Source organism: Pseudomonas sp. NFR02 (genome assembly GCF_900119375.1).
Classification (GTDB): domain Bacteria; phylum Pseudomonadota; class Gammaproteobacteria; order Pseudomonadales; family Pseudomonadaceae; genus Aquipseudomonas; species Aquipseudomonas paracarnis.
Genome location: NZ_FPJJ01000014.1, coordinates 1 through 54,687 on the forward strand (window position 1 = coordinate 1; position 54,687 = coordinate 54,687).

The window sequence follows — 54,687 nt, forward strand, 5'->3', positions numbered from 1 at the left end:
TCCCAACCGCGTTTTTTCGCTTCGGCGGCCATGGCGGCGCCCTGCTTCTGGCCCACCTCAAACGCGGCCATGCCCAGGTACGGCACGTCTTCCATGAAGTTGCCTTTGGCATCGACAAAGCGGTCATCCACGGCCATCACTTTCAAGCCGTTGGCCTTCGCTTTGGCGACAATGGCCGGGCCCAGGGACACGTCCGGCGGGCAGATCACGAAGCCTTTGGCGCCGTTGGCGGCCAGGCTGTCGATGGCCGACAAGGTCTTTTCGCCATCGGGCACGGCGATCTTGATCACGGTGAAACCATGCTCCTTGCCGGCTTTTTCCGCGAATGCCCACTCCGTTTGAAACCAGGGTTCCTCGGCCTGCTTGACCAGAAAACCGATCTTCACTTCTTCAGCCGATACCCAGCCGCAGAACGCCATCGCCAGTGCCACGGCACCGAGTGTTTGCTTGAACATGGACCACCTCCTTCTTGTTATTGAAAAACGCTTTAGTCGTGGTACATCACAGACCGCCCGCCATCGATCATCAGGCAAGTGGCGTTGATAAAGGGCGCCTCGTCGGTCGCCAGAAACAGTGCTGTCATGGCCACTTCGATGGGCTGGCCAATGCGTTTGGGCGGGTGCAGGTCGAACGCACGCTGGCGTTCGGCGTGGGGGTCAGGGAAACCGTTCCAGTAGTCGACGTTGAGCTGGGTTTCGATATAGCCGGGGGCGATGGCATTCACGCGGATGCCTTTGGGCGCGTACTCGATACCCAGGGCACGGGTGAGGCCGAGCAGGCCGTGCTTGGCGACAGGGTAAGGAAAGCAACCGGGAATGATGTGGCTGGAATGGGTGGACGCGATATTGATGATGTTGCCGATACCTTGCTCGATCATGTGCGGCAACACCGAGCGGCAGCCGTACCAGGCACCGTCGAGGTCGATGGCGAAACAGCGGCGCCAGTCCTCGTCGCTCATCTCCAGCGGGTCACGGAACACGTTGACGCCGGCACAGTTGACCAGCACATCCACACGGCCAAAGCGCTCGATGGCCAGGTTGACCAATGCCTGCCACTGATCCTTGGAAGTGATATCAACCGCGTGGGCGTAAACCTGCGCACCGTGTTCGCGCCAATGAGCGGCGATCTTCTCGACTTTGTCGCCCTGGATATCGGCAATGATCAACCGCGCCTGCTGGGCCTGGAAACAGGCAACGATGGCTTCGCCAATGCCTTGGGCGGCGCCAGTGACGATCACCACCTTGTTCTTCAGCCGCTCGCCGTAAGTCGGCTCGGGCACGGCGGGTAGGGACAACGGTTGCGCCTGCATCGCTTCACCTTTTTATTTTTTGTAGTGAGTGCTGATGCTGGCGACTATAAACCCATCGCCTGAAATATCTCAATATATAAATTATCGTCCCATATAATGGGCGTCGCTTGAAAAAATGTGGGAGCGGGCTTGCTCGCGAAGGCGGTCTGTCAGTTAAAGCATGTGCTGACTGATACACCGCATTCGCGAGCAAGCCCGCTCCCACATTCGATCTTTAGTGACTATACGAAAGAGGTTTCAGCCCAGGGCGAAGTCGCGCAGGGCATCGCCTTCCATGCGATAACGCACCCATTCTTCCTGCGGCTGGGCGCCGATGGATTTGTAGAAAGCGATCGCGGGCTCGTTCCAGTCCAGCACGCTCCATTCAAAGCGTCCGCAACCATTGTCAAAGGCGATCTTGGCCAAGTGGCGCAACAACTTCTTGCCCGCCCCGCCGCCGCGTTGCTCCGGGTTGATGTACAGGTCTTCGAGGTACAGGCAGTTACTGCCCAGCCACGTCGAGTAACTGAAAAAGAACACCGCAAAGCCAATCGGCAAGCCGTCGCGCAAGCAGATCAGGCCATGGGCCGTGGCGCCTTCGCTGAAGAGGCTGCGCTCGATGTCCACCACGCTGGCGATCACTTCATGCCGAGCTTTCTCGTACTCGGCAAGTTCAGTGATAAAGGTCAGGATCTGCGCAGCATCGCTGGGCACGGCGGGGCGAATCTCGATGGTCATGGGCGAGCCTTGGGCAAATTCAAAGGCCACATACTAAGACGGTTTGATGGCCGTTTGCAGTGCAATTGATGCCGACGAGCGCGTTTCACTCCGGCGCGGGGTGATGCAAGCATCAGCAACCACAGAACAAAGCCTGCGCACGCCCATGGTAAACAATGAGCATAAATCCAACGATCAGAGACCTGCTCATGCACGCTACGCCACCCGTGGGCACGAAGACATTCGCGCTGTTCTGCCTCGCCAGTTTTCTGTTGTCGCTGTCTTACGGCTCGACCTTTTTGTTGTCACTGCTGATCCATGCCCGTGGCGGTAATGAACACGACGCGGGCAGTGTCATTGCCACGGCGATGCTCAGCACCTTTGTAGCGGTCGTGCTTTCCGGGCATCTGGCTGACGCGCTGGGCGCGGCGCGGGCCATTGCAAGCACCGGCGTATTGTTGGTGGTGGCCTGCCTGGGGTTTGCCCTGACGCCAGGGTTTGGCCAAGGCTTGATGCTGTTTGGATTGTCTCTTGGTTTGGGCTGGGGCGTGTTTTATACCCTGGGCCCGATCATCGTGACGCTGCTGGTGGAACCGCGCCAGCGGGCCAAATATTTCGCCTTGCTCTCGGGCAGTATGTTGAGCGGCATAGGTTCCGGCCCTTTGCTGGGACGCGCCGCCACTGCGCTGGACCTGCCCCTGACAACCGCGTTCTATATCGCTGGGCTCGCCAGCCTCGCCGGGGTGGTGATGTTCTGGCGCATGGGCTCTCGGTTGCGACAGCACGCGAATGTGCCAACCGCCAGGATTTCCTGGCGCGCAAGCCGCCGCGTCCTGTCTTCCAAGGCGGCGTTCGCCATCCTGATGGTCGGACTGGGCGGCTGCGTATTCGGGGGGCTGTCTTCGTTCCAGACCAGCTATGCCGTGGCCCATAAGCTGGACTATTCACTGTTCTTCGCGGGTTTCCTGACAGCGGCTATTACCAGCCGCCTGCTGATCGCCGGTTTCGTGGTCAAGCGCGATGCGTACCAGGCTGCCTGCGTGTTATCCGGGGTAATGTTCGGCGCGATCGCGCTGTTCGCGTTTGGTGTCAGCGGCAACCTCAGTTATGTGCTCGCCGCCGCCACGCTAGGGATCGGGTATGGCCTGACGTATTCGGTGATCAACGGCCTGGTGGCCAACGAAGCGCCCAGCGGCAACACTTCTCAGGCGTTGTTGCTGTTCAGCCTGGCGTACTTTATCGGCGTCTTCGGGTTTCCCTGGCTCGCAGGCAAGATCATCGTCGACTTCGGCCTTGCGACAATGATGCTGAGCGTACTGGTGATCGCCGCACTCAATTGGGCGATCACGGTGGCGCGCTTGATAGCGCGTCGGGTATCGGCACACAAAGTGATACAGGTGAGCTGATACCGTTCGTCGCCATCCCGGCACGATCAGCAATCGCGGGCAGACCAATACAGGGTAAGGACATTAATTATATGGAGACACCCTGATGAAACATTCCAAATTTGCTGCCCTCGCCCTCACCGGCCTGTTGTCTGCCGCGTCCTTGAGCGCCTTCGCGGCTAGCTCGACCACGGGCCCCACCGATCCAACGCCGGACGCCACTACCGAATCGCAAAAATCCATGGGCACCGGCATGGACACCAACGGCGGCGCGATCATCGACAACAGCGCTGACCCGCGCACCAAAGGCAACGACACCCAGCGCCAGGCACCGGCGGCCGTGGGCAACGGCAAGATGGGCCCTGGCACGAGCAACAATGAGCCGAAGATCAACAAGGGCGACGACTCGAACATCCCCGGCGCGCAGAAACAACCAGCGCCTTGATGCCCCCTTGGTACGACCAACGCCCGACCATTTCCCAGTGAAGAGGTACGCATGAACGTCGATAGAAACCTTGAAAAAGAAGTCCTCACCCGCCTGCTGCACGCCCACCCGCAAGGCTTGGGCAAGGAGGTGCTGGACAATTACCGCGGTGAAAAAGAGGTCGCCAGTGTCTTGGCGTTCCTGCAGGACCGCGGGCTGATCAAGGATGGGCATGTGACCACCGACGACGCCGGCGAATACGCGTTGAACCTGCCGATCAAGCTCACCGCTTCGGGTGTGGATGAGGCGCGCAAGCTCGACGCTCAAAGCACTGAGTAATCCATTTCTGGCCTGGCCCCGCGACCGGGGCCAGAAGGAGTTTTAGCGATGCCTCGTGGAAGCAAAGCCAAATACACCGACGAACAGAAACGCAAGGCCGCTCATATCGAAGACAGTTATGAGCACAAGGGACTGCCCAAGGACGAGGCCGAAGCCCGCGCCTGGGCCACCGTGAACAAACAGTCTGGCGGTGGTGAAAGAGCCGGCGGATCAGGTCGAGGCAAGGCGCCGGCCAAGAAGGCCCAGGACCGGCAGGAATCGGCCAAGCGTGCCGCTGCCAGCCGTGAAGGCCACCCACGCAGCAGCCGTGCTTCGCTGAGTACGCAAACCAAGGAAAGCTTGATGAAAGAGGCGCGGGAAAAGAATATTCCGGGACGCTCGACCATGCGCAAAGATGAGTTGATCCAAGCCCTGAAAAAAGCAGGTTAAACGCAGAACCCCTTGTGGGAGTGGGCTTGCTCGCTCCCACAGGGTTGTGCGTATTTATTCAGCCAGCAATGCGTCGACTTCGGTGACGCCAGGCGAAGTAGCCGGTCCCCAGCGGGTTACCGCCAATGCCGCCGCTGCGTTCGCTCGACGCGCCGCCTCAACCGGTTTCAAGCCCTTCGCCAACCCGGCAATAAATACCCCTGCATGCGCATCCCCCGCACCATTGCTGTCCACCGCCTTAACCTTGAAGCCAGGTACATGCTCAGTCTGTGCCCCACGCCCTACCCAGCAACCATTTGGCCCATCACGCACAACCAGCAGTGCCTGCACGTGCTGACTCAGCATGGGCAGCGCCTGACTCATATCCGCCGCCCCGGTAAACGCGAGGGCTTCAGGGCCATTGCTGGTCCAGATGTCGATACGCGGCAACAACGCGCGCATCAACGCCGAGTCCGGCGCCTTGACCAGCGGGCCTGGGTCGAACACCACCACGATCTCTCGCGGCAGCGCCAGCAGCCAGTCAAGCAACGGCTGTGCCTTACCTTCAAGCAGCAAGCTGTAGCCACTGACGTACACGTAATCATCAACACGCGGGACGATCTGAGCCAAGTCGTCGGCGCTCAGCTCACCCTCGGCGCCGAGATGGGAAATGAAGGTGCGTTCGGTGCTCGCTTCAGTCAGCGACACGCACAACCCGGTATCTTTGCCAGCGCTGGCCGCCAAGGTCATTTCAATACCTTCGGCCTGCATCGCGGCGCGCGCCAGCTCGCCAAAGCGCCCATCGCCATGGCGACCCAGGTAAACCACCGGCAACCCATTGCGCCGCGCCGCAGCCATTACGTTGAAACCGCCACCGACCTGGAAACTGGCGGAGTTGGCCAGCACGTCACCGCCGCTTGCCGGCAGGGTGTCGAGGCCCATGACCAGGTCGACAATGACCTGGCCGGTATGCAGCAATCTAGACATTGGCGCTCTCTGCTAAAGCAGGACGACGGTCAGCCGCGCCGCCCAGTACTGCATATAGTCCGCCGGCTACCAGGAAGGTCACGATCCAGCCCAGGCCGTTATGGCCCAGCCAGGAGTCGGACAACGGCCCGGCAAACCAGATGTTTTCGGCGGTGGTGCCGATGGTGGTGAAGCTGAACCCCAGCACAATGGCCACGGCCCAGGCGCCAAATGCACGCCACTCCACACCGCCGCGATACCAGTAGGCACTGCTGGGGCTGACGTCCAGCAGGTCGGTGGGGCTGTAGTAATGACGGTGAATCAAGTCGACCACGAAGATCCCGACCCACGCCGTAATCGGCACCGCCAGCAGCGAAATGAAGGTGATGAACGGGCCATAGAAGCTGTCGGCGATCAGCATGAAATAGATGGAGCCAGCAAAGATCGCGACGATATCGACAATCACCGCGTGCACGCGTTTGACCTTCAAGCCCAAGGTCAAGGTAGTGAGGCCGGCCGAATACACCGACAGGTTGTTTGACAGCAACAGCCCGCCGAACGCGGTGATCAGGTAAGGCACCGCCATCCAGGTCGGCAGCATGTCGCGGATTGCGATGATCGGATCGGTGGCCGACGCCAGGTCGTTGTTACCCACCGACAGCAGGCCGCCCAGGGTAATCAGCAACACCAGCGGAATACCCGCGCCAAAAGCGGCGCTGGCCACCAGGCGTACAGCCTTGACGCTGCGGTGCTGGTAGCGCGACATATCGGCACCGGCGTTGGCCCAACCAATGCCGGTGCCGGCGGCCATGGTGCCTACGCCAATGATCATCGCGCTCAACGGCGCCGGGGTGGCGTTGAACACCGCACTCCAGTCGATGGTGGCGCACAGAAAGCCGCCCACCAGAATGTTCAGGCCGCCGAATACGTAGGTCGCCCACTTCTGGATCACCAACAACGTGGCGTGGCCGAGGCCCGATACGGCCAGGGTCAGCAGCACGAAGATGGCAATGAAGATCAGGGTGAGCAGCGGCGCGCTCTTGGCCTCCACTGCCGAGCCGAACAGGATAGAGCTCAACGACAACAACACGAAGGCTGCGGTGGTGGTGTTGACGGTTTCCCAACCCAGGCGCGACATCAGCGACACCAAGGTCGGGCCGATATTGCCGCGCACGCCGAAGATGGCGCGGGACAAGGTCAGGCTGGGCGCGCGACCACGGCGACCGGCAATGGAGATAATGCCAACCACGGCAAAGGAGCCAGCGGCGCCAAGAATCGCGACGATGATCGCCTGCCAGATGGCCAAGCCACGAAACGCCACCAGCGTTGCACCAAGGGGCAAACCGAGGATGCTGATATTGGCCGCGAACCACACCCAGAACAGTTGCAGCGGATGGCCGTTGCACTCACCTTCCGGGACCGGCTCGATGCCGCGTGTTTCCAGTTGCCCGGCGCTTTGGCCGGAAGAGGGACTGCTCATGAAAGGGTGCTCCTGGTGCCTGTATTGTTGTGGTTGTGGCAGCGAGTCGAATCTTTATCCAGTCTTCCTGACTCAACGCTTTTGAATGTGGGAGCTGGCTTGCCTGCGATTGCGGTGGGGCAACCCGCCCAGCGGCCACTGGAAAACCGCTATCGCAGGCAAGCCAGCTCCCACATCAGATTTGTGTTTATCGCAAGGCCAACAACCCTTGGACCAAGGGTTGCACATCCAATCCATTGACTTGCTTGACCTGTTCAACCAACGCCTCAGGCCAGCACTGCATGCCCAGGCACGCCCCCAGCATGGCGCCGAGGATCGCGGCAATGGTGTCGGTGTCGCCGCCCAGGCTGGCCGCCAGGCACAGGGCTTCGAAGGCATTCATATCACCTGACGCCACTTGCTGGGCCAAGGCAAACGAGACCACCACCGATTCCTGGGAAGCCACCGAAGTACCGATCAACTCGTAAAGCAGGTCGGCAAACAACGCTTTGTCGCCGCTGCCGACGCTCAAGGTGCGAGCCCAACTGATGCGGGTAGAAATGCGTCCGCCCGCGATCCAGTGACCATGGCTTTCGGCCTGTCGGGCAATCTGGGTGCCGATATTCAGGGCTTCCCCCAGGTCCACGCCATTGATGCCTGCCGAGACCACCGCCGCCACGGCCGCGGCGCTGGAAATACCCAGGCTGGTGTTATGCGTGACCTGGCACGCCTGGATCACCGCCTGGACAAACCGCCCCGGGTCGCCAACATCGGCGGCGATGCCCACCGGGGTGATGCGCATGGCCGCGCCATTGGTAGTGCCGTAGCGCCCGGATTCTTCCGGGGTATGGCCGGCGAGGATCATGTCGATCGCGCGCTTGGTGGACGGCCCGAGCAAGTCCTGGGAACCCTTGGCGCGCATCCCCGCTTCCCAGTCGATCAGGCGCTGGGCAAGCACGGCGGGCTCGATCTGGCCCTGGCCTTGCACCAGTAACTCGGCAACCAGGATGGCTTGTTCGGTGTCATCGGTGATGGAACCGGCAGGCATGTTGGGCGCAATGGGCTGGTCCGCGTCGGCGTCTTCCAAGGCGGTGATAGCACCGAAGCGCTGTTGAACCTGTTCGCGGCTCAAGGATTGGGTGGGCATGCCCAAGGCATCGCCCAGGGCCAGGCCATAAAAGGCGCCAAGTGCGCGATTTTCTCGGCTCATTTCGACGCTCCAAACTGCAGATGCAGGCGAAAGTGCAGCGGGTCAAGCAGGCTTTCGACATGCTCCATGAAACGCTCGCGACGATCATAGGTGGTGCGCGACGCCTTGAGAAATACCGTACCGCTGGGGCGCCCGAGTAATTCGGCGTCTTCATCACTCAGGGGTTCGGCACCGATCCACTGGTCGCCGTCGGCCCCGACGTAACCGTAGGCGGCCAGGGTGATGGTCAGGGAATTATCGATCAGCCCAATGTGCGGCAGGTTTTCCAGGTCGCCAACGGCCGGCATCAACGAGCGTTCCAGCGACACCGCTATACCGTCAGCCGTGCGCCGGAGGCGGTCGAGGGTAATGAACTGGTCGGTGCCGAAACGGCTGAACAAATCTGGGCGCGTCACGGTCTCGAAACGCAGGGTATCGGTGCTTACTTGGGCGCCCGTATCGGCCAGGGCCTGGGCCCAACCGCTGCGTTGGTCCAACACCATGCCGTCAAAGGTGACAATCGAACCGACGCCGCTTTGGGTGGCGATGTAGTTGCGACGCTTGAGCTCGGCCAGCGCCTCGCGCAGCGTGCCCCGGCTGACCGCAAACTCCTCGGCCAGTTGGTGCTCGCCCGGCAATAGGAAACCGTCGGCCATGACGCCACCTTCGATACGGCGGATGAGCTCATCGACGACGCGTTTTTTCTTATCAAATCGAACATGTCTAATCATGTACAAATTGATAACCGAAAGCGCACGTTTACCGCAAGAGGATTATTTCAGGCTGAAGACAAAAACCGCCTCAGGGCTCCAGGCCGATGGGGAAAAACTCCCCGCCGCTCCAGACACCAAGCCAGTTCTGACCGTTGATCGGACGGCTCACCGCCAGCTCCACCAACTGGTAAAAAACGTTGCGATGCACGAGGGCTTCGAGGTTGGTGCGAACGCGCACATAGGGGGCGGGTTCCTGGGTGATGGGGTCGGTCACCACCCGCAGCGGGTGTTCGAGGCCTGCCTCGAGCTGTTCGTCGACGTTGGTGGTAAAGCGCAATACCTGGCTTTCGCCCTGCCCTTGCACATCCAGGGTCACTGCGACAAACGGCGCATCATCCACACGGATGCCGACCTTCTCCACGGGCGTCACCAGGAAATAATCATCGCCATCGCGGCGGATGATGTTGGAGAACAGCTTGACCATCGGCTTTCGCCCGATGGGTGTGCCCTGGTAGAACCAGGTGCCATCGCGGGCGATGCGCATGTCGATATTGCCGCAGAAATCCGGGTTCCACAGATGCACCGGTGCCGGCCCCTTGCCCTTGGGCAGTTGGGCCAATAAATCATTGGCCTTGGCGGAATCGGTCATGGCGGGCTCCTCTGTCTTACTGATCACTCATACCCAGCAAACCGCGGGCGTATTGCGCGAGGGGGCGGGCGATCAAATCTTGTGGCGATGTGTCGTGGAACGTCAGTAAACCGCCACGACTGCGAATACGTGCAGTATCAATCAAATACTGGGTGCTGGTCTCGATCAACATGACTTGGATCACCCCGGTGTCCAAGCCAAGACGGTCCAGGGCTTGTTGGTCGGTCCACTCGTCGGCGTTGCCGATACGGTCATCGGCTGCCGCAAAGCGGCAATACAGCAGGTAATGAGCACCGGCGGCACGGGCTTCGGTCATGGCCTGTTCAAGACCTTCCGGCTGGCGGGCGCGACGCACCATGGGGAAATATTCGACGAAGCCATTGAAGGCTTCCTCGGCCACCACATTGGGCCGCGGGTAGGCGCTGCCCGGCGGCACGAAGGCGCCTTGGGCGATAAACACAAAGGAGTCCGGCTGTATGCGCACCGAGGCAGTACGGCGCGTATCGCTGTGATCGAGCAGTCCGGCATCGCTCATCTGATAGCGGGTGCCTTCGGCCATATCACTGACGGTCATGCAACCACCCAGGGCCAATGACGCCAGCAGCAAAACCAGACTACGCATCCTAATCCTCCAGAGGCCGGTGACAGGAAACCGGCGAATGGGGCGTGGGATGCAGAATCCGCGCCAGTCAGCTGCGCTACAAATCAAATGTGTGAACCCGCAATATCTACCTTAGCCACCAATGATCTTCATGATCGTGGCACCGCCGGAGAACGCCACTTCCTGCTTGTCGGCCAAGGCTTTCATCAACAAGCCCTGCAACGCTGGCAACGCTTGATGGCGCGGCTGATCGAGCAAGTCACCGACATAATGGCGATTGCTGGACGACAGGCAGCCATGCAGCCAACCAGTAGAGGACAACCGCAACCGCGAACAGGTGCGGCAGAAAGGTACGCTCTCGTTGGCGATCACACCGAAGAAGCCCTTGCCTGGCACTTCGTAGCGTACCGCCGTCGCATCGACGGGTGCATTGGCTTGCAGGTATTCGTGTTGCTCGCCGATCAAGCTGAGCAGCTGTTGCAAGCTGACAAACTGTTGCAGGAACGCGTTGGAGTCTTTGGCCAGGTGTCCCATGCGCATCAGTTCGATAAAGCGCAGCTCGTAGCCTCGCGCCAGGCAGTAATCGAGCAGCGGCATCACCTGGTCCAGGTTCTGGCCGCGCAACGGCACCATATTGACTTTGATCTTGATCCCGGCAGCACTGGCCTGGTCCATGCCATCGAGCACGGTGGCCAGGTCGCCGCCACGGGCGATGCTACGGAAAGCGTCGGCATCCAGCGTGTCGAGGGAGACATTGATGCGTCGTATACCAGCGGCCACCAGCAACGGCAGTTTACGCGCCAGCAGTTGGCCATTGGTGGTCAGACTGATGTCGCTCAGGCCCATCTGCCCTACCGCCCCCATGAAGGCTTCTAACTTGGGGCTGACCAACGGCTCACCGCCGGTAATGCGCAAGCGCTCGATACCCGCCGCTTCTATCAGGTAAGCCACGCCTCGGGCCATGGCCTCGGCCGACAGTTCATCCTGGGCAGCCACCAGCCGCTTGCCGTCAGGCACGCAATAGGTACACGCATAATTGCAGGCTGAAGTCAGGCTGATCCGCAAATTGCGAAAACGCCTGCCTTGACGATCAACGATCATGGATCACTCCGGCAGAGGATAATTCGGGCGCGCTAAAAGCTGACTCATAACTCAGCTTTTAGCAAGGTCCTTGCCTGAGTATATTCCTGGGTTACTGCGCCTGGCAGTAAATCATTGCGCCATCACTGTGGCGAATGACTTAGGTGGCAGGGGTTTCGCCGCTCTTCTCGGCGCCCGGCAGTTCAGGACTGTGCTTGCGCTTGTTGCCCATGCGCACGCCAATGTCCATCAGGAACTGGAAGAAACCTTCCTGGTCTTCCAGCACATTGCTCCAGAACGGCGAGTGGTACAGCGCCACAGCGCCATGCACCAAGGCCCAGGCGGCGCAGTAGTGGAAATACGGTGGCACGTCTTCAAGCTTGCCTTCGCTGATACGCCCCTTGATCAGCAGGGTCAGGCGTTCGAAGTTCGAGGCCCGGATCTTGTGCAGCTCCTCGACCATCTCCGGCACCTGGTGACCTTTGACCACCTTCTCTTCCAGGCGATCGAACAGGCGGTAACGCTGCGGGTCACGCATGCGGAACTCGAAGTAAGCGCGGGACAGGGCTTCCTTGTCTTTGTCGACATCCGCCGAGTGCAGCAACTCGTTCAAATCACGCTCGTAGTCGAGCATCAGGCGCAGGTAGATTTCGGCCTTGGATTTGAAGTGTTTGTAGATCGTGCCTTTGCCGATACCCACGGCATCCGCAATCATCTCGACGGTGACGCTGTCTTCACCTTGTTCGAGGAACAGCTTGAGCGCGGTGTCGAGAATTTCCTGCTCACGGCGGCGAAATTCACGGACCTTACGGGGTTCTTTGTGCATGAGGAAGAGTCTGCAAAGGTCGGAAATAGGGAGGGTTGCGCAGGGCCATGGATACGTGGCGATACGATTTACCCGGTGCGAGGGATTATCCCGACTGAACGGTCGTTGGGCAATGTCTATGTGAACCCGCCAGGCACATAACTTTCAATGCGCCAACGATTTCGCCGTTATCAGTCAGAAATAATACGCAACACCTGAACCTGCCCATCAGCGCAATGAGAACTCAAGCGAAGGCCGCGTATTCCAAATCTGTTTAAAAAACGATCAATCACGACTGGACTGAATAGGATAGTGGTCAATACTTCAACTGTCGGCGCGACATCTCCCCCAAGTGACGCGTCGACCTGGGTACCGACGGACTGCGTGCCCTTGTTTTACTCCTAATGGTCTTAGCCCGGATTCACCCCCCAGAACCCGGGTTTTTTTTGCCTGGAATTCGGCCGCTCTAACCGGCTAGGTGGGCCAGCGGGAACAGGCGCTTGAAGTTCTCGGTAGTCTGCTCGGCAAAGCGTTCGTACGACTCGCCGCGCAGCATCGCCAGGTAATCAGCCACATCACGTACATATTCGGGCAAGTTCGGTTTGCCGCGATGGGGGATGGGCGCCAGGTACGGCGAGTCGGTTTCCACCAGCAGGCGGTCTGCAGGCACCTGGCGGGCCACATCGCGCAGCGCGTCGGCATTGCGGAAGGTGACGATACCCGACAGGGAAATATAGAACCCCAGGTCCAGGGCCGCCTTTGCCATGTCCCAGTCTTCGGTAAAGCAATGCAACACGCCAGCCTGCGGCAACGCGGCTTCACGTAGCAAGGCCAGGGTATCGGCACGGGCACCTCGGGTGTGGACGATCACCGGCTTGCCCGTCTGCTGGGCGGCTTGCAGGTGCAAGCGGAACGAGGCCTGCTGCAACTCGGCAGCTTCAGGCTCGTAGTGATAGTCCAGGCCGGTTTCGCCAATGGCCACCACCCGCGGGTGGTTGAGTTCGCCCAGTAGCCAGTCCAGAGCCGGCGCTTCGCCAGGCTTGAGGTCCAACGGGTGAATACCCACCGAGCAGTCTACGTCGGCATAGCGATCAGCCAGGGCTTTGACGTCGGCGGCGTTGTCGGCGCTGACGCCAATGCACAGGAAGTGCCCTACCCCACGCTGGCGGGCAGCTTCAAGGGCGGCGTCGAGGGAGCCACCGTGCTGGGCAAGGTCGAGGCGATCAAGGTGGCAATGAGAATCTACGAGCATAGGAATCTGAGCTTAAGTCACAAAAGAGGTAGGGCCAACGATACACCCGTCAGCCACGGAATTTAACGGCGCCCGAGCAGGCCGACCCACTGCACCAACAATGCCTCGAGCAACAGCACGCGGTTGAGGTTGGCCTTGCCGAGGACTTTCTGGCGCTGGGCGAGGATCCAGTCCTGGATGTTCAGCACTTTGTCCTGGGCACTTTTTTGCGCCAGGTATTGCACGACCTTGCGCATATCCGCCGGGCCCAGGCCTTGCTCATCCTGGGTAAGCTGGTAGCGCAGGATCAGGCTGGACCAGTCGCAAAACCAGTCGAACAGCAGCAATAGCGGAATGTCCTTCCAGGCGCTTTCGGCCAGTTGCGTGGCGGACAATTCCTGCTTGAGCAGTTTCTTCACGCCATCCACGACCAGTGCACGCTGTTCGCGCACGCCCTGAGCCTGCAGCTTCACTGCCGCCAAAGGCGAACCGGCCGCCAGGGTCAGCAACTCGCCTCGTTCTTCTGCGCTGCATTCCGGCAACGCCTGCGCCAGCCATTGCAGGCTCATGTCCTCGCTGGGCAACGGGCAAGCCTGCTGCACGCAACGGCTGCGAATGGTCGGCAACAAGCGGCTGGACTGGTGGCTCACCAGCAACAGCACGGTATCGCCGGACGGCTCTTCAAGGCTTTTGAGCAAGGCGTTGGCCGCGTTGATGTTCATCGCCTCGACCGGCTCGATCAGCACCACTTTGCGCCCGCCCATTTGCGCAGTCTGCACCACGAAGCTCACCAGGTCGCGCACCTGGTCGACCTTGATGGCCTTGTCCGCTTCCTCGGGTTCCAGCACATAATTGTCCGGGTGACTGCCAGCCTTGAGCAACAGGCAGGACTTGCACTCGCCACACGCCTCCAAGTTGACTGGGCGTTGGCACAACAGGCTGCCCATCAGGCGTTCGGCGAGGTGGCGTTTACCGATGCCCACCGGCCCATGCAGCAGATAGGCGTGGGCGTGCTGGGCGCGCCCTGCCAGTTGCTGCCAGAGGCCGTCCTGCCACGGGTAGGACTCAGCCACGGCTACGCTCCAACAGAGTGGGCAGCAGCGCGTCGATAGCCTGTTGCACCTGACTCAGCGGCTGGGCGGCGTCCAATAGGTAATAACGTGTGGGCTCAGCCTTGGCGCGCTGCAGGAAAGCGCTGCGCACTGCATCAAAGAAGGCTTGGCCTTCCAACTCGAAACGATCCAGACGACCTCGCGCACTGGCGCGGGCCATGCCCACTTCCACCGGCAGGTCGAACAACAGGGTCAGGTCGGGGCGCAGATCGCCTTGCACGAAGGTTTCCAGGGTGGCGATGCGCTCCAGGGACAAACCCCGCCCGCCACCCTGGTAGGCGTAGGTGGAGTCGGTAAACCGGTCGCAGATCACCACCGCACCCCGCGCCAGGGCCGGGCGAATCACTTCGGCCAGGTGCTGGGCACGGGCAGCAAACACCAGGAGCAACTCGGTGTCCGGGTTCATCGGCTCGTCACCCGGGGCCAGCAGGACTTCACGGATGCGCTCAGCCAAAGGCGTACCGCCCGGCTCACGGGTCAGCACCACCTCGATGCCCTGCGCACGCAGGCGCTCGGCCAAGTAGTCACGGTTAGTGCTTTTGCCGGCACCTTCCGGGCCTTCCAGGGTAATAAACAAGCCAGTCACAGGCAGTCCTTAGTCAGAGTCATTGCGGGCTTTGCGGCGCGGTAGTGTCCGGCGCGGGCTCGATCGGTGCGTCGGGGGTGGGTGCATCACTGGCAGGTGCCGAATCTTCCAGCGGTTTCACCACAGGCGTCGGACTGGAACGGTAATCGGCACGGCGCTTGAGCTGGAACTCACGCACGGCGGCATTATGCGCATCCAGGTCATCCGAGAATATATGGCTGCCATCACCACGGGCGACGAAATACAGGCTGCTGCCCGGTACCGGGTTCAGCGCTGCATGGATCGCCTCGCGACCGACCATTGCGATGGGCGTGGGCGGCAGGCCGGCGACCATATAGGTGTTGTAGGGGTTGGCTTCCTTGAGATGGGCACGGGTCAATTTACCGTTGTAGCGCTCACCCAGGCCGTAGATCACGGTGGGGTCGGTCTGCAGCAGCATACCGATCTTCAGGCGACGCACAAACACACCGGCAATCTGCCCGCGCTCCTGGGGCACACCGGTCTCCTTTTCTACCAGCGACGCCATGATCAGCGCTTGGTAAGGGTCGGTATAGGGCGCGTCGGCAGCACGCTTGCTCCACTCCTGGGCGAGTACATCGTCCAGGCGGTTGTAGGCTTTTTTCAGGAATTCGACATCGGTCATGCCGCGGACAAAACGGTAGGTGTCGGGGAAGAACCGCCCTTCAGGAAACACACCTGGGTGGCCGAGCTTATCCATCACTTCGCTGTCAGTCAGGCCCGCGAGGGTCTGCACGATCTTTTCATGCTTGGCCAGGGCGGTGCGCACCTGACGGAAATTCCAGCCCTCCACCAAGGTCAGGCTGTACTGCACCACTTCGCCGCGCTGCCACAGGCCGATCAAACCCTCGGCGGTAAGGCCCGGGCTCATGCGGTACTCGCCGCTGTGCAATGGCTGGCCTTCGAGGTTGAAGCGCCAGTACAGACGCAACCAGAATGCATCGTCGAGCACGCCGTCGGCTTCCAGACGGTTGAAGGTGCCCGTCGGCGTAGCGCCAGCAGGTACGTCGAGCAACTGCTCCTGAGGCAGCTTCAGGGGCTGCTTGAGGGCAGAGTCGAGTTTCCAGGCCGAAAAGCCCACGAGCAAAGCCGCCGAGACCAGGCTGATCTGCAGCAGTAACACCAGTTTTCGTATCAACTCAAATATCCAATAGCGCGCGAACAATGCCTTGCAGTTTACGGGTGAGCGGCCCAACCGGCCAGCTCATCGCAGCGCAACCACGCACCGGCCAAATGCCATATACGCTGTTGCAGACGAAGACTTCATCGGCCTGTTGCAACTGCTCAACACTGATGTCGGCCACGGCCACCGGGACGCCCAGCGCTTGTGCCTGGGCCAGCACTTCGGCGCGCATTACGCCGGCAACGCCACAACGGCTCAGATCAGCGGTTAGTAACAAGCCGTTGCGTACCAGGAAAAGGTTGCTGAATATGCCTTCGATCACCCGACCAGACATGTCCAGCATCAGGCCTTCGGCATGTTCGGTATCTTGCCATTCGGCACGCGCGATCACCTGCTCCAGCCGATTGAGGTGCTTGATACCGGCCAGCAGCGGCTGCTGCGCCAAGCGCGTGGCACACGCAAACAGGCGGACGCCGTCGACTTCGTGGGCAAGGGGGTAAGCAGCGGGCGCACTGCCCTGCAAAATACGGCGCACCGGGGCGCCAGGGTTGATGCCATAACCGCGCAAGCTGTCGCCACGGGTGAGGATCAATTTGAGAATACCGTCGCCAAGGGCGGCGGCGAAGCTCAGCACTTCGTGGCGAATCAACCCGTGATCCACCACCAATGCCAAACGCCTGCAACCCTCTTCCAGGCGTTGCAGGTGACGGTCGAGCAGCAACGGCTGCCCGGCCTTGACGGCGATGGTCTCGAACACCCCATCGCCATAGGCCAGGCCGCGATCTTTCAGGGGCACGCTGTCCGCTGGCTGACCGTCGACCCAGCTGTGCATCACTCGGCGAACCGGCGGAACACCAGGGAGCCGTTGGTACCACCAAACCCGAACGAGTTGGAGATCACCACGTCGATTGGCATCGGTTGCGCTTCGTGCGGCACGAAGTTCAAGTCGCAGCCTTCGTCCGGCTCATCAAGGTTGATAGTTGGCGGAGCAACCTGGTCCTTGATGGCCATCACACTGAAGATCGCCTCGACCGCGCCCGCCGCACCCAACAGGTGGCCGGTCATGGACTTGGTGGAGCTGACCGCCAGCTTGTAGGCATGCTCACCGAACACCGACTTGATGGCCTCGGCTTCCGCCAAGTCGCCAGTCGGGGTCGAAGTGCCATGGGCGTTGATGTACTGCACCTGGTCGGGGTTGACCTTCGCATCGCGCAGGGCATTGGTGATGCAACGCGCAGCACCCGCTCCGTCGGACGGCGGTGAAGTCATGTGGTACGCGTCACCGCTCATGCCGAACCCGATCAGCTCGGCGTAGATGGTGGCGCCACGCGCCTTGGCGTGCTCCAACTCTTCAAGCACCAGCGCACCGGCACCGTCGGAGAGCACGAAGCCGTCACGGCCTTTGTCCCACGGACGGCTGGCACGGGTCGGCTCGTCATTGCGGGTCGACAGCGCACGGGACGCGCCGAAGCCGCCCATGCCCAGGCCGCACGCGGCCATTTCGGCGCCGCCGGCGATCATCACATCGGCTTCGTCGTAGGCAATGTTGCGCGCCGCCATACCGATGCAGTGGGTGCCTGTGGTGCACGCCGTTGAAATCGCGTAGTTAGGCCCCTGTGCCCCCAGATGGATGGACAGGAAGCCGGAAATCATATTGATGATCGAGCCCGGTACGAAGAACGGTGAAATTCGACGTGGGCCAGTCTCATGCAGCGTGCGGCTGGTTTCTTCGATATTGGTCAGACCGCCAATACCCGAACCCATGGCCACACCGATGCGGTCACGGTTGGCGTCGGTGACTTCCAGGCCGGCGTTACGCACTGCCTGAAAACCGGCAGCCAGGCCGTACTGAATGAACAGGTCGAGCTTGCGGGACTCTTTGATCGAGAGATATTCCTCGACATTGAAGCCCTTTACCGAGCCGCCAAAACGGGTGGAATAGGCAGAAAGGTCCGTATGTTCGATCAGACCAATACCACTGCGGCCAGCCAGAATGCCCTGCCAACTGCTCGGCACATCCGTACCCAGTGGCGACAACATACCCATACCGGTGACTACGACGCGTCTACGCGACACAGCACTCTCCTTTTTCTAATGACGACACTTTTTCATCGTCGCTAAAGAAAAAACCGCACGCCGTTACAGCAGTGCGGTTTTTCCCTGACAGCAAGCGACGACTACAAACTATTACGCCTGGTGGCTAGTAACGTAGTCGATGGCAGCTTGAACAGTAGTGATTTTTTCAGCTTCTTCGTCCGGGATTTCGGTCTCGAATTCCTCTTCCAGAGCCATCACCAGCTCAACGGTGTCAAGGGAATCGGCACCCAGGTCTTCTACGAAGGAAGCAGTGTTGACCACTTCTTCTTCCTTAACGCCCAGTTGCTCGGCGACGATTTTCTTGACGCGCTCTTCGATGGTGCTCATACCTTGTTTAACTCCTAATGGACAAATTCAGGCAGCTGGCCAGTGGGTAAGTGTATAGAAAGCCATTTCAGCTTTTCAACTGAAAGCTTCACCCTGTACCCGGTCGGCCACCTGCCTATAAATTAAGTTGCAGCTTTATAACGGATTTTAGACAGCTCGTATGACATTTTTTTGAAGCGATCCGTCACAATTTAACTCATGTACATCCCGCCGTTCACCGGGATTGTAGCCCCAGTCACGTATGCCGCACCGTCGGATGCCAGGAAAGTGACCACATTCGCGATCTCTTGGGCCTGGCCCAGACGGCCCAGCGGAATCTGCGTCAGCAAGGCTTCGCGCTGTGCTTCCGGCAATTCGCGGGTCATATCGGTGTCGATGAACCCAGGGGCCACCGAGTTGACCGTAATCGACCGCGAGCCGACTTCACGCGCCAATGCGCGGCTGAAACCTTCCAGGCCGGCCTTGGCAGAGGCATAGTTTACTTGGCCTGCGTTGCCCATGGCACCCACTACGGAGCCAATATTGATAATTCGGCCCCAACGCGCCTTGGTCATGCCGCGCAAAACGCCCTTGGACAGGCGAAACAGACTGTTCAGGTTGGTATCGACCACGTCGTACCACTCGTCGTCTTTCATGCGCATCATCAGGTTGTCACGGGTGATCCCGGCGTTGTTCACCAGAATTGCCGGCGCGCCGAACTGTGCAGTGATCTCGGCCAATACGGCAGCTACGGACTCATCGCTGGTTACATTCAGTTCCAGGCCGGTGCCCTGCACGCCGTTTTCCTTCAAGGTCGCGGCGATACGCTCGGCGCCCGAGGCAGAGGTGGCGGTGCCAATCACAACGGCGCCCTGACGGCCCAGCTCCAGGGCGATCGCTTGGCCAATGCCACGGCTTGCGCCGGTAACCAGTGCAACTTTACCTTGCAGACTCATGCAGGCTTCTCCTAAGTACGGGATTCAGGCCAGTGCCGCGCGAGCGGCAGCGAAGGCTTCTGGGGTATTGAGGTTGGCGGTCGACACACCGTCGGCGCAGCGCTTGTTCAAGCCGGCCAGGACTTTGCCCGGGCCGCACTCGACCAGCTCGGTGGCACCGTTGGCGGCCAGGGTCTGGACCGATTCAACCCAGCGCACTGGCTTGTACAGTTGCTCCAACAGGTCGCGCTTGAGGGTGTCGAGGTCGGCGGCCACGGCCGCACTGACGTTCTGCACCAGCGGGATCTGAGGCGCTTGCCAGTTGATGGCAGCGATAGACTCGGCAAACCGCTCTGCCGCCGGGCGCATCAGCTCACAGTGGGACGGTACGCTCACCGGCAATGGCAGGGCACGCTTGGCGCCACGGGCCTTGCAACCCTCGATGGCACGCTCGACAGCTGCCTTGGCGCCGGCGATCACCACCTGGCCTGGGGAGTTGAAGTTCACCGCGCTGACCACTTCGCCTTGCGCCGCTTCGGCGCAGGCCTCGATCACCACCGCGTCGTCCAGGCCCAGGATAGCGGCCATGCCGCCCTGCCCGGCCGGAACGGCTTCTTGCATCAGTTGACCACGACGCTCGACCAGCTTGACCGCTTCAGCCAAGGTCAGGCTGCCCGCGGCCACCAGGGCGCTGTATTCGCCCAGGCTGTGCCCCGCGACGAATGCAGGGCGCGCGCCGCCTTCTGCCAACCACAAGCGCCACAGGGCGATCGAGGCGGTCAGGATGGCCGGCTGGGTTTTATCGGTTTGGTTGAGCAGCGCTTCCGGCCCTTGCTGGGTCAGTGCCCACAGGTCGTAACCCAGGGCGTCAGAAGCTTCCTTGAAGGTGTCCAGGATCAGCGGGTATTGCGCGCCCAGCTCGGCCAACATGCCGAGGGACTGCGAACCCTGCCCTGGAAAGACGAATGCGAGGGATGTAGACATGTAACAAGCCCCTAATGATCTGGTCGTCAAAAATGCTCGCGCCTACGGTGGGCGCGAACGAAACTGACAGATTGGATGGTCAATTGAACTGGCCGGTCACATTTAAGCACTCCCGGGCCAATTCGCCTAAGGCAACAGATCCTCGAGACGGCCGTGCAAGCGTTGCGGCAGGTTCTCTTGAATCTCGATCAAGGCCCGTGCAATTGCACTTTGAAAGCCCAGCACACCGGCCGAGCCATGGCTTTTTACCACAATGCCCTGCAAGCCAAGAAAGCTTGCACCGTTGTGCCGTGCTGGCGCCAGGTCAGCCTGCAAGCGTCGCATCAGGGGCAGCGCCAAGGCACCCACCATACGTGACGCCAGGTTGCGCTTGAACAAAGCTTCGATACGCGTAGCAATCATGGTTGCCAGGCCTTCGCTGGATTTGAGCAGGATATTACCGACAAAGCCGTCGCACACCACCACATCAGCTTCACCACGGTACAAACCATCACCCTCAACAAAGCCGATGTAGTTCAAGCCCCGCGCGCTTTGTAGCAAGGTGGCGGCAAGCTTGACTTGCTGGTTGCCCTTGATGTCCTCGGTACCGATATTCAGCAGGGCAACCCTGGGTCGGGCCACGCCCAGCGCTTCGGCGGCCACCGAGCCCATTACGGCGAACTGCAGCAGGTGCTCGGCGCTGCAATCAACATTGGCGCCCAGGTCCAGCAGCTGGCAATAGCCTTTCTGCGTAGGGATCGCCGCCGCCATCGCCGGCCGATCAATACCTGGCAAGGTTTTGAGCACATGCCGCGACAAGGCCATCAACGCGCCCGTGTTGCCGGCACTGACACAGGCTTGCACCTTGCCATCACGCAACAACTCAAGGGCCACCCGCATAGAAGAATCGGGTTTGCCACGCAGGGCAACCGCCGGCTTTTCATCCATGCTGATGGTTTCGCTGGCTGGCGTAATCGTCAGGCGCGCGCGATCCACCGCCGGATGGCTGGCAATCAGTTCTTCAAGTAGGGAGGGTTGACCGACGAGGGTCAGGTGCAGCGAGGGCGTGGCAGACAGGCTGACAATGCAGGCCTGAACAATGCTGCGGGGACCGAAGTCCCCGCCCATTGCGTCAATCGCGATGACTTGAGCAGACAAGTGATTACTCGTCAGCGCCCTTGTCGATCACTTTACGGCCACGGTATACGCCTTCTGGCGATACGTGGTGACGCAGGTGAACTTCACCAGTGGTCTTTTCCACGGACAGGGTGCTAGCCTCGAGAGCGTCGTGCGAACGGCGCATGTCACGGGCGGAGCGGGATTTTTTGTTCTGCTGAACAGCCATAATTGATTAACTCCTAAACGTTTGGGTCACGCTTTAACTGCGCCAATACACTGAACGGGTTGGACCGCGTTACCTCGTCCTCGCTCGGCTCGGCCTCGTCATCGAGACCCTCCGGCTGCTGGCATTCTTCCGGATGATGAGCAGGCACAATGGGCAAGGCGAGCAAAAGCTCCTCCTCGATCAGTGCATGCAGATCCAATGGATCTTCGCCCAGTTCCAGCACGTCATAACCTTTCGGCAACGACTGGGTATTCGCACCCTCTTTCACCACAGCATAACTGCATTCACTGTGGATCGGCAGGGTGACCAGCTCAAGACAACGCTGGCAAACCATTTTGACTTCGGTGTCGATAACGCTGTGGATTACCACAGATTTACGTTCATCTCGTTCAAAAACGAATTTCGCCTGCACCGTACCGACAGTGTCGGAAAGCGGGTCGCAGAGTCTCTCCAAATCGGCCAGCAGCACTTCACCTTGAAGGGTGGTGCCACGATCAGCCAATTTGCGCGGGTCAACGTGAGGTGGAATCGGGTCATTCAACATAGGCGCAGCATTATAGGGATGCACCCGGCCATGTCAAAGGAAATTCAGCCCTGTGCGTCAGCCGGTCACGTCGATAGAATCGGCGACTGCCTTGAGGAGACGTATATGCTGCCTTTATTACTCGCGTCCAGCTCGGTTTATCGCCGGGAATTACTGAGTCGCCTGCACCTGTCGTTCACCTGCAGCTCGCCGGATATCGACGAAAGCCACCGCCCGGATGAACCCGCCATCGAACTGGTCAAGCGCCTGGCCGAACAAAAGGCCCGCGCCCTCGCCGCCAGCCATCCTGGCCATTTAATCATTGGCTCGGATCAGGTCGCCGCACTGGAAGGCCGGATCATCGGCAAGCCGCACACCTTCGAAAATGCTCGCGAGCAACTGCTGGCTGCCAGCGGCAAGCGTGTGAGCTTCCTCACGGGCCTGGCACTGCTCAACAGCGAAACCGGGCACTGCCAGGTCGACTGCGTGACGTTTACCGTACACATGCGCGAATTGGATGCAGAACGTATCGAGCGCTATCTGCGGATCGAGCAGCCTTATGACTGTGCGGGCAGCTTCAAAGCAGAAGGGCTCGGTGTGAGCTTGTTCCGGAGCACCGAGGGACCGGATGCGACCAGCCTGGTTGGGCTGCCACTGATTCGACTGGTGGACATGCTGCTGACCGAAGGCGTACAGATCCCTTGAAACCTTCGTAAAGCAATGTGGGAGCTGGCCTGCCTGCGATAGCGATGTACCAGGCGACACTTATATCGACTGATCCATCGCTATCGCGGGCAAGCCCGCTCCCACAGTTGATCTACATCTAGCTTGGAATTTCAGCGCAGGGACGGCCCCTGGAAGCCCATGTACAGCGCCAATTTCTCCGCCACACTGGCACCGAGTTTCTTGGAGAAGCGATCAAACGGCGATTCCTCGACCGTAAAATCCACCAACTCCTTCTCGCCAATCACATCCCGTGCCACCGAGCTGGCACTGCCCAAGCCGTCAATCAGGCCCAGCGGCAATGCCTGCTCGCCCGACCAGACCAGGCCGGAGAACAGCTCCGGATGCTCCTTATCCTTCAACCGGTCACCACGGCCCTGCTTGACGCTGGCAATGAACTGACGATGGGTAGTGTCGAGCACGCCTTGCCAGAACGCGGTTTCATCCGCCTTCTGCGGCTGGAAAGGATCGAGGAACGACTTATGCTCGCCCGAGGTGTAGGTGCGACGCTCCACCCCCAGCTTCTCCATGGCACCCACAAAACCGTAACCGGCCGCTGTGACACCAATAGAGCCCACCAGGCTGGCCTTGTCGGCATAGATCTGGTCTGCGGCGCTGGCAATGTAATAGGCACCCGAGGCACCCAGGTCGGAGATCACGGCATAGAGCTTGGTATCCGGATGCAAGGTGCGCAGACGACGAATTTCGTCATACATATAACCCGACTGCACCGGGCTACCGCCTGGGCTATTGATGCGCAGGACCACGCCTTTGACCTTGGGGTCCTCAAACGCCGCGCGCAGGCTGGTGACGATATTGTCGGCACTGGCGGGCTCCTTGTCGGCAATCACGCCGCGCACCTCGATCAAGGCAGTGTAATGACTGCCACGGGCGGCGCTCTTTTCCATGTCCATCAGCGGACTGAACAGCGCCAGCATCCCAAGCAGGTATACAAAGGTCAGCAGCTTGAAGAAAATCCCCCAGCGCCGCGAACGTCGCTGCTCCTGGACGCTGGCCAGGAGGGTCTTCTCCAAAAGCTTCCAGCTCTTATCATCACTGCTCTGTGCCTTTTCAGGCGCCTTCCACTCGTCACTCATGCCATTAACCCCAGCAAAGACTTACAGGGCCCGGCCGAGCCAGGCCTGCAGTTCAGAAAAATGATCAATCGTCAGCCTCGGCTCGTATTGCTGCAACGCCTCGGCAGACTGGGCGCCATAGCTGACAGCGACGCTGTCCATGCCCGCATTGCGTGCCATCATCAGGTCGAAAGACGCATCACCCACCATCAATGCCTCGCGTGGCGTTACGCCACAGTGCGCAAGGATCTGCTCCAGCATCAAGGGATGAGGCTTGCTGGCGGTTTCATCCGCAGCGCGGGTGATATCAAAGTAATCCTCCCAGCCATGAGCCTTGAGTACACGGTCCAGGCCGCGACGAGCCTTGCCGGTGGCGACCGCCAGGTGATAACCCTGGGCACGAAACGCTTCCAGCGATTGCACCACGCCTTCAAACAGCGGCGAAGGCGTAGCTTCCAGCGCAATGTAGTGGTCGGCGTAGTGCTCGCGAAACGCTACCAACTCGGCGTCGCTGATGTCGGGGTACAGGGTGCGAATGGCTTCAGGCAAACCCAGGCCGATAATGCCCTTCACCGCCAGGTCCGTGCACAATTCAAAGCCCGAGCGGGTCGACGCCATGTGCATGGACTCGACGATGCGGCCAATGGAATTGGCCAGCGTCCCGTCCCAATCGAAGATCAGCAGCTTGTAGTCAAGGTGCGACACTCAAACGCTCCACGGTCTTGGCCCACATCTCATCGACCGGCGCCTGCAACTTCAGCTCGCCGCCATCGGGCAGCGGCACGGTGAGCATGTAGGCGTGCAGGAACAGGCGCTTGCCGCCCAGATCGCGAATTTCCTTGGAGAAATCCTCGTCGCCGTACTTGGTGTCACCCGCAATGCAGTGGCCCGCATGCAGGGTGTGCACACGAATCTGGTGAGTGCGACCAGTGACCGGCTTGGCCTCGACCATGGTGGCGAAGTCACCGAAGCGACGCAGCACCTTGAACAGGGTCAGGGCCTCTTTGCCCTCCTCGTCCACTTCGACCATGCGCTCGCCGGAGCGCAGGTTGCTCTTCTGCAACGGCGCACGCACGCTTTTGATCGCGCTGGCCCAGTTGCCGCGCACCAGCGCCATGTAGCGCTTATCCACGCCATCGCCACGCAGGGCGGTGTGCAAGTGGCGCAACATGCTGCGCTTCTTGGCGATCATCAACAGGCCAGACGTGTCGCGGTCCAGGCGATGAACCAACTCCAGCTCCTTGCAATCGGGGCGCAACTGACGAAAGGCTTCGATCACGCCGAAGTTCAAGCCACTGCCGCCGTGAACCGCAATGCCACAGGGCTTGTTGATCACGATCAGCTTGTTGTCTTCGAACACGATCGACGCTTCCAGGCGCTGCAACAAGCCTTGGGCCAGCGGCACCGGCTCGTCGCGCTCAGGCACGCGCACCGGCGGCACACGGACGATATCGCCCGCCTGCAGCTTGTACTCAGGCTTGATGCGCCCCTTGTTCACGCGCACTTCGCCTTTACGCAAGATGCGGTAAATCAAGGTCTTGGGCACGCCTTTGAGCCTGGCCAGGAGAAAATTGTCGATGCGTTGGCCGGCATATTCCGGCGAGACCTCAAGCAGCTGGACGCTGGGGGTCGGGGGGGTGGTAGTCGTCATGGCGGCGATGATAACAATTTTTTATGGAATTGAAGCACTTAATCATTACTGCTATAGTCGCGAACGCCGCCAAAAGCGGCCTGGACAGAGGACATGCGGCAAACTGCCGGCCCTGACCATCGCAATTCATCAGGACGCGAGGCCGTCCTACGGGGCTTTCGCCACCCAGGAAGGCTCAAGATTGTAACAAGCGCAGGTGACATGAGGCCTGAAGCGAGTGCAGAAAGCAGAGTGAATACTCGCCTTTTGCGCCGATATTTACGGCCAGTTCACAAAGTGCAGTCAGTTTTGAGCCAGACCATGGCGAATGCTTCGGAAACAACGCCTGTTAAGAGCTGAGTGAGAGCGCAACCGCCCACACCTAGTCTTGTTTAGCCATGAGCGTGGACTCCCCATTGGAGAACACGGTAAATGCCAACCCGCTGCGGATTCTGCGCGCGGCAGCACCCGAATTATCAGGGATACGTGTAGGGTGGAGATGCACAACCGTCGGACTGTGTAGCACTAGGCTTGTTTTAGACGCTTCATCTCGTCCACAGTCGCCGGTTGATTCCTCCTCCTGACCTTAGCTTTTGTTGAAGTGGTGCCTTTGTCACCACCGCTAACGAGCAGGACGCGTCCGTCGCGATACCGGCCCAATTGGCCGATTTTGCTGGACACTGGAGTGGCCAACCACTCTTGACGCACCTGACACCGACCGTGAGAAGTCGTGTGTGCCGAACGCCGTTTCCGGCAGCCCGGAAACCGACGGTACAACATGAAAAGAATGCTGATTAACGCAACTCAACCCGAAGAGTTGCGTGTTGCACTGGTAGATGGCCAACGCCTCTACGACCTGGACATCGAATCCGGTGCACGCGAGCAGAAAAAGGCCAACATCTATAAAGGCCGTATCACTCGCATCGAACCAAGCCTTGAGGCTGCCTTTGTCGATTTCGGCTCCGAGCGCCACGGCTTCCTGCCCCTCAAAGAAATCTCCCGCGAATACTTCAAGAAAGCCCCTGAAGGCCGCGTGAACATCAAGGACGTCCTGAGCGAAGGCCAGGAAGTCATCGTCCAGGTCGAAAAAGAAGAACGTGGCAACAAGGGCGCGGCCCTGACCACCTTCATCAGCCTCGCCGGTCGTTACCTGGTGCTGATGCCGAACAACCCACGTGCCGGCGGTATTTCCCGTCGCATCGAAGGCGAAGAGCGTAACGAACTGCGTGAAGCGCTGAACGGCCTGATCGCACCGGCCGACATGGGCCTGATCGTGCGCACTGCCGGCCTTGGCCGCAGCAGCGAAGAAATGCAGTGGGACCTCGACTACCTGCTGCAACTGTGGACCGCTATCAAAGAAGCGTCCCTGGATCGTTCCGCGCCGTTCCTGATCTACCAGGAAAGCAACGTGATCATCCGCGCCATCCGCGACTACCTGCGCCAGGACATCGGCGAAGTGCTGATCGACAGCGTTGAAGCCCAGGACGAAGCCCTGACCTTCATCCGCCAGGTGATGCCGCAGTACGCCAGCAAGATCAAGCTGTACGAAGACAGCGTGCCACTGTTCAACCGTTTCCAGATCGAAAGCCAGATCGAGACCGCCTTCCAGCGCGTGGTCGAACTGCCTTCCGGCGGCTCCATCGTGATCGACCCGACCGAAGCCCTGGTGTCCATCGACATCAACTCGGCACGTGCGACCAAAGGCAGCGACATCGAAGAAACCGCCCTGCAGACCAACCTGGAAGCGGCTGAAGAAATCGCCCGCCAGCTGCGCCTGCGTGACATCGGCGGCCTGATCGTGATCGACTTCATCGACATGACCCCTGCCAAGAACCAGCGCGCCGTGGAAGAGAAAGTCCGCGAGTGCCTGGAAGCTGACCGCGCTCGCGTGCAAGTCGGCCGCATCTCGCGCTTCGGCCTGCTGGAAATGTCCCGTCAGCGCCTGCGTCCATCCCTGGGCGAGAGCAGCGGCATCGTCTGCCCGCGTTGCAACGGCACCGGCATCATCCGTGACGTTGAATCGCTGTCCCTGGCGATCCTGCGCCTGATCGAAGAAGAAGCCCTGAAAGACCGTACCGCCGAAGTTCGCGCCCAAGTGCCGATTCCGGTTGCCGCCTTCCTGCTCAATGAAAAACGCAACTCGATCACCAAGATCGAACTGCGCACCCGTGCCCGTATCGTCATCCTGCCGAACGATCACCTCGAAACGCCGCACTTCGAAGTCCAGCGCCTGCGTGACGACAGCCCGGAAGCCCATAGCGGGCAGTCCAGCTATGAAATCGCCGCGGCTGCCGCCGAAGTCGAAGAAGTCCAGCCAGCCGCTGCGACCCGCACCCTGGTTCGCCAGGAAGCCGCGGTGAAGACTGCACCGGCCCGTGCCAACGCACCGGTACCGACCGAAGCTGCCGCCCCGGTTGCCGCGCCGGCCGCCCTGCCTGAGCCAAGCCTGTTCAAGGGCCTGGTGAAGTCGCTGGTCAGCCTGTTCGCCACCAAGGAAGAGCCTGCTGCCCCGGTTGTGGTTGAAAAACCTGCCACCGAGCGCCCGGCGCGCAACGAAGAACGTCGCAACGGTCGCCAGCAGAGCCGTAACCGCAACGGCCGCCGTGACGAAGAGCGCAAGCCTCGCGAAGAACGTGCCCCGCGTGAAGAACGCGCACCACGTGAAGAGCGTGCGCCTCGCGAAGCCCGCGAAGAAACCCCGACCGTCGCCCGTGAAGAACGTGCACCGCGTGAAGAGCGCGCCCCACGTACCCCACGCGCTCCACGTGAAGACCGCAAGCCACGTGGCGAGCGTGAAGAACGCGTGCGTGAACTGCGCGAGCCTCTGGACGCGGCACCTGCCGCTGCCGCAGCCGTTAGCACCGAAGAGCGCCCGGCCCGCCAGCCGCGTGAAGAACGCGCGCCACGCGAAGAGCGCCAACCGCGCCCGCCACGTGAAGAGCGACAACCACGCGCCGAGCAAGCCGCTGCTGCCACCGAAGAAGAAGTACTGACCGGCGAAGAGCAGTTGCAGGAAGACGGCCAGGACAACGCCGAAGGCGATCGTCCACGCCGCCGCTCCCGCGGCCAGCGTCGTCGCAGCAACCGTCGTGAGCGTCAGCGTGATGCCAACGGCAACGTAATCGAAGGTTCGGAAGAAACCGGCGAGAACGCAGAAGCTGCCAACAACGCGCCAACAGGCGCCGAACTGGCTGCCGGCTTGGCCGTTACCGCTGCCGTTGCCAGTTCGGTCATCAGCGCCCCTGCTGAAGCCCAGGCTCACGAGCAAGCCGAACGTGCTACCGCTGCCGTCGAAGACACTGTTGCCGTAGAAGCGCCAGCCGCCGAAACCCCAGCGGTTGAAGCGCCGGTTGTTGAAGCGCCAGTCGTTGAAGCCACAACCCCTGTCGAAGCCCCAGTGGTTCCGGAAGTGGAAGTTGCCCCGGTTCGCGACGCACAGCCAGAAACTGAAGCGGTTGCCGTTGAACCGGCTCCAGTGGTTGAGCCTCAGCCAGTAGTCGAAGCGGCTGTAGAAGCTCCGGCGGTCGAAGAAGCTGCCCCGGCTGTGCGTGAAGTTCGCGAAGAACAGACCGCCTTCCAGTGGACTGCCGAACCGGCTGCACCGGTTGAAGCGCCAACACCTGTCCCAGTGGTAGAAGAAGCACCGGCACCGGTTGCTGAAGTCGTCGCCGAGCCAGCTCCAGTGGTTGAGCCGACGCCGGTTGTGGAGCCTGCGGCCGTGGTTGAAGTTGAAGCCCCGGTGGTTGCCGAAGTGGCCGCCCCTGTGGTTGAAGCTGCGCCTGCAAGCGCCCTCACCGAAAACGGCCGTGCGCCGAATGACCCACGTGAAGTGCGTCGCCGCCGCAAGGAAGCCGAAGCTGCCGCTGCCGCTGCCGCTGCCCAGGCGGTAGAGCACAAGGCCCAGGAAGCAGAGCACGAGCCTAAACCCCTCGTCTGATTCCATAAGCCACTAAAAAGCCCCGCCTGAGTGATCAGGCGGGGCTTTTTTATGACGATCAACTTGAGCCTTGTGGCGCCCCAAATGTGGGAGCGGGCTTGCTCGCGAATACGGAGTGTCAGTCAGTGAATAGGGCGACTGATGTATTGCATTCGCGAGCAAGCCCGCTCCCACATTCAGCCTGCGTTGAAACTTAATAGCCGGGGTGTATCTACATCCCACAAGACTCCAGGATCAAGTACAGGCACCTCCCTCAAGGCGGCATCCGCAAACAACGATCTGGCCCCTCGGTCGCCGACCAAAGCCAGCAAACCTGGGCCAAACGCACGGTCAAACGCCACAGGATGTCCATATTCCCCCGCCTGTACGGGGACGCTGATGGCACCCTCCTCCAGCGCATCAATCACCCGTTCGATACTCGATGACTGAATAAACGGCATATCCCCCAACACCACCAGCCACCCATCCGCCGCACCGCTGGCCTTGACCGCCGCCGCAATGCTGTCGCCCATCCCGCTCGAATCCAGCAGTACCACCTGACAGCCATAAGCCTCTGCCAGGCGGATAACCTCCCCGCGCTCCGGCGACGTCACTAGCCAGCGCGTTACAACACGCTCAGGCAAGTTGCGCAGCACCTGCTCGATGACCGGCCGGCTAACACCATCCAGCCCCACACACGCGGCGAGCAATTTGTCGTGATCAGCTCCAGCTTCAGCACGAAAACGACTGCCCTGCCCCGCCGCCAGCACAATCGCCGTCACCGTCACTCGGCCACCACTGCCATCGGTTTTTTCTGCATCGGTGCCACACCGTTCTTGATCGCAACAATTTCCGCCATCAGCGACAGCGCAATTTCCGCCGGCGTATGGCTGCCGATGTGCAGGCCGATCGGCCCGTGCAAGCGCGCAATGGCCTCCGCCGACAGGCCTAGCGCGGCCAGGTTCTCCCGACGCTTCTGGGTATTGACCCGCGAACCCAGGGCGCCAATATAGAACGCCGTGGAGTTCAGCGCCGTCAGCAACGCCATGTCATCCAGACGTGGATCGTGGGTCAGGCACACAATAGCCGTGCGTTCATCGGTATGAATATTCAACACCGCCTCGTCGGGCATGCCCGGCACAAAGCGGCCATGCTGGTCTTCCCAGCCGTAGACGAACTCTTCGCGGGGGTCGCAGATCAGCACTTCGAAATCCAGCAGGCGCGCCATTTCCGCTACGTAGCGCGACAGCTGCCCGGCGCCGATCAACAGCAGGCGCCAGCGCGGGCCATAGATGGCGCGCAAGCGTTCGCCGTCGAAGCTCACCACGTCGGCCTTGCTGGCGGCGCTCAAGATCACTTCGCCGGTGGCCAGGTTCAGCTCGCGAGCGACAATCTGGTGATCTTCACAACGCGCCAGCAGCGCTTGGACCCAACCCCACTCTTCCACGCGCTCCTCGGTGAGCCGCAGGGTGCCGCCGCAGGGCAGGCCAAAACGCGCCGCCTCGTCGCGAGTGACGCCGTAGGTCACCAACTGCACGGGCGGGCCGTCAGCAGGTAAGCGGCCGTCTTGCAGGCGCGCGATCAAGTCATCCTCGATGCAACCGCCCGACACCGAGCCAATCACCACACCATCACCGCGCAGGGCCAGCATTGCGCCTGGCGGGCGCGGCGCGCTGCCCCAGGTTTGCACCACGCTGTACAACATCACGCGCTGCCCGGCGCGGCGCCATTGCAGCACGCTGCGCAGGACGTTCAGATCCACACTGTCCATCAGGCCTCCGGTAAGTACTGTCGCGCTCACTGTAAACCAAAAATATCCGTTGCATCCCGCCAGAAATGCAAACGCCCCGAACCAGTCGGGGCGTTTGCGGATAGCGTTGGCGTCAGTTCACGCCAGCAGCCACTTACTTGACGACAGGCGCCGGGCCTTCTGCCACGCCCAGGTCATCGAGCTCGCGGGTTTCGGAAATACCGGTACCTCCAGACGCCAGTTCGCTTTGCAGCTTGTCGGTGTCCAGTTCCTTGACCCACTTGGCCACAACGATGGTGGCAACTGCGTTACCCACCAGGTTGGTCAGGGCACGGGCTTCGGACATGAAGCGGTCGATACCCAGGATCAGCGCCAGGCCGGCAACCGGCAAGTGGCCGACAGCCGACAGGGTGGCGGCCAGTACGATAAAGCCCGAACCGGTCACGCCAGCCGCGCCTTTGGACGACAGCAGCAACACCAGCAGCAGAGTGATCTGGTGGGTGATGTCCATGTGGGTGTCGGTCGCCTGAGCGATGAACACGGCCGCCATGGTCAGGTAGATCGAAGTACCGTCGAGGTTGAAGGAGTAACCGGTTGGAATCACCAGGCCGACCACGGACTTCTTCGCGCCCAGGCGCTCCATCTTGATCAGCATACGCGGCAGTGCGGATTCCGACGACGAGGTGCCCAGTACGATCAGCAGTTCTTCACGGATGTAGCGGATCAGCTTCAACACGCTGAAACCGTGAGCGCGGCAGATAGCGCCCAGCACCAGCACCACGAACAGGATGCAGGTGATGTAGAAGCAGATCATCAACTGGCCCAACTGCACCAGGGAACCGACACCGTAGGCGCCGATGGTGAACGCCATGGCACCCAGGGCACCGATTGGCGCGAGCTTCATGATCATGTTGATGATGTTGAACATCACATGGGCGAAGCGATCGATGAAGTCCAGCACGGGCTTGCCGTAGGCACCCAGGCGATGCAGGGCGAAACCGAAGATCACCGAGAACATCAGCACTTGCAGGATGTCGCCGTTGGCGAAGGCGCCGACGATGGTGTTCGGGATGACGTTGAGGATAAAGCCGACGATGCTCTGGTCTTTACCAGCGGTGACGTAGGCCGCCACTTTGGAAGCATCCAGGGTCGCGACGTCGATGTGCATGCCGGCGCCCGGCTGCACCACGTTGACCACGACCAGGCCAATCAGCAGGGCGATGGTGGAAACAATTTCGAAGTACAGCAGCGCGTAGCCGCCGGTCTTGCCCACCGACTTCATGCTTTGCATGCCGGCGATGCCGCTGACCACGGTACAGAAAATGATCGGGGCGATGACCATTTTGATCAGCTTGATAAAGCCGTCACCCAGTGGCTTGAGGGCCACGCCGGTCTGCGGGTAGAAGTGGCCGAGCAAGATACCGATAACGATTGCAACGATCACCTGGAAATACAGGGATTTGTAGATTGGCTGACGAGTCGTCATTGCAAAGTTCCTCAATCGTCCCGTGTGGCAAATATCCGCCATTGCCCACGGCACTTGAATTGCGAACCCTCCTGCACTGGAGGGATTTGTTGTTTGCGAAGCCTGTAGGAGCAAGCCTGCGCTGTAATCCCTATCGCAAACAGCGTGCCACTTTGCTTAAACGCGCTGAAGGCCTTTAGACATCAGGGCTTGGGGTTCACGGGCGACTCCGGAGAATGCAACAGGATGGCGGATTTCCGCCCACTCATCCTGTCTCGTCCTACAATTTGGCGGATATCCGCCTTGTCGCCCCGCCGGGTGATGGCTACCATCCGCCCCTCCATGGATGAGGCCCTTGCATGCGTGAACGTACCATCGCCAGCCATTACGCCCGAGCGGCCCTCGGCGGTGCGCGCCGGGCCGGTTTTGACTACTCGGGGGTATTGCAGCAGGTGGGCATCACCCCGGAACTGCTGACCGAACCCCGCGCACGCATCGCTCCAGAGCAATTTACCCGCTTGCTGCAAATGCTCTGGCTGGGGTTGGATGACGAATACCTGGGGTTTGCAGAAGGGCCGAGCAAACGTGGCACTTTCGCCATGATGTGCCATGCGCTGATTCATTGCCGCACGCTGGAGAAGGCGCTGGAGCGCGGCTTATTGTTTTATAGCCTGTTCCCCCAAGGCCCACGCTGGCAACTGACCAAAGAAGGCGACATGGCGCGTCTGAGCCTGGACGACTCACAGCTATGGGACCCGGACCACTTCCTCAGTGAATGCCTGCTGGTGATCTGGCATCGCCTGGGCAGTTGGTTGATCGGCCAGCGTATCCGGCTGCAGCAGGCCACCTTCAGTTACCCGATGCCGGCCCATGCCGGTGAATACGACCTGCTGTTCCCCTGCCCCCAGGTGTTCGGCGCGCCGACCAGCAGCCTGGTGTTTCCCAGCCGCTACCTGAGCCTGCCGCTGTTGCAGGACGAACGCACCCTCAAGCACTTCTTGCAGCGCTCGCCTGCCGACTTGCTGTCGCGGCCGGATGAAGGCGACAGCCTGAGCAGCCAGTTGCGTCGCTTGCTGAGCCGCGACCGCACGCCCTGGCCAGACCTGGAAGCCGTTGCCCAGCACCTGCACATCAGCCCACAGACCCTGCGCCGCCACCTGCGCGAAGAAGGCACGAGTTTTCAGGCATTGAAGGATGAGCTACGCCGGGATATCGCCATTTACCACCTGGGGCGGGCGGATTTGTCTTTGCAGGAGATCGCCGAGCAGTTGGGGTTTTCCGAACCGTCGGCGTTTCATCGGGCGTTCAAGAAGTGGACGGGGGTGACGCCGGGGGCCTACAGAGCGCAGGAGAGTTAGCGGTGTATTGGCTGGGATGAGGCCAGTGCAGATCACAAGGCAGGAAAGTGAATCCTGAACGCCGCCCCACCCAACGCTGAATCCCCCAATGTCAACCGCGCGTGATAGCTTTCGATGATGTCCTTGACCACCGCCAGCCCGATCCCCTGCCCCGGGTGCTGGCGATCTAGCCGTTCGCCGCGCTGCAGGATCCGTGCACGCTGGTCCGGTGGTACGCCGGGGCCGTCGTCTTCGATACACAGCTCAATGCCATCGAGGTTTTCCACCAGGCTGATACGCACTTGCTTGAGGCACAGGCGGTAGGCGTTTTCCAGCAGGTTGCCGAGCATTTCGAGCAACGCGCCCTTTTCGATGGGTACCTCGCAGGCCTGCGGCAAATCAAAGGTCACGGTGACCCGCTTGTCGCGATAAACCTTTTCCAATGTATCGCACAGGCTTTGCACCACCGGTTCCAGGCGGACCTGGTGGCGCACCAGGCCACTTTTACGCAGGCTGGCACGCTGCAACTGGTATCCGATCTGCTGGCTCATGCGTTCGATCTGCGATTGCAGCACCCACGCCTGACTACGTTCTTCGGGGCGCTGGGCCATGTCTTCGCTCACGCCCTGCAACACCGCCAGTGGCGTTTTCAGGCTGTGAGCCAAGTCATCGAGGGAGTCGCGGTAGCGCGCACGCTGTTCGCGCTCGCTGTGCAGCAAGCGGTTCAGGGAGCCGGTCAGGCGCAGCAGTTCGCGGGGGTGTTCTTCGCTGAGGCTTTCGCGGGTACCGCCTTCGATCTGGTCGAGTTCATGGCTCAGGCGTCGCAGGGCTTGCAGGCCCCAGGTCAGGCCCAGCCACAACAGCGTCAACAACACCAGCAAGGCCGCGCCGAACCCGAGGTAGAGGTTCTCGCGCAGGCCTTCGAGGGTCAGTTGGTATTCGCGTACCGGCTGCAGGGCGACAATGCTGAACGCCGCGCTCTTGCCTCCCAGCAGCCGGACCTCGACGTCATACACGAAGAATTCCTGGCCATTGGCCTCGCGAATGCGCGCAAACTCGTTGCCGCGCCCGTCGTAGCGCGGTTTGTAGTTGATGTTTTCTTCCTGGGTCGCCCGCGAGCGCCATACCAGATGGCCTTCACGGTCGTAGATATAGCCCAACAGCCGACTGTCGGTGAGGTTGAAACGCTCATCGGGCAACTGCGCCGGCATCAGCAGGCGGTTATTGTCGACCCGCGCCGCGGAAATCAGGGTGGTCACATCCGACGCCAGGCGCTGTTCGATGGAATCCTGCAGCGCCAGGCTGAACGCGCCTTGCATGGCCGGCAACAAGCCGAGCATAAACAGCACGGCCAGGGTGGCGGCCGCCAGCATCAGGCGCACACGTAGCGAACGAATCAACGGCAGCGCTCATTGAACAGGTAGCCCAGGCCACGCACGGTATCGATTGGCTTGAACCCGGCCGGGCCTTCCAGCTTGCGGCGCAGGCGGCCGACCAGCACTTCGATCACGTTTGGATCGCGCTCGTCGTCATCCGGGTACAGTTGCTCCATCAAACGGTCTTTGGCGACCACTTGCTGATGATGACGCATCAAGTATTCGAGGATCCGATACTCGTAGGCGGTCAGTGCCAGGGGTTGCTCGTCCAGGGAGGCTTGCTTGCGGTTGAGGTCTAGCAGCAGCGGCCCGGCAACAATAGTCGATTGAGTAAAACCGCTGGAGCGACGCAGCAAGGCGTTCATGCGCGCCTCCAGCTCTTCGAACTGGAACGGCTTGACCACGTAGTCGTCGGCCCCGGCCGCCAAGCCTTCAACCTTGTCCTGCCAGTTGCCGCGAGCGGTGAGGATCAGGATCGGGAAGGTCTTGGTCTGGGTGCGCAACTGGCGAATCAGGTCCAGGCCGCCCATGCCGGGCAGGCCAAGGTCGATGATCGCCAGGTCATGGTTGAATTGGCCGGTCTGGTACAGGGCTTCTTCGGCATTGGCCACGGCTTCGACCACATGCCCGCTGTCGGTCAGGCGGGTAAACAGGTGATGACGCAGCAGCGCCTCATCTTCCACCACCAGCAATTTCATAAGGTTCTCCACTGCAATTCAACTAGCCGACAGGGGGATATCATAGCGGCCCTGCAGCTCTTGGGGGCGCAGTTTTATGCCATTGTAGTGGCCGGTCAGGTGCGCGTAGCCGCTGCGATAGTCGGGTTGCGCAGGGGTAGCGCCCAGGGCCTGGCCCCACGGCGCAGCCTGAGTGCCAGCGTCTTCGAAGCTGACACGATGGATCAGGTTGCTGGATTTCTTGGTTTTCTCGCTGCCAAAGGCCGCAAAGGCGCCATCGGACGCCTGCACGCCGGCAGTGGCGCCAAGCATGGTCAAGGCCAACATCAGCTTTTTGATCGCAGTCATGGTGGTTACCTCATACGCGTTTGGGCTGTGGGGTCCAGACTACGCAGGCGCCCCTGAACTCCCCCTGAACAGGCTCTGAACCGCAGCTGAACCGCACCGGGCTATCCACTGGCCCGCCAACTCGGCAAAATACCGCGCATGACGCCCCTACCCGCTTGCTGCACCCCACTCGATGATCATTGGCCGTTGCCGGTTTCTTTGCCGGGCACGGTGTTTTTGAGCACGCGATTCGACCCGGCTTTATTGAGCCCGGGCGATTTCCAGCGCTGCGATGTGCCACCGCCAGCTAGCATCCAGCGCTCGGTCGCCAAGCGCCAGGCGGAATTTCTCGCCGGCCGCCTGTGCGCGCGCGAAGCGCTGCAACGACTCGATCATCTGCGCTGCGTCCCGGCTATCGGCGAAGACCGCGCCCCGGTCTGGCCAGGGCATATCAGTGGCTCCATCACCCACAGCACCGGGCACGCTGCGGCGATTGTCGGGCACAAGGCGCAATGGCGCGGGCTGGGCATGGACCTGGAGCATCTGCTGTCACTGGAACGGGCCGAACGCCTGGCCGGGGAAATCCTGACGGCCGATGAATTACAGCGCATGGCCACCCTGCCCCGTGAGCAACTCGCCTTGCTGGTGACGCTGACGTTTTCGGTCAAGGAAAGCCTGTTCAAGGCGCTCTATCCGATCGTGCACAAGCGCTTTTATTTCGAGCATGCCGAGGTGCTGGAGTGGTCAGCGGCTGGGAGGGTGCGGTTGCGGTTGCTGACCGATCTTTCGCAAGAGTGGGGCCATGGCAAAGAGCTGGAAGGGCAGTTTGTGGTGCAAGGGGAGCAGTTGTTGAGTCTGGTGGCTATCAGCGCCTGGTAGACCACCATCGCGGGCACGCCCGGCTCCCACATTGGGAACGCATTCACCTGTGGGAGCTGGCTTGCCTACGATAGCGGTTTCAGGGTTTATTCTGATCCCTGGGCCAGCTCAGGCTGAAACACGCCCCACCCAGGTTATTGCTCTTGCTGATCAACGCCCGCCCGCCGTGCCAATAGATAATCCGCCGCACGATCGACAAACCCAGGCCATGCCCGCCAGAGGCGCGGGTACGGCTGTCATCCAAGCGCAGGAACGGCGTGAAGATCCGCTCCCAGGCGCTTTCCGGCACGCCGGGGCCGTCGTCTTCCACATCGATGCGGCAGCGTACCTGCCCCACCTGATAACTGATCAACACTTGGCCTTTGGCGTGGCGCATGGCATTGCTCACCAGGTTTTGCAGGGCGCGGTGCAGGTAGCGCGGTTCAGCGTCGACCCAGGCGTCATCCCAATGCGCCGATGACAGGCAAATACCCCGGGTGACGGTGACCTGCGGGCGCAATGGCGATAATTCGCCAATCACCTGGTCGAGCAACGCATCAAGGTCCACGCGCTGGAAATTCAGTTCCGGCGCACCCTGTTCCAAGCGGGCATAAGTGAGCATCTCATCCACCAGGCCATCAAGGTCCTGGATATCGCCATCCATACCCTCCAGGTACTTGCGCCGCGCTTCGGGCGTGGCGGCGTCACCGATCATCTCCAGGCCAAAACGCAGGCGCGCGACGGGTGTGCGCAGCTCGTGGGAGACCGCGCGCACCAGTTCGCGCTGAATCGCCAGCAATTGCTGCAAGTGCTCGGCCATACCATTGAAGGCTGCCGCCAGGCGCCCGACCGAGTCCGCGCCGCGAGCGGGTACGCGCACTTCCAGGTTGCCCTTGGCGATACGCGTGGCCGCCGCCTCCAGGCCTTTGAGCCGACGCTCAAGTTGTCGCACCAGCAGATAGACGATCAAGCCGATCAGGGTCAGGCCAATCAAGGTGATCAGGATCAGCCATTGCGCCGGGTATGGGTTCATCTGGTACAGCGGGCCGATCTCCAGTACCCACGGGGTGCCGACCATGCCGGCAAACACGCGAATCGAATCGCCGCCCTTGCCCAGCGCCATCACCGTATCGCCCTCCGCCACGCGACGACGCTGGTCCTCGTCCATGTCGGCCTGGTCAAGGGCCGTCAAGTGCATTTCAAAACCAAAACCCTTGGCGTGCTTGATGTCGGCCAGGCGCTGGGGCTGTTCGGCCACCGGGAAGCGCACCAGTTCGTCGGCCAGCAGGTAAATGGTTGCGCGGGCCAATTGCTCGCTGATCTGCTGCACTTCGCCGGTAAGCACCAATTGCTCTTGCTCGCTGACCAACCGCAGCACCCGCGCCGCATGAGGCCCGGTCTGTTCCACCAGGACCTGGCCGCGTTGCAGGCGGTTGCGCTGGCCAAGGTCCAATTGCGCATCGGTGAACGTGCGCAGTTCCAGCGGAATACCGAGCAAACGCTCCCACACCGCCAAGGCGCGCTGTCGTTCAATGGCGCTCATGGGCTGCAGGTTATCGCCCATCAACGCAAAAGTGCCGTGGGCCAGGCGCTCACGGTACTGGCCGCTGCGCACGTCATTAAGCAGGTGCAGTGCCAGGGCGCCGAGCAACGCCACCAGGATCAGCGCCGCGCACATGCCGCCGTAGATGCGCAGGAAGATCGAGTTCACAGCGGCATATCGGCAGCAGCTTCGGGGACGAACAGGTAGCCTTTGCTGCGAATGGTCTTGATCAGGCGTGGGTGGATCGGATCGTCGCCGATCTTTGGCCGAATGCGCGAGATACGCACATCAATGGAGCGATCCTGGCCGTCATAACCAATACCGCGCAGAGCTATGAAGATTTCTTCGCGGGACAGAATGCGTCCGGCGTTTGCAACCAGCAGCCACAACAGGTCGAATTCAGCGCTGGTCAGTTCGATGCTGCCCTCATGCAACCAGGCTTCGCGCAAGGCATTGTCCACCACCAACGGACCAAACTGGAGGCGGCGCTGGTTTTCCACTGCAACGGGCAACACCGGTTCGCTGCGGCGCAGCAGCGCCTGGATACGTGCCAGCAACAAACGCGGGCGCACGGGTTTGCACACATAATCGTCGGCGCCCATGTCCAAGCCCTGCACCTGGTCCATGTCGTCGGTGCGCGCGGTGAGCATCAGGATCACGCCGTCATAACGCTCGCGCACCTTGCGGCAGATGCTCAGGCCGTCTTCGCCGGGCAGCATCAGGTCGAGGATCACCAGGTCGGGCTGTTCGGCGATGATGCGCGCCGTGGCCTTGGCACCATCGCTTTCCACCGACACACGCAGGCCGTTGCTTTCCAGGTACTCACGGGTCAACTCGGCGAGTCGCTCGTCGTCCTCGACGATCAGTATCTGCCAGGCTTCTTGCTCCATGCGCTACCTCGTTGTTATTAGAATTTCTTCTGGCCGACACAATCGAATGTGAAATACGGTCGGTGTGGGAGCTGGCTTGCCTGCGATGGCGGTGGGTCAGCGAGCCTGTGGGTGGCTGATACACCGCCATCGCAGGCAAGCCAGCTCCCACCTATTGATCTTCCGCAGGCATAGCCTGTTTGTCATGTTTTGAAGGCATAACAAAGGCCGATTGTAGCCATGCAACGGCCCTTGAACACAAGCCGCGAAATCCATTCGGTCATGGCGACTTTTTGTGGTAGGGTTCGCGCCCTCAAAATTCCCGCCGGCAGTTTCTAGCCGGGAATATTCGGTGACAAACGGTGTAATCCAGTAGTAATGCGGCCTACACGGGTGTTCCATGATTCATACACATTTTACCCACAGCGTTATCCACAGGTAGTGCGTTGCTAAGCCCCCGAAAACGCATTATCTTGTACCTCGGCGCTAAAAAAACCCTACATGTAGGGTTTTCAGCGAAAAGACCAAACACAGATCAGACAAGAAACTCAAGCGCTTTCTTGCTCGTGCTTGGTTGAACCAAAGCATTTTTTGAAAGCCCAAACCGCGCACGCGGATGGCAACCGTTTTCCAGCCCGATTGGCAGAAAACGGTACGGGTGTTGCAGGGCTTGAATGGGGCCACTGTCACCCACCAGGAATACGGCTAAGGGCTCCCCGGCCCCGAACCAAAGACTTCGGCATGGAAGCGGCGCGATGAGCTCCCTTCCTCCTGTCCCGAAGTTGTTATGCCAGGCCCAGGCCTGCTGTAAGTGCTTCAGGACGGAACGGTGGGCACCGTGATGGTGCCCAAATAAATATAGAATGTGGAGACACCCCCTCATGCAAACCGACACAACTCGCGAGAACCCGCAAGGCTCCGTGCCGCAGGCCGCTGATTCGAATCTGGATCTGTCCGCCACTGCACCTGGCCAACTGCGTGTGATCAAGCGTAACGGCACTGTCGTTCCTTATACCGATGACAAAATCACCGTCGCCATCACCAAAGCGTTTCTTGCAGTTGAAGGCGGCACCGCTGCCGCTTCGTCGCGCATCCACGACACCGTTGCCCGTCTGACCGAACAGGTCACCGCGACCTTCAAACGTCGCATGCCATCGGGCGGCACCATCCACATCGAAGAAATCCAGGACCAGGTCGAACTGGCCCTGATGCGTGCCGGCGAGCAGAAAGTGGCCCGCGACTACGTGATCTACCGTGATTCGCGCGCCAAGGAACGTGCCGTACGTTCCCCGGCCGAAGAAGCCGCCGTACAAGCGCACCCGTCGATCCGCATCACCCTGGCCGACGGCAGCTTCGCACCGCTGGACCTGGGCCGCCTGAACACCATCATCACCGAGGCCTGCGAAGGTCTGGAAGAAGTCGACGGTGACCTGATCCAGCGCGAAACCCTGAAGAACCTGTACGACGGCGTCGCCCTGACCGACGTCAACACCGCCCTGGTGATGACCGCCCGTACCCTGGTTGAACGCGAGCCGAACTACTCGTTCGTGACCGCGCGCCTGTTGATGGACACCCTGCGTGCCGAAGGCCTGGGCTTCCTGAAAGTCGCCGACAGCGCCACTCACCACGAGATGGCCGACCTGTACGCCAAGGCCCTGCCGGCCTATATCGCCAAAGGTATCGAATTCGAATTGCTGAACCCGATCCTGGCCACCTTCGACCTGGAAAAACTCGGCAAGGCAATCAACCACGAGCGTGACCAGCAGTTCACCTACCTGGGCCTGCAAACCCTGTACGACCGTTACTTCATCCACAAGGACGGTATCCGCTTCGAACTGCCGCAAGTGTTCTTCATGCGCGTGGCCATGGGCCTGGCGATCGAAGAGAAGAACAAGGAAGACCGCGCGATCGAGTTCTACAACCTGCTGTCGTCCTTCGACTACATGTCGTCGACCCCGACCCTGTTCAACGCCGGTACCCTGCGTCCCCAGCTGTCGAGCTGCTACCTGACCACCGTGCCGGATGACCTGTCGGGCATCTACCACGCGATCCACGACAACGCCATGTTGTCCAAATTCGCCGGCGGCCTGGGCAACGACTGGACACCGGTGCGCGCACTGGGTTCGTACATCAAGGGCACCAACGGCAAGTCCCAGGGCGTCGTACCGTTCCTGAAAGTGGTGAACGACACCGCCGTCGCCGTGAACCAGGGTGGCAAGCGCAAAGGCGCTGTATGTGCCTACCTGGAAACCTGGCACATGGACATTGAAGAGTTCATCGAGCTGCGCAAGAACACCGGTGATGACCGTCGTCGTACCCACGACATGAACACCGCCAACTGGATCCCTGACCTGTTCATGAAGCGCGTCTTCGATGACGGCAAGTGGACACTGTTCTCGCCATCCGAAGTGCCGGACCTGCACGACCTGACCGGCAAAGCCTTCGAAGAGCGCTACGAGTACTACGAAGCCCTCACCGAGTACCCAGGCAAGGTCAAGCTGTTCAAGACCATCCAGGCCAAAGACCTGTGGCGCAAAATGCTGTCCATGCTGTTCGAAACCGGCCACCCATGGTTGACCTTCAAGGACCCATGCAACCTGCGCAGCCCGCAGCAGCACGTGGGCGTGGTCCACAGCTCGAACCTGTGCACCGAGATCACCTTGAACACCAACAAGGACGAGATCGCCGTTTGCAACCTGGGCTCGATCAACCTGCCGAACCACATCGTCAACGGCAAGCTGGACACCGTAAAGCTTGCACGCACCGTCAACACCGCCGTACGCATGCTCGATAACGTGATCGACATCAACTACTACTCGGTGCCACAGGCGCAGAACTCCAACTTCAAGCACCGTCCGGTTGGCCTGGGGATCATGGGCTTCCAGGACGCGCTGTACCTGCAGCACATCCCTTACGGTTCCGATGCAGCAGTCGAGTTCGCCGACAAGTCCATGGAAGCGGTCAGCTACTACGCGATCCAGGCTTCCTGCGACCTGGCCGACGAGCGCGGCGCCTACGAGACGTTCCAGGGTTCGCTGTGGTCCAAGGGCATCCTGCCGCTGGATTCGCAACAGATCCTGATCGAAGCCCGTGGCCAGAAGTACATCGACGTCGACCTGAACGAAACCCTGGACTGGGCGCCGGTACGTGCCCGTGTGCAGAAAGGTATTCGTAACTCCAACATCATGGCCATCGCACCGACCGCCACCATCGCCAACATCACTGGCGTGTCGCAGTCGATCGAACCGACCTACCAGAACCTGTATGTGAAATCGAACCTGTCGGGCGAATTCACCGTGATCAACCCGTACCTGGTTCGCGACCTGAAGGCCCGTGGCCTGTGGGACTCGGTCATGATCAACGACCTGAAGTACTACGACGGTTCCGTGCAGCAGATCGAACGCATCCCGCAAGAACTCAAAGAGCTCTACGCGACCGCTTTCGAAGTGGACACCAAGTGGATCGTTGACGCCGCCAGCCGTCGTCAGAAGTGGATCGACCAGGCCCAGTCCCTGAACCTGTACATCGCCGGCGCCTCGGGTAAGAAGCTGGACGTGACCTACCGCATGGCGTGGTACCGTGGCCTGAAAACCACTTACTATCTCCGTGCCCTGGCTGCGACCAGCACCGAGAAGTCGACCATCAATACCGGCAAGCTGAACGCAGTGTCCAGCGGCAACCACGGTGATGACTCGGTACTCGCAGCACCCGCCGGCCCAGCACCGGTGCCAAAAGCCTGCGCGATTGACGAGCCGGATTGCGAAGCTTGCCAATAAGCTGAGCCAGTCCGGGGATATTGTCCCCCTGGATTGAAAAAGCCCGATAGACCCCGACTGCATAGGGTTTATCGGGCTTTTTGCTGACTGCCTTAGAGAAACGCGTACGCAATACCCTGCTTTGGCGCGCCACCTCGGCGCCCCCACAACTCCACGCGCCCGTCGATGACCGCCATCGAATGGCGATCGTAGGCCACGACGCCGAGCTTGCCGCTCGCCAGCTCACTGCTTGAAGACTGCCTGTATAGCCCTTTCAACCCCAGGCGATCCAATGCTTCGTGGGGCATTTCGCCGTTGTTCAAACTTGCATCGCGTGGGCGAAGCTTCTTTTGGATTGACTAGGGTTGTCGTCCAGGCCATTACCTTCAATCTGTGCCCGCTTGGCGCTCGCTGCGAACATGAAGTTGGCATCCGTCATCATCCCCGGATTGTCCCCCTTGAACTGCGCATACCTGGCCGCCTGCTTTAATTCATCCTTGGATAGATTAAGTTCGAAGCCGTCGCGCATCTTCACGTGATAACCGTCTGCCGTCTCTTTTACCTCCTTGAAAACGTCGGTGGGTTTCTGGCCGAACTTCATCATTGCGCCCTTTATCGCTGACACCGTGACGCAGTTGCCATCGGGCCCCTGGCTGAATCCACTCCAGATGTTGTCCGGCTTTTTCCCTGGGTTACTTTGATCAGGCTTGTAGTTGAAGTGCTTGGAGCCTTCCGTAATCGGCAGATTACTCATGGGCTCGCTGGGCCCAAAATTACCGGGGCTTGGCCTGCCACCACCGCCCCCACCGCCCCCACCTGGCGACGGGCCAGGAGAAGGCGGCGAAGGTGTGGGTGATGTATCGTCCGGAAACCATTCTTTCATCAGGCGCCGCAGCATCTCCAGCCAGGAGACGTCTGCCTTCTCCATCAACTCCTGCATGATCTCCTTGAACTTTTCATCACCCAGTTCTTCGCGCTTCTCGTTCAACTTGTCACGAAGGTCCTGGACGGTTTGGCTCTTGGATGTTTTCTCGGCATCTCTCAACTCATTGAGCAGTTGCCTCACTGATTCTGCATCAGAGGACTTGCCTCCTCCGGGTTCATCCGACTGACCGTTGCGTCTGTATAGACCGGCGCTGTAGTTATTCAGAACAAACCAATGGCTGCCTGCTGGCATCCCTTCCCACTGCTTGTAGATCGCCATGCCACTCTCCCGATGGTCCATGGGCGACATGCGCCCGTGTCCCGTGCGTGGCGCAAGGGGCGTTGGGCGTTCCAGCAGCAAGGCGAGATGAAACAGGCAGTAAACTAGCAACGCGCGCGCACAAAAAAGCCCCTCGATTGAGGGGCCTTTTTGTGTGCAGGTATTTTTTGAGCAGGGGTATCAGGTCATCTGAATGATGGTCTGCATGATGGTGCTTTGGGTGGAGATGGTCTTGGCGTTCGCCTGGTAGTTGCTCTGGGCCTTGATCAGGTCCACCAGTTCGTTGGTCAGGTTAACGTTGGAGTTCTCCAGGGAGTTGGCCACGATCGAACCCAGGGTGCCGGCTTGCGGGTTGTCATAACCCGGCTGGCCCGAGGCGAAGGTCTCTTTCCAGGTGGTCGCACCGGCTGGCTGCAGGCCCTGCTCGTTGTTGAAGCTGGCCAGGGAGATCTGGCCGATGGCCTTGCTCTGCTGGTTGCTGAAGGTGGCGAACAGGACGCCGCTGCCGTCGATTTTCAGGCCGGTGATCTGGCCGGTGGCATAGCCGTCGGTGACCGGAGGGTTACGGTAGGTAGCCGAGTTGTACTGGGTAATGTTGGCCATGTTGATGGCGATGCCGCCCGGGTTGGCATCCGCACCGTTAGCCTTCCACACGCCGTCAGTCACCTTGCCTGGAACCCACCCGGCAACGGTCAGGGTCTTGTCGGACACACCATTGGTGACGACAGTAGTCAGATTGCCAGCGCCATCGAAGGTCAATGTCGACGGCACGGGTGGCGTCGAAGGGGTGCCAGTCGGGGCCGAACCATCAGGATTGCGACCGTCAATCAGGGTATAGGCATTCCACTTGTTGCCGTCGGTTTTCACCAGGTACTGCACCATCGGGTGCGCGTTCCCCTGAGAGTCGTACAAGGTGGTGCTGTATTGGGTGGTGAAGGTCTCGGTCTTGGTCGGGTCAAACGGCTTGGCCGCCTGGTCAATCACCGGCTCCGAGGAATTCAGGTTACTGGTGGAGTCGACCTTGGTGGATGCCTTGGGCGGCAGATTCGCCAGGTTCAGTTGCAGATCGACCAAGCCGCCCTTGGTTATCTTGCCATTATCGTCTGCGGCATATCCTTGCAGGCGCGAAGTGCCGGTGTTGTTGGTGATGTAGCCGTCCTTGTCCGCACGGAACGCACCACTACGGGTGTACTCCAGCGAACCGTCGCTGCCCTTCTGCACGAAGAAGCCACCGCCCTGAATCGCCATGTCGAGGATGCCGCCGCTACCGTTGACATCGCCCTGGGTGAACTGCTGGGACACCGCCGCCAGGTTCACACCGTTGCCGATGCTGTTCTGGCCGGTGCCCAGCTTGGAAGCCGCGTAGATATCGGCGAATTCCGCACGGGATGACTTGAAGCCAGTGGTCGCGACGTTGGCGATGTTGTTGCCGGTCACGTCCAGTTGTTTGTTGGCCGCATAGAGGCCGCTAAGGCCGATATTAAAAGACATGTTTCTCTCCTTCTGCCGTATTTAGCCGGCTCTATGTACCGATAGTCTGAATTTGCGACAGCTTGACGCTGCCCATGCCGCCTGCAAGGTTGAGCAGCATTTCGCCGCCAGTCTTGCTCAGGGTCACACTGGTGACCGTGGCGGGCAGCGAAGTGGCCAAGGCCACTGCGTCGCCTTTGTCGTTCTTGGTGGTGGCGTTGAAGGTGTAGGTGCCAGCTGGGGCGACCTCACCCTTGTCGTTCTTGCCGTCCCAGATAAAGCTTTGGGTGCCGGCACTCTGGGCGCCCATGTCAACGGTGCGCACCACATTGCCGTCTTTGTCGGTGATCTTGACGGAGACATTGCCCACCGCCGAGGTCACTGCCACCGAACCGGTCATGCTCTTGCTGGTATCCACCATGGCCTTGTCGGTCTGGATGATGATCGAGCGCCCCACCAGCGACGAAGCCTGCAGCGCCTGCGAGGAGCTGAAGTTGCTGGAGATGTTGTTCACCGAGTCATTCAGGGTGTTGATGCCTTCCAGGCTGCTGAACTGGGCAAGCTGCGCGACGAACGCGCCGTTGTCCTGAGGCGACAGCGGGTTCTGGTTTTTCAGTTGAGTGACGAGCAGTTGCAGGAACGCATCCTTGCCCAGCGACTGGTTGCCCGTCGCCGTCTTGGAAGCGTCACTGACGCTGCTGTTATTCGTCGCGGTCTTGACCTTGGAATTGAAAAGGTCCTGAACCGCCGTGTTGTTAGACGTATCAACGATGGCCATTATTTGGCGCCCCTTATCACTGACCCAGGGTCAGAACCTTCTGCATCATGGTTTTGGCGGTGTTCATCATTTCCGCGTTGGTCTGGAACGAGCGACTGGCGGAGATCATGTCAGCCATTTCCTCGACCACGTTGACGTTGGGGTAGTAGACGTAACCCTTTTCGTTCGCGGCCGGATGGTTGGGCTCGTAACGGGCCTCCAGGTTGCTCTGGTCTTCGACCACGCCCAACACCTGCACGCCTGAGCCGGCGGCGTCCTGGTTCTGGAACAACGAATCGCTGCCGTTTGCCTGACCACCCTGGAACATGGTGGCAAACACCGGATGGCGGGCGCGATACGTCTGGTCAATGCTCGACGAGACAGTCTCGGCGTTGGCGATGTTACTGGCGACGGTGTTCAAACGCGTGGTCTGCGCGCTCATGCCACTGCCGGCAATATTGAAAACACTGGACAGAGACATGGCTTACTCTCCACGCAGGGCTGACATCAGCCCTTTGAATTTGCTGTTGAGCAGGGTGAAGCTGGCCTGGAAGTTCACCGAGTTTTCGGCGTAGTTCGATTGCTCCAGCTGGGCGTCGACGGTGTTCTGGTCGATCGACGGCTGCATCGGCGTGCGATACAGCAGCGACTCGTCACCCTTGCTCAGGCCTTGCGCTTCGATATGACGGCTGTTGGTCATGTTCAAGGCGAAGGTGCCGTTCTTGGTCTTGTCCTGCTGTGCGGCGAGCACGGCGGAGAAGTCCAGGTCCCGAGCCTTGTAGTTCGGGGTGTCGGCGTTGGCAATATTGTTGGCCAGGACTTCGGCACGCTGGGCGCGGAAGCCCAGGGCTTGTTCGTGGATACCGAGCGCTTTATCGAAGCTGATGCTCATGGCGGAAACCTTTAGGCTGACCTGCTGTTCGTTAGCAGGGTTATAGCAAGGTGCATGCCAATCTTGCGGGAGCCCCTATATCAAGGGTTTGGAGGGGAGTCGACGGCGGCTATGCCAGAAAAGCGGCAAGCGATTTCCGCGTAGCGCCATTAAAGCGGCAATGGGCAGTTGCCGCTTTACGCCAGCTTGCCGAGAAAAAAATGTGGGAGCTGGCTTGCCTGCGATGGCGGAGTACCTGCCGACCAATTCATCGACTGACACAACGCCATCGCGGGCAAGCCCGGCTCCCACAGTTTTATTGCATACCCCAGGCTACTTGGCCTGGTAGATGATCCCCGGGCTGCATTGCACCATCTGGAAGTGATCCGGCAGCCCATTGAGCGCCTCGGAAGCACCGAGGAACAGATAACCTCCGCGCTTGAGCGTGCCGTGGATGCGCAACAGGATGTCCTTCTTCACTTCAGCCGAGAAATAGATCAGCACGTTGCGGCAGAACACCATGTCGAACTTGCCCAGGCTGGCGTAGCTGTCGAGCAAGTTGAACGAGCGAAATTCGACGCGGTTCTTGATCGGCGCCTTGATCGCCCAACGCCCCGCCCCTTTGGGGTCGAAGTAGCGTTGCAGGCGTTCCTGGGACAAACCTCGGCCCAGGGCCAGGCTGTCGTACTCACCGGTCTTGCAGTTGGTGAGCATGGTGCCGGACAGGTCCGTGGCCACAATTTGCGCGCCGGCTTTCAACTGGCCCATGTTGGTCCGCTCGAACTCATCGATGGACATCGAGATCGAGTACGGCTCCTGCCCCGAAGAACAGGCCGCCGACCAGATACGCAGGCGCTGGCCCGGGCTGGCCTTGATGGCTTCGGGCAACACTTTGTTCTTGAGCACTTCAAAGGGATAGGTATCGCGAAACCATAAGGTTTCGTTGGTGGTCATGGCATCGACCACCATTTCCTTGAGCCCACTGCGCGGCTGCCCCTGGATCCGCTGGACCAACTCACCCAGGGACTTGATGCCCTGCTGTTCCATCAGCTTGTTGAGACGGCTGGATACCAGGTACTGCTTGTTTTCACCGAGCAATATGCCACAGGCTTTTTCCAGGAAGACCCGGAACTGTTCGAAATCCAAATTACCCGTAGACAATGATGCCGCCTCTTAAATCGTGTGACCGCCGGGGGACATCCCCTAGCCGTGATCTGCTGCCTTGATCCGGTCGACTACCCGGGATGCGAGGTCATCAGGACGGAATTTGGCCAGAAAGTCATCCGCACCGACCTTCTTGACCATTGCCTGATTGAATACCCCCGACAACGAAGTATGCAGGATGATATGCAATTTTTGCATGCGTGGATCGTTACGTATCTCGGCCGTGAGCGTGTAGCCATCCATTTCCGGCATCTCGATGTCAGAGATCATCATCAAGAATTCTTCTTCGGGCTTCTTGCCTTCGTCCGCCAGCTTGCGCAGGTAATCCAGGGCTTGGCGCCCGTCATTTAGGGCCACCACCTCCACCCCGACGGTTTGCAGGCAACGCGTGACCTGCTTGCGCGCCACGGAAGAGTCGTCCACGGTCAACACGCGCAGCGAAACCGCCTTGTGTGCCGTTTCGGCATCCACCACTCCGACGGAGATGGTTTCCGAGGTGGGGGCCACTTCGGCGAGGATCTTCTCCACGTCGATGATTTCCACCAACTGGTTATCGACCCGCGTCACCGCCGTCAGGTAGTGATCGCGCCCCGTGCCCTTGGGCGGCGGATGGATCTCTTCCCAGTTCATATTGACGATGCGCTCCACCGAGCGCACCAGGAAACCCTGGGTCTTGGTGTTGTACTCGGTGATGATCACGAAAGGGTTCTGGCGGTCCTGCAAACCCGCGGCCCCCGTGGCCATGGCCAGGTCAAGAATCGGAATGGTCGCGCCCCGGATGTTGGCCACGCCACACACCACCGGACTGGACTTGGGCATGATCGTCAACTTGGGACATTGCAGCACTTCACGCACTTTAAACACGTTGATGCCATACAACTGATTGCCATCCAGGCGGAAAAGCAACAACTCCAGGCGATTCTGCCCTACCAGCTGTGTGCGCTGGTTTACTGAATCCATTACACCTGCCATGCCCAGACTCCTAAATCCTAGGGGTACGACGCGTACCCAACACTAAACGGCACGAGCTTTGCTATTTACTGAGTATGGATATTAAAACGACAGTTTCCCGACACCCTGGCCGCTCACGCTACCGCAGACTGCTCTGCGCCGCGATGGCGCTGCTTGTCTCGGGCCTGGGCGTCACGGCCCGCGCCGACAACGTTACCCTGCCTGATCTACTTATCGGCGTCACCCAAGGCTTTCTTGAGTTCACTGTAGAAGATTATCTGGCGACCACCCAGACGCCGGGGCGTTATGAAATTCAGGTCAACCAGTTGGACCCACGTTTGCGCATGCCAATGTGCGACAAGGAATTGACAGCCACCCTGGAAAGCCCCGCCCAGCCTATCGGCCGTGTGACCGTGAAGGTGCGCTGTGAGGGCGCCTCGCCCTGGACGGTATTTGTGCCGGCGCAGGTCAAGCTGTTTCGCGACGTAGTGGTAGTGGCGCGGCCATTGAAGCGCACCGGCATCATCGGCTACGACGACGTGGCGCTGCGCGAGAGGGACATCAGCTTGATCAACCAGGGCTACCTGACGTCACTGGACCAGGCCGTCGGGCAAAAACTCACCCGCCCCGTGGTCACTGACCAAGTCCTCACACTGGTTCATCTGGAACAGGCGGAGGTGATTCGCAAGGGTGACCAAGTGGTGATTTCCGCCAGCAGTGGCGGCCTGAACGTCAGGATGCCGGGCGAGGCGTTGTCCAACGGCGGCATGAGCGAACAGATCCGTGTCAAGAACCTCAACTCCAATCGCGTGATCAAGGCGCGGGTCACGGCGCCAGGCCAAGTCGAGGTGGCGCTATAGATGACTGGAATCAAATGCCAGCTTTTCCTACACTGTGTGCTGGATATTGAGCCGAACAGGTTTATTGTCAATCGAGCCTAAAGTTTGCCCGGGTATGGCCGAAAACATGGCAAGCGTCCAAATACCCAGAGGTTTTTCAACATGGTCATTGATTTCAGTCGTTTGAATAACACCCCGGCCTTGCCCGGCAATACGCGCACCGGCGGTGCCAAGGACAGCGTAGAAGCCAAGCCGCAGCCCTTGCCTGCCAAAGCAGAGCAGGCCGCCGCCAGCCAGAGTGGGGAATCGGTACACCTGAGCAATGAGGCTCAACAGTTGCAGAAGGTCACTGACTCGCTGCGCGATCAACCCGTCGTCAATAAAGCCCGCGTGGCCGAGTTGAAACAGGCTATCGCCGATGGCAGCTATAAAGTCGACAGCAACCGTGTAGCCAGCAAGCTGCTCAACTTCGAAGCCGAGCGCTAGGCAAAGGCCTGCGCAGGGCTTTTGGACGCTTAAAACCCAAGGCCAGCCATGCACCACGACGAACATTTGCTCCAACTGATCATTGATGATCTGGCGCCGACGCAACAATTGCTCGAGCTGCTCAAGGAAGAATCCCTGGCGTTGTACGGCCGGGATATGCCCTTGCTGGAAGAAATCCTGGCGCGCAAACAGTCGCTGATTGTCTTGCTCGAACAGCACGGCAAGAAGCGCAGCGAGATTCTGATCAGCCTGGGCCTGCCTGCCGACCACGATGGCCTGGCACAACTGGCCAGCCACTCTTCAGTCGGCGATCAACTGCTGGCACAGAGCAAAGAACTCAATCATTTGCTCGCACAGTGCCAGGAAGCCAACCTGCTCAACGGTCAGTCGATCCAGCTTCAGCAAGCCACGACCGCCAATCAGCTGCGCATACTGCACGGCGGAGAGCCTCCGGCCCTGTATAACGCCCAAGGCTCCACCTCACGCCTGGTCAAGCCAAGCACCCGCAGCCAAGCCTGACACCGGTTTACAGCGCGACCTATCCAAGGCGCGCTACATACTGGCAAAATGCCGGTTCTTGCGTGTAGTCGTATTTTGCCTGGAGATGGAAGAACCGTGTTCAACGCCCTTAATGCGGAAGATGCACCGCAGCCACCCAAGGTGCTCACCACGCCTCTGGAAATCGCCAGCACGTTGCGGATGCTGCAAGAAAGCCATGACCCGCTGATCATCACTTTCCACGAACGCAGCCAGCGGTTCCAGAGCTACCTGGTGGACATTGACCGCGACAGCAAGACGCTGGTACTGGACGAAATGATTCCCCGTGACGGTGAACGCTATCTTGAGAATGGCGAAGCCTTCCGTATCGAAGGTTTCCATGAGGGCGTGCGGGTTGCCTGGGAAAGCAACGGCACCTTGACCATCAGCGAAAAAGGCGGCCACCGCATCTATAGCGGCAGCCTGCCCGGCGAAGTGGTTTACCATCAACGACGCAATGCCTTCCGCGCCGCACTCAAGCTTGCGCAGCTGGTGGACATTCAGTTGGGTGGCGAGAAGCTCAAGGCACCTATCAGCGGTAAGCTGCTGGATATCTCGGCAACCGGCTGCAAATTGCGCTTTGAAGGCGATATCTCCGAACGTCTGCAGTTGGGCCAGGTCTATGATCGCTTTATTGCTGCCCTGCCCTTCGGCAGCATGACCACTTCCGTGGAACTGCGCTACCTGCACTTCGAAGACAAGATCAACACCACCTTTGCCGGCGTGCGCTTTCACAACATGAGTGGTTTGGTGCAGCGACAAGTGGAACGCTTTGTCTACCAATTGCAGCGAGAAGCTCGGCGCTTCGATAAAGACGACGATCTTTAAGCGTTAGACGCTGAGATAAAAAAACGGGCAGATCCTGATGGGATCTGCCCGTTTTTTCGTTCAGGGGCGCGCCCTGCTTAAGTCATGGGGATGTTCGTCCGGGTCTGGTGGCTCGTGCGGTTCTTCGCTCGTTGGCTCCTCGGTATCAGGGACGGGCTCTGGGTCAGGAACAGTGACTTGCATCTGCTCCTGCACCACCTGCTCATCCACCCGCGGGTCAAGGGCAGCCACCAAAGGCGAACTGGACATGCTGTCGGGCATCGCCACGTGATGCAGTGGTGCGTCGTCGACCTGATGCAGGTTGGTTACCGCCTTGGGTCGAATGCGCCACACCAGGACCAGCGCACACAGGCTGAAAAACGCGTAGAGCATCTGGCTGCCGAATAGCTTCATCACCACACCGGCCAACAGCGGCCCCACGCTGGCGCCGATCCCGTAGGTAACGAGCAACATGGCCGTCAGTGACACCCGGCGATCGCCTTCCACATGGTCGTTGGAAAAGGCCACCGCCAAGGGGTAAAGGCAGAACTGCACCAGCGAACAGAAGAAGCCCGCCACGAACAACACCTCCAGCGGTACCTGCGTCATGATGGCCAACGGTAAGGCCGTTATCGCCAGGCACAAGGCAAAGCAGCGAATCAGCAGCGCGCGGTCATAGCGGTCCGACAACCAGCCCAGTGGCCACTGCACGACCAATCCAGCAAAAATGCAGCTACCCATGAACAAGCCGACTTGCTCAGTCGTCAGGCCCTGCTGAGAGGCGTAGAGCGGCGCCAAGCCGTAGAACGAACCGACGATCAACCCAGCGCCCAACACGGTGCTGAGCGATTGCGGCACGCGCTTGATAAAGAAGCGCGGCTCCATCGGAGCCGGGTGCAGTGGGGCCGGGTGAATGCGTCGGGTCATCGCCACAGGGACCAGGCACAGCGCAAAGCACAGCGCTACGAGCATCAACAGTTCAAGCCCGAGATGGGGGTGCATGACCAGGATCAATTGGCCCAGCACCAACCCAAGGTAGGACGCAATCATGTAGCCGCTGAACACTACGCCGCGCTGCTTGGCGTCTGCCTGCTCATTGAGCCAACTCTCGATGACCATGTACTGGCACATCATCCCCAGGCCCACGATCATCCGCAGCACAATCCAGGCTGGCAGCCAATCAATCAAACCGTGACCCAGCACTGCTGCGCCGACGATCCCGGCGCAGGTAGCGTAGGCACGAATATGCCCGACCCGGGCAATCAAGCGGTGCCCGAGCTTGCCGCCCAGCACCAAGCCAAAATAGTTGGCAGCCATCAGCGCACCCACCCACAGGCTGTCGACGTTGTCTGCTGCCAGACGCAAAGCCAGATAAGTACTAAGCAGGCCGGAGCCGATCAGCATCATCAAAGAGGCGAAATAAAGGGCTCGAAAAGATTTCCAGATCTGGCGCATCGGCGTTCCGAGCGGCTCCTTGCGGTGAGGGGTAGGGCTATCAGCATGATAGTCCGGGGCGGTTGAGTCCGGACAGACGGTAGGGTCTGTTTCCGGGGATTATTTTGTTTCACAGCTCAGACGATACGTGGGTGTCTGTGAGGTACATAACCGTGGAGATAAATACACGGCGCACCACCTGTGAACCTTGATAACACGCAAGGTTCGACTGGTATTGGGGTATCTGTACAAAAGGCGTCAATGGAACGCTGTGCAGGCTTTGGAAGTTGGTGTTCTTTTCGAGCGCTCAAAACAAAACCCCAACTGCTTTCGCAATTGGGGTTTCGGAATTTAATCTTGACGATGACCTACTCTCACATGGGGAAACCCCACACTACCATCGGCGATGCATCGTTTCACTGCTGAGTTCGGGATGGGATCAGGTGGTTCCAATGCTCTATGGTCGTCAAGAAATTCGGGTACTGAGTCGTGGCCAGCTGGCCTCGCTTCAGCAAATTGGGTATGTGATAGATCGTGGTGTTTTGTGAGCGTCGAACTTTCGGTTCATTGCGTCTTCACACACCGCAATCTGGTCTCTCTCGA

Annotated in this window: 54 protein-coding genes, 1 rRNA gene and 1 pseudogene; 13 read left to right on the top strand and 43 right to left on the bottom strand. The window is 60.1% G+C overall.

Translation table 11 applies throughout. From position 1 onward, the window contains the following. From BT199_RS25995 to BT199_RS26005, 3 genes are all read right to left on the bottom strand, one after another. On the bottom strand, window positions 1-455 hold a 455-nt coding region (locus BT199_RS25995; protein WP_139271629.1), incomplete at its 3' end, for a substrate-binding domain-containing protein. A gap of 32 nt (window positions 456-487) precedes the next feature. Then, window positions 488-1,309 (bottom strand): SDR family oxidoreductase, encoded by an 822-nt coding sequence (locus BT199_RS26000; protein ID WP_014719545.1) that lies wholly within the window; start codon window positions 1,307-1,309, stop codon window positions 488-490. Window positions 1,310-1,546: 237 nt separating this feature from the next. Next, complete coding sequence (locus BT199_RS26005; RefSeq protein WP_010208407.1) at window positions 1,547-2,026, bottom strand: GNAT family N-acetyltransferase; 480 nt, start codon at window positions 2,024-2,026, stop codon at window positions 1,547-1,549. A 188-nt stretch (window positions 2,027-2,214) separates the two neighbouring features. Here BT199_RS26005 and BT199_RS26010 point away from each other — a divergent pair, with 188 nt between their 5' ends. The 4 genes from BT199_RS26010 (at window position 2,215) to BT199_RS26025 (ending at window position 4,582) form a co-directional block, all read left to right on the top strand. Continuing rightward, window positions 2,215-3,411 (top strand): MFS transporter, encoded by a 1,197-nt coding sequence (locus BT199_RS26010; RefSeq protein ID WP_072435754.1) that lies wholly within the window; start codon window positions 2,215-2,217, stop codon window positions 3,409-3,411. An 85-nt stretch (window positions 3,412-3,496) separates the two neighbouring features. Then, window positions 3,497-3,835, top strand: coding sequence for a hypothetical protein (locus BT199_RS26015; protein ID WP_020301899.1), 339 nt, complete (start codon window positions 3,497-3,499; stop codon window positions 3,833-3,835). 51 nt (window positions 3,836-3,886) lie between these two features. Further along, complete coding sequence (locus BT199_RS26020; RefSeq protein ID WP_014719548.1) at window positions 3,887-4,153, top strand: hypothetical protein; 267 nt, start codon at window positions 3,887-3,889, stop codon at window positions 4,151-4,153. Window positions 4,154-4,201: 48 nt separating this feature from the next. Further along, a complete protein-coding gene (locus tag BT199_RS26025; RefSeq protein WP_038451227.1) occupies window positions 4,202-4,582 on the top strand; it encodes a Rho termination factor N-terminal domain-containing protein in 381 nt (126 codons plus the stop codon). Window positions 4,583-4,636: 54 nt separating this feature from the next. Here the strand turns inward: BT199_RS26025 and BT199_RS26030 are convergent, their stop codons facing one another. The 20 genes from BT199_RS26030 to BT199_RS26125 form a co-directional block, all read right to left on the bottom strand. Beyond that, window positions 4,637-5,548, bottom strand: coding sequence for a PfkB family carbohydrate kinase (locus BT199_RS26030; RefSeq protein WP_072435755.1), 912 nt, complete (start codon window positions 5,546-5,548; stop codon window positions 4,637-4,639). Beyond that, entirely contained in the window at window positions 5,541-7,007 is a 1,467-nt protein-coding gene (locus tag BT199_RS26035; RefSeq protein WP_014719551.1) for a purine-cytosine permease family protein, read from the bottom strand. Before BT199_RS26035 ends, BT199_RS26030 begins: the two co-directional genes overlap by 8 nt. Window positions 7,008-7,194: 187 nt before the next feature. Beyond that, the gene (locus BT199_RS26040) at window positions 7,195-8,196 is read right to left on the bottom strand and encodes an ADP-ribosylglycohydrolase family protein (RefSeq protein ID WP_072435756.1); all 1,002 of its coding nucleotides are present in this window, start codon (window positions 8,194-8,196) and stop codon (window positions 7,195-7,197) included. Then, on the bottom strand, window positions 8,193-8,906 hold the full coding sequence (locus BT199_RS26045; RefSeq protein WP_014719553.1) for a GntR family transcriptional regulator: 714 nt from the start codon (window positions 8,904-8,906) through the stop codon (window positions 8,193-8,195). The genes BT199_RS26040 and BT199_RS26045 overlap by 4 nt, the downstream gene beginning before the upstream one ends. 70 nt (window positions 8,907-8,976) lie before the next feature. Continuing rightward, the gene (locus BT199_RS26050) at window positions 8,977-9,537 is read right to left on the bottom strand and encodes a DUF1285 domain-containing protein (protein ID WP_014719554.1); all 561 of its coding nucleotides are present in this window, start codon (window positions 9,535-9,537) and stop codon (window positions 8,977-8,979) included. Window positions 9,538-9,553: 16 nt separating this feature from the next. Next, window positions 9,554-10,159, bottom strand: coding sequence for a DUF4823 domain-containing protein (locus tag BT199_RS26055; RefSeq protein WP_020301718.1), 606 nt, complete (start codon window positions 10,157-10,159; stop codon window positions 9,554-9,556). Between the two features lie 111 nt (window positions 10,160-10,270). Continuing rightward, on the bottom strand, window positions 10,271-11,239 hold the full coding sequence (locus tag BT199_RS26060) for a GTP 3',8-cyclase MoaA (protein ID WP_019817203.1): 969 nt from the start codon (window positions 11,237-11,239) through the stop codon (window positions 10,271-10,273). A gap of 139 nt (window positions 11,240-11,378) precedes the next feature. Continuing rightward, window positions 11,379-12,044, bottom strand: coding sequence for a TetR/AcrR family transcriptional regulator (locus BT199_RS26065; protein ID WP_003189287.1), 666 nt, complete (start codon window positions 12,042-12,044; stop codon window positions 11,379-11,381). 445 nt (window positions 12,045-12,489) lie between these two features. Continuing rightward, window positions 12,490-13,275 carry a TatD family hydrolase gene (locus BT199_RS26070; RefSeq protein WP_014719557.1) on the bottom strand — a complete coding sequence of 262 codons (786 nt, stop codon included), beginning with the start codon at window positions 13,273-13,275 and terminating at the stop codon, window positions 12,490-12,492. A gap of 62 nt (window positions 13,276-13,337) precedes the next feature. Then, the gene (locus tag BT199_RS26075) at window positions 13,338-14,327 is read right to left on the bottom strand and encodes a DNA polymerase III subunit delta' (protein WP_032901585.1); all 990 of its coding nucleotides are present in this window, start codon (window positions 14,325-14,327) and stop codon (window positions 13,338-13,340) included. After that, window positions 14,320-14,952, bottom strand: a complete 633-nt coding sequence (tmk, locus tag BT199_RS26080) for a dTMP kinase (RefSeq protein WP_014719559.1) — start codon at window positions 14,950-14,952, stop codon at window positions 14,320-14,322. Before tmk ends, BT199_RS26075 begins: the two co-directional genes overlap by 8 nt. Before the next feature lie 19 nt (window positions 14,953-14,971). After that, window positions 14,972-16,108, bottom strand: coding sequence for an endolytic transglycosylase MltG (gene mltG, locus BT199_RS26085; RefSeq protein WP_014719560.1), 1,137 nt, complete (start codon window positions 16,106-16,108; stop codon window positions 14,972-14,974). Between the two features lies 1 nt (window position 16,109). Next, window positions 16,110-16,925 carry an aminodeoxychorismate lyase gene (pabC, locus tag BT199_RS26090; RefSeq protein WP_014719561.1) on the bottom strand — a complete coding sequence of 272 codons (816 nt, stop codon included), beginning with the start codon at window positions 16,923-16,925 and terminating at the stop codon, window positions 16,110-16,112. Further along, window positions 16,925-18,169, bottom strand: coding sequence for a beta-ketoacyl-ACP synthase II (gene fabF, locus BT199_RS26095; RefSeq protein WP_014719562.1), 1,245 nt, complete (start codon window positions 18,167-18,169; stop codon window positions 16,925-16,927). Before fabF ends, pabC begins: the two co-directional genes overlap by 1 nt. A gap of 111 nt (window positions 18,170-18,280) precedes the next feature. Then, a complete protein-coding gene (gene acpP, locus BT199_RS26100) occupies window positions 18,281-18,517 on the bottom strand; it encodes an acyl carrier protein (protein ID WP_003175607.1) in 237 nt (78 codons plus the stop codon). A gap of 191 nt (window positions 18,518-18,708) precedes the next feature. Further along, complete coding sequence (gene fabG / locus BT199_RS26105) at window positions 18,709-19,452, bottom strand: 3-oxoacyl-ACP reductase FabG (RefSeq protein ID WP_005790544.1); 744 nt, start codon at window positions 19,450-19,452, stop codon at window positions 18,709-18,711. A 24-nt stretch (window positions 19,453-19,476) separates the two neighbouring features. Next, window positions 19,477-20,415, bottom strand: a complete 939-nt coding sequence (fabD, locus tag BT199_RS26110) for an ACP S-malonyltransferase (protein WP_014719563.1) — start codon at window positions 20,413-20,415, stop codon at window positions 19,477-19,479. A gap of 126 nt (window positions 20,416-20,541) precedes the next feature. After that, on the bottom strand, window positions 20,542-21,552 hold the full coding sequence (plsX, locus tag BT199_RS26115; RefSeq protein ID WP_072435757.1) for a phosphate acyltransferase PlsX: 1,011 nt from the start codon (window positions 21,550-21,552) through the stop codon (window positions 20,542-20,544). 4 nt (window positions 21,553-21,556) lie between these two features. Further along, window positions 21,557-21,739: a 50S ribosomal protein L32 gene (gene rpmF / locus BT199_RS26120; protein ID WP_003179396.1), complete on the bottom strand. Its 183-nt coding sequence runs from the start codon at window positions 21,737-21,739 to the stop codon at window positions 21,557-21,559. Between the two features lie 13 nt (window positions 21,740-21,752). Then, window positions 21,753-22,283, bottom strand: a complete 531-nt coding sequence (locus BT199_RS26125; protein WP_003175611.1) for a YceD family protein — start codon at window positions 22,281-22,283, stop codon at window positions 21,753-21,755. A gap of 105 nt (window positions 22,284-22,388) precedes the next feature. Between BT199_RS26125 and BT199_RS26130 the strand changes: the two genes are divergently transcribed. Further along, entirely contained in the window at window positions 22,389-22,967 is a 579-nt protein-coding gene (locus BT199_RS26130) for a Maf family protein (protein ID WP_072435758.1), read from the top strand. A 131-nt stretch (window positions 22,968-23,098) separates the two neighbouring features. On the opposite strand, the gene BT199_RS26135 is transcribed toward BT199_RS26130, so the two are convergent. The 3 genes from BT199_RS26135 to rluC are packed head-to-tail and all read right to left on the bottom strand — an operon-like array spanning window position 23,099 to window position 25,712. After that, window positions 23,099-24,082 carry a S49 family peptidase gene (locus BT199_RS26135; RefSeq protein WP_072435759.1) on the bottom strand — a complete coding sequence of 328 codons (984 nt, stop codon included), beginning with the start codon at window positions 24,080-24,082 and terminating at the stop codon, window positions 23,099-23,101. Between the two features lie 21 nt (window positions 24,083-24,103). Next, the gene (locus tag BT199_RS26140; RefSeq protein ID WP_072435760.1) at window positions 24,104-24,766 is read right to left on the bottom strand and encodes an HAD-IA family hydrolase; all 663 of its coding nucleotides are present in this window, start codon (window positions 24,764-24,766) and stop codon (window positions 24,104-24,106) included. Beyond that, the gene (gene rluC / locus BT199_RS26145; protein ID WP_072435761.1) at window positions 24,753-25,712 is read right to left on the bottom strand and encodes a 23S rRNA pseudouridine(955/2504/2580) synthase RluC; all 960 of its coding nucleotides are present in this window, start codon (window positions 25,710-25,712) and stop codon (window positions 24,753-24,755) included. Before rluC ends, BT199_RS26140 begins: the two co-directional genes overlap by 14 nt. 766 nt (window positions 25,713-26,478) lie before the next feature. Here rluC and rne point away from each other — a divergent pair. After that, window positions 26,479-29,628, top strand: coding sequence for a ribonuclease E (gene rne, locus BT199_RS26155; protein WP_175556227.1), 3,150 nt, complete (start codon window positions 26,479-26,481; stop codon window positions 29,626-29,628). 176 nt (window positions 29,629-29,804) lie between these two features. Here rne and BT199_RS26160 read toward each other — a convergent pair whose 3' ends face one another. The 3 genes from BT199_RS26160 to BT199_RS26170 all read right to left on the bottom strand — a co-directional run bounded on the left by BT199_RS26160 (window position 29,805) and on the right by BT199_RS26170 (window position 32,843). Then, window positions 29,805-30,395: a nucleotidyltransferase family protein gene (locus tag BT199_RS26160; protein WP_038451251.1), complete on the bottom strand. Its 591-nt coding sequence runs from the start codon at window positions 30,393-30,395 to the stop codon at window positions 29,805-29,807. Next, window positions 30,392-31,378 (bottom strand): XdhC family protein, encoded by a 987-nt coding sequence (locus tag BT199_RS26165; RefSeq protein WP_072435764.1) that lies wholly within the window; start codon window positions 31,376-31,378, stop codon window positions 30,392-30,394. Before BT199_RS26165 ends, BT199_RS26160 begins: the two co-directional genes overlap by 4 nt. 133 nt (window positions 31,379-31,511) lie before the next feature. Then, complete coding sequence (locus BT199_RS26170; protein WP_003189258.1) at window positions 31,512-32,843, bottom strand: dicarboxylate/amino acid:cation symporter; 1,332 nt, start codon at window positions 32,841-32,843, stop codon at window positions 31,512-31,514. Between the two features lie 338 nt (window positions 32,844-33,181). Here BT199_RS26170 and BT199_RS26175 point away from each other — a divergent pair, with 338 nt between their 5' ends. Then, complete coding sequence (locus BT199_RS26175) at window positions 33,182-34,180, top strand: AraC family transcriptional regulator (RefSeq protein WP_072435765.1); 999 nt, start codon at window positions 33,182-33,184, stop codon at window positions 34,178-34,180. Window positions 34,181-34,212: 32 nt separating this feature from the next. On the opposite strand, the gene BT199_RS26180 is transcribed toward BT199_RS26175, so the two are convergent. Genes BT199_RS26180 through BT199_RS26190 form a run of 3 tightly spaced genes read right to left on the bottom strand, consistent with a single transcriptional unit; the run spans window position 34,213 to window position 36,560 of the window. Further along, window positions 34,213-35,559, bottom strand: coding sequence for an ATP-binding protein (locus BT199_RS26180; RefSeq protein WP_019817208.1), 1,347 nt, complete (start codon window positions 35,557-35,559; stop codon window positions 34,213-34,215). Continuing rightward, window positions 35,556-36,233 (bottom strand): response regulator, encoded by a 678-nt coding sequence (locus BT199_RS26185; protein WP_003193559.1) that lies wholly within the window; start codon window positions 36,231-36,233, stop codon window positions 35,556-35,558. Before BT199_RS26185 ends, BT199_RS26180 begins: the two co-directional genes overlap by 4 nt. Window positions 36,234-36,251: 18 nt before the next feature. Continuing rightward, window positions 36,252-36,560, bottom strand: a complete 309-nt coding sequence (locus BT199_RS26190; RefSeq protein WP_003193560.1) for a hypothetical protein — start codon at window positions 36,558-36,560, stop codon at window positions 36,252-36,254. Window positions 36,561-36,698: 138 nt separating this feature from the next. Here BT199_RS26190 and BT199_RS26195 point away from each other — a divergent pair, with 138 nt between their 5' ends. Next, the gene (locus BT199_RS26195) at window positions 36,699-37,418 is read left to right on the top strand and encodes a 4'-phosphopantetheinyl transferase family protein (protein ID WP_032872446.1); all 720 of its coding nucleotides are present in this window, start codon (window positions 36,699-36,701) and stop codon (window positions 37,416-37,418) included. Between the two features lie 79 nt (window positions 37,419-37,497). Here the strand turns inward: BT199_RS26195 and BT199_RS26200 are convergent, their stop codons facing one another. Together BT199_RS26200 and BT199_RS26205 are read right to left on the bottom strand one after the other, a co-directional pair. Further along, complete coding sequence (locus BT199_RS26200) at window positions 37,498-39,108, bottom strand: ATP-binding protein (protein WP_019817210.1); 1,611 nt, start codon at window positions 39,106-39,108, stop codon at window positions 37,498-37,500. Continuing rightward, window positions 39,105-39,830 (bottom strand): response regulator, encoded by a 726-nt coding sequence (locus tag BT199_RS26205; protein ID WP_060766977.1) that lies wholly within the window; start codon window positions 39,828-39,830, stop codon window positions 39,105-39,107. Before BT199_RS26205 ends, BT199_RS26200 begins: the two co-directional genes overlap by 4 nt. Window positions 39,831-40,690: 860 nt before the next feature. On the opposite strand from BT199_RS26205, the gene BT199_RS26210 reads away from it, so the two are divergent. Beyond that, on the top strand, window positions 40,691-43,585 hold the full coding sequence (locus BT199_RS26210) for a ribonucleoside-diphosphate reductase subunit alpha (protein WP_003193565.1): 2,895 nt from the start codon (window positions 40,691-40,693) through the stop codon (window positions 43,583-43,585). Window positions 43,586-43,677: 92 nt separating this feature from the next. On the opposite strand, the pseudogene BT199_RS26215 reads toward BT199_RS26210, so the two are convergent. The 7 genes and pseudogenes from BT199_RS26215 to BT199_RS26245 all read right to left on the bottom strand — a co-directional run bounded on the left by BT199_RS26215 (window position 43,678) and on the right by BT199_RS26245 (window position 50,002). Beyond that, window positions 43,678-44,768 (bottom strand): annotated as a pseudogene (locus BT199_RS26215) (hypothetical protein). A 180-nt stretch (window positions 44,769-44,948) separates the two neighbouring features. After that, window positions 44,949-46,259: a flagellar hook protein FlgE gene (flgE, locus tag BT199_RS26220; protein WP_014719578.1), complete on the bottom strand. Its 1,311-nt coding sequence runs from the start codon at window positions 46,257-46,259 to the stop codon at window positions 44,949-44,951. Window positions 46,260-46,290: 31 nt separating this feature from the next. Further along, a complete protein-coding gene (gene flgD / locus BT199_RS26225) occupies window positions 46,291-47,016 on the bottom strand; it encodes a flagellar hook assembly protein FlgD (protein WP_014719579.1) in 726 nt (241 codons plus the stop codon). Between the two features lie 16 nt (window positions 47,017-47,032). Beyond that, window positions 47,033-47,476: a flagellar basal body rod protein FlgC gene (gene flgC / locus BT199_RS26230; protein ID WP_014719580.1), complete on the bottom strand. Its 444-nt coding sequence runs from the start codon at window positions 47,474-47,476 to the stop codon at window positions 47,033-47,035. A gap of 3 nt (window positions 47,477-47,479) precedes the next feature. Next, window positions 47,480-47,887: a flagellar basal body rod protein FlgB gene (flgB, locus tag BT199_RS26235; protein ID WP_003193573.1), complete on the bottom strand. Its 408-nt coding sequence runs from the start codon at window positions 47,885-47,887 to the stop codon at window positions 47,480-47,482. 312 nt (window positions 47,888-48,199) lie between these two features. Next, window positions 48,200-49,027, bottom strand: coding sequence for a protein-glutamate O-methyltransferase CheR (cheR, locus tag BT199_RS26240; protein WP_014719581.1), 828 nt, complete (start codon window positions 49,025-49,027; stop codon window positions 48,200-48,202). 42 nt (window positions 49,028-49,069) lie between these two features. Next, window positions 49,070-50,002: a chemotaxis protein CheV gene (locus tag BT199_RS26245; RefSeq protein ID WP_003193578.1), complete on the bottom strand. Its 933-nt coding sequence runs from the start codon at window positions 50,000-50,002 to the stop codon at window positions 49,070-49,072. A 74-nt stretch (window positions 50,003-50,076) separates the two neighbouring features. On the opposite strand from BT199_RS26245, the gene flgA reads away from it, so the two are divergent. The 4 genes from flgA (at window position 50,077) to BT199_RS26265 (ending at window position 52,671) form a co-directional block, all read left to right on the top strand. Beyond that, entirely contained in the window at window positions 50,077-50,841 is a 765-nt protein-coding gene (gene flgA / locus BT199_RS26250; RefSeq protein ID WP_014719582.1) for a flagellar basal body P-ring formation chaperone FlgA, read from the top strand. A 141-nt stretch (window positions 50,842-50,982) separates the two neighbouring features. Then, on the top strand, window positions 50,983-51,306 hold the full coding sequence (gene flgM / locus BT199_RS26255) for a flagellar biosynthesis anti-sigma factor FlgM (protein ID WP_019817214.1): 324 nt from the start codon (window positions 50,983-50,985) through the stop codon (window positions 51,304-51,306). A 48-nt stretch (window positions 51,307-51,354) separates the two neighbouring features. Then, a complete protein-coding gene (locus BT199_RS26260; protein ID WP_014719584.1) occupies window positions 51,355-51,825 on the top strand; it encodes a flagella synthesis protein FlgN in 471 nt (156 codons plus the stop codon). Between the two features lie 96 nt (window positions 51,826-51,921). Further along, window positions 51,922-52,671 (top strand): flagellar brake protein, encoded by a 750-nt coding sequence (locus BT199_RS26265; RefSeq protein ID WP_014719585.1) that lies wholly within the window; start codon window positions 51,922-51,924, stop codon window positions 52,669-52,671. 60 nt (window positions 52,672-52,731) lie between these two features. On the opposite strand, the gene BT199_RS26270 is transcribed toward BT199_RS26265, so the two are convergent. Then, window positions 52,732-54,105 (bottom strand): MFS transporter, encoded by a 1,374-nt coding sequence (locus tag BT199_RS26270; protein ID WP_072435766.1) that lies wholly within the window; start codon window positions 54,103-54,105, stop codon window positions 52,732-52,734. A gap of 334 nt (window positions 54,106-54,439) precedes the next feature. After that, a 5S ribosomal RNA gene (gene rrf, locus BT199_RS26275) occupies window positions 54,440-54,555 on the bottom strand. Window positions 54,556-54,687 lie beyond the last annotated feature (132 nt).

Coding starts and splice junctions, on each gene's coding strand:
- BT199_RS26025 (WP_038451227.1), top strand. CDS start 4,202: ATGCCTCGTGGAAGCAAAGCCAAATACACCGACGAACAGAAACGCAAG.
- BT199_RS26165 (WP_072435764.1), bottom strand. CDS start 31,378: ATGGACAGTGTGGATCTGAACGTCCTGCGCAGCGTGCTGCAATGGCGC.
- BT199_RS26060 (WP_019817203.1), bottom strand. CDS start 11,239: ATGATCGTTGATCGTCAAGGCAGGCGTTTTCGCAATTTGCGGATCAGC.
- BT199_RS26055 (WP_020301718.1), bottom strand. CDS start 10,159: ATGCGTAGTCTGGTTTTGCTGCTGGCGTCATTGGCCCTGGGTGGTTGC.
- pabC (WP_014719561.1), bottom strand. CDS start 16,925: ATGCACAGCTGGGTCGACGGTCAGCCAGCGGACAGCGTGCCCCTGAAA.
- BT199_RS26125 (WP_003175611.1), bottom strand. CDS start 22,283: ATGTTGAATGACCCGATTCCACCTCACGTTGACCCGCGCAAATTGGCT.
- BT199_RS26130 (WP_072435758.1), top strand. CDS start 22,389: ATGCTGCCTTTATTACTCGCGTCCAGCTCGGTTTATCGCCGGGAATTA.
- BT199_RS26270 (WP_072435766.1), bottom strand. CDS start 54,105: ATGCGCCAGATCTGGAAATCTTTTCGAGCCCTTTATTTCGCCTCTTTG.
- fabD (WP_014719563.1), bottom strand. CDS start 20,415: ATGTCTACATCCCTCGCATTCGTCTTTCCAGGGCAGGGTTCGCAGTCC.
- flgD (WP_014719579.1), bottom strand. CDS start 47,016: ATGGCCATCGTTGATACGTCTAACAACACGGCGGTTCAGGACCTTTTC.
- BT199_RS26050 (WP_014719554.1), bottom strand. CDS start 9,537: ATGACCGATTCCGCCAAGGCCAATGATTTATTGGCCCAACTGCCCAAG.
- BT199_RS26070 (WP_014719557.1), bottom strand. CDS start 13,275: ATGCTCGTAGATTCTCATTGCCACCTTGATCGCCTCGACCTTGCCCAG.
- BT199_RS26010 (WP_072435754.1), top strand. CDS start 2,215: ATGCACGCTACGCCACCCGTGGGCACGAAGACATTCGCGCTGTTCTGC.
- flgM (WP_019817214.1), top strand. CDS start 50,983: ATGGTCATTGATTTCAGTCGTTTGAATAACACCCCGGCCTTGCCCGGC.
- BT199_RS26020 (WP_014719548.1), top strand. CDS start 3,887: ATGAACGTCGATAGAAACCTTGAAAAAGAAGTCCTCACCCGCCTGCTG.
- BT199_RS26175 (WP_072435765.1), top strand. CDS start 33,182: ATGCGTGAACGTACCATCGCCAGCCATTACGCCCGAGCGGCCCTCGGC.
- BT199_RS26030 (WP_072435755.1), bottom strand. CDS start 5,548: ATGTCTAGATTGCTGCATACCGGCCAGGTCATTGTCGACCTGGTCATG.
- BT199_RS26170 (WP_003189258.1), bottom strand. CDS start 32,843: ATGACGACTCGTCAGCCAATCTACAAATCCCTGTATTTCCAGGTGATC.
- BT199_RS26185 (WP_003193559.1), bottom strand. CDS start 36,233: ATGAAATTGCTGGTGGTGGAAGATGAGGCGCTGCTGCGTCATCACCTG.
- rne (WP_175556227.1), top strand. CDS start 26,479: ATGCTGATTAACGCAACTCAACCCGAAGAGTTGCGTGTTGCACTGGTA.
- BT199_RS26065 (WP_003189287.1), bottom strand. CDS start 12,044: ATGCACAAAGAACCCCGTAAGGTCCGTGAATTTCGCCGCCGTGAGCAG.
- BT199_RS26045 (WP_014719553.1), bottom strand. CDS start 8,906: ATGATTAGACATGTTCGATTTGATAAGAAAAAACGCGTCGTCGATGAG.
- BT199_RS26205 (WP_060766977.1), bottom strand. CDS start 39,830: ATGGAGCAAGAAGCCTGGCAGATACTGATCGTCGAGGACGACGAGCGA.
- flgA (WP_014719582.1), top strand. CDS start 50,077: ATGGATATTAAAACGACAGTTTCCCGACACCCTGGCCGCTCACGCTAC.
- BT199_RS26035 (WP_014719551.1), bottom strand. CDS start 7,007: ATGAGCAGTCCCTCTTCCGGCCAAAGCGCCGGGCAACTGGAAACACGC.
- rpmF (WP_003179396.1), bottom strand. CDS start 21,739: ATGGCTGTTCAGCAGAACAAAAAATCCCGCTCCGCCCGTGACATGCGC.
- rluC (WP_072435761.1), bottom strand. CDS start 25,712: ATGACGACTACCACCCCCCCGACCCCCAGCGTCCAGCTGCTTGAGGTC.
- flgE (WP_014719578.1), bottom strand. CDS start 46,259: ATGTCTTTTAATATCGGCCTTAGCGGCCTCTATGCGGCCAACAAACAA.
- BT199_RS26040 (WP_072435756.1), bottom strand. CDS start 8,196: ATGAGCCGAGAAAATCGCGCACTTGGCGCCTTTTATGGCCTGGCCCTG.
- BT199_RS26260 (WP_014719584.1), top strand. CDS start 51,355: ATGCACCACGACGAACATTTGCTCCAACTGATCATTGATGATCTGGCG.
- fabG (WP_005790544.1), bottom strand. CDS start 19,452: ATGAGTCTGCAAGGTAAAGTTGCACTGGTTACCGGCGCAAGCCGTGGC.
- BT199_RS26245 (WP_003193578.1), bottom strand. CDS start 50,002: ATGGCAGGTGTAATGGATTCAGTAAACCAGCGCACACAGCTGGTAGGG.
- BT199_RS26005 (WP_010208407.1), bottom strand. CDS start 2,026: ATGACCATCGAGATTCGCCCCGCCGTGCCCAGCGATGCTGCGCAGATC.
- BT199_RS26210 (WP_003193565.1), top strand. CDS start 40,691: ATGCAAACCGACACAACTCGCGAGAACCCGCAAGGCTCCGTGCCGCAG.
- BT199_RS26195 (WP_032872446.1), top strand. CDS start 36,699: ATGACGCCCCTACCCGCTTGCTGCACCCCACTCGATGATCATTGGCCG.
- flgB (WP_003193573.1), bottom strand. CDS start 47,887: ATGAGCATCAGCTTCGATAAAGCGCTCGGTATCCACGAACAAGCCCTG.
- acpP (WP_003175607.1), bottom strand. CDS start 18,517: ATGAGCACCATCGAAGAGCGCGTCAAGAAAATCGTCGCCGAGCAACTG.
- BT199_RS26015 (WP_020301899.1), top strand. CDS start 3,497: ATGAAACATTCCAAATTTGCTGCCCTCGCCCTCACCGGCCTGTTGTCT.
- BT199_RS26000 (WP_014719545.1), bottom strand. CDS start 1,309: ATGCAGGCGCAACCGTTGTCCCTACCCGCCGTGCCCGAGCCGACTTAC.
- BT199_RS26190 (WP_003193560.1), bottom strand. CDS start 36,560: ATGACTGCGATCAAAAAGCTGATGTTGGCCTTGACCATGCTTGGCGCC.
- flgC (WP_014719580.1), bottom strand. CDS start 47,476: ATGTCTCTGTCCAGTGTTTTCAATATTGCCGGCAGTGGCATGAGCGCG.
- BT199_RS26135 (WP_072435759.1), bottom strand. CDS start 24,082: ATGAGTGACGAGTGGAAGGCGCCTGAAAAGGCACAGAGCAGTGATGAT.